The sequence below is a fragment of the Brevundimonas sp. TWP3-1-2b1 genome (assembly GCF_049896165.1).
Classification (GTDB): Bacteria; Pseudomonadota; Alphaproteobacteria; order Caulobacterales; family Caulobacteraceae; genus Brevundimonas; species Brevundimonas subvibrioides_B.
The window spans coordinates 54832-109532 of sequence record NZ_JAFCTT010000008.1; the positions used below are offsets into that span (position 1 = coordinate 54832).

Annotated in this window: 59 protein-coding genes (2 of these 59 only partly in view); 36 read left to right on the top strand and 23 right to left on the bottom strand. The window is 68.4% G+C overall.

Annotated elements, in window-relative coordinates; translation table 11 throughout:
- Positions 1-664, top strand: partial view of an AMP nucleosidase gene (locus ACP7AB_RS09355; RefSeq protein ID WP_425991949.1) — the 3' portion only. It extends 791 nt beyond the left edge of the window; only the last 664 of its 1455 coding nucleotides appear in the window; its start codon lies beyond the left edge, outside the window; the stop codon is at positions 662-664.
- Between the two features lie 235 nt (positions 665-899).
- Here the strand turns inward: ACP7AB_RS09355 and ACP7AB_RS09360 are convergent, their stop codons facing one another.
- Positions 900-1646 (bottom strand): SAM-dependent methyltransferase, encoded by a 747-nt coding sequence (locus ACP7AB_RS09360; protein WP_425991947.1) that lies wholly within the window; start codon positions 1644-1646, stop codon positions 900-902.
- A 243-nt stretch (positions 1647-1889) separates the two neighbouring features.
- Between ACP7AB_RS09360 and ACP7AB_RS09365 the strand changes: the two genes are divergently transcribed.
- Genes ACP7AB_RS09365 through ACP7AB_RS09385 form a run of 5 tightly spaced genes read left to right on the top strand, consistent with a single transcriptional unit; the run spans position 1890 to position 5522 of the window.
- Positions 1890-2462, top strand: coding sequence for a hypothetical protein (locus ACP7AB_RS09365; protein WP_425991945.1), 573 nt, complete (start codon positions 1890-1892; stop codon positions 2460-2462).
- 28 nt (positions 2463-2490) lie between these two features.
- Entirely contained in the window at positions 2491-3117 is a 627-nt protein-coding gene (locus tag ACP7AB_RS09370) for a hypothetical protein (RefSeq protein WP_425991943.1), read from the top strand.
- Positions 3118-3119: 2 nt separating this feature from the next.
- On the top strand, positions 3120-3422 hold the full coding sequence (locus ACP7AB_RS09375; protein ID WP_425991941.1) for a winged helix-turn-helix domain-containing protein: 303 nt from the start codon (positions 3120-3122) through the stop codon (positions 3420-3422).
- Positions 3423-3441: 19 nt separating this feature from the next.
- Entirely contained in the window at positions 3442-4221 is a 780-nt protein-coding gene (locus tag ACP7AB_RS09380) for a tyrosine-protein phosphatase (RefSeq protein WP_425991939.1), read from the top strand.
- 2 nt (positions 4222-4223) lie between these two features.
- Positions 4224-5522 carry an anthranilate synthase component I family protein gene (locus ACP7AB_RS09385; protein WP_425992047.1) on the top strand — a complete coding sequence of 433 codons (1299 nt, stop codon included), beginning with the start codon at positions 4224-4226 and terminating at the stop codon, positions 5520-5522.
- Here ACP7AB_RS09385 and ACP7AB_RS09390 read toward each other — a convergent pair.
- From ACP7AB_RS09390 to ACP7AB_RS09400, 3 genes are read right to left on the bottom strand one after another with little or no spacing between them, the layout of a single operon-like run.
- The gene (locus ACP7AB_RS09390) at positions 5519-6064 is read right to left on the bottom strand and encodes a TadE/TadG family type IV pilus assembly protein (RefSeq protein ID WP_425991937.1); all 546 of its coding nucleotides are present in this window, start codon (positions 6062-6064) and stop codon (positions 5519-5521) included. The genes ACP7AB_RS09385 and ACP7AB_RS09390 overlap by 4 nt on opposite strands.
- Positions 6061-6612, bottom strand: a complete 552-nt coding sequence (locus tag ACP7AB_RS09395; RefSeq protein WP_425991935.1) for a TadE/TadG family type IV pilus assembly protein — start codon at positions 6610-6612, stop codon at positions 6061-6063. Before ACP7AB_RS09395 ends, ACP7AB_RS09390 begins: the two co-directional genes overlap by 4 nt.
- 3 nt (positions 6613-6615) lie before the next feature.
- A complete protein-coding gene (locus ACP7AB_RS09400) occupies positions 6616-7050 on the bottom strand; it encodes a pilus assembly protein N-terminal domain-containing protein (RefSeq protein ID WP_425991933.1) in 435 nt (144 codons plus the stop codon).
- A 364-nt stretch (positions 7051-7414) separates the two neighbouring features.
- Here ACP7AB_RS09400 and ACP7AB_RS09405 point away from each other — a divergent pair, with 364 nt between their 5' ends.
- The 10 genes from ACP7AB_RS09405 to ACP7AB_RS09450 all read left to right on the top strand — a co-directional run bounded on the left by ACP7AB_RS09405 (position 7415) and on the right by ACP7AB_RS09450 (position 17339).
- A complete protein-coding gene (locus ACP7AB_RS09405) occupies positions 7415-7579 on the top strand; it encodes a Flp family type IVb pilin (protein ID WP_425991931.1) in 165 nt (54 codons plus the stop codon).
- Between the two features lie 412 nt (positions 7580-7991).
- Positions 7992-8156: a Flp family type IVb pilin gene (locus tag ACP7AB_RS09410; RefSeq protein ID WP_298159380.1), complete on the top strand. Its 165-nt coding sequence runs from the start codon at positions 7992-7994 to the stop codon at positions 8154-8156.
- Positions 8157-8269: 113 nt separating this feature from the next.
- Positions 8270-8782 carry an A24 family peptidase gene (locus tag ACP7AB_RS09415; RefSeq protein WP_425991929.1) on the top strand — a complete coding sequence of 171 codons (513 nt, stop codon included), beginning with the start codon at positions 8270-8272 and terminating at the stop codon, positions 8780-8782.
- A 103-nt stretch (positions 8783-8885) separates the two neighbouring features.
- A complete protein-coding gene (cpaB, locus tag ACP7AB_RS09420; RefSeq protein WP_425991927.1) occupies positions 8886-9827 on the top strand; it encodes a Flp pilus assembly protein CpaB in 942 nt (313 codons plus the stop codon).
- Positions 9824-11476 (top strand): type II and III secretion system protein family protein, encoded by a 1653-nt coding sequence (locus ACP7AB_RS09425; RefSeq protein WP_425991925.1) that lies wholly within the window; start codon positions 9824-9826, stop codon positions 11474-11476. Before cpaB ends, ACP7AB_RS09425 begins: the two co-directional genes overlap by 4 nt.
- An 8-nt stretch (positions 11477-11484) precedes the next feature.
- Entirely contained in the window at positions 11485-12162 is a 678-nt protein-coding gene (locus ACP7AB_RS09430; RefSeq protein WP_425991923.1) for a CpaD family pilus assembly protein, read from the top strand.
- A 6-nt stretch (positions 12163-12168) separates the two neighbouring features.
- Entirely contained in the window at positions 12169-13683 is a 1515-nt protein-coding gene (locus tag ACP7AB_RS09435; RefSeq protein WP_425991921.1) for an AAA family ATPase, read from the top strand.
- 3 nt (positions 13684-13686) lie between these two features.
- Positions 13687-15324, top strand: coding sequence for a CpaF family protein (locus ACP7AB_RS09440; RefSeq protein ID WP_425991919.1), 1638 nt, complete (start codon positions 13687-13689; stop codon positions 15322-15324).
- Positions 15325-15329: 5 nt separating this feature from the next.
- Positions 15330-16310 (top strand): type II secretion system F family protein, encoded by a 981-nt coding sequence (locus tag ACP7AB_RS09445; RefSeq protein ID WP_425991917.1) that lies wholly within the window; start codon positions 15330-15332, stop codon positions 16308-16310.
- 9 nt (positions 16311-16319) lie between these two features.
- Complete coding sequence (locus ACP7AB_RS09450; protein ID WP_425991915.1) at positions 16320-17339, top strand: type II secretion system F family protein; 1020 nt, start codon at positions 16320-16322, stop codon at positions 17337-17339.
- 6 nt (positions 17340-17345) lie between these two features.
- Here the strand turns inward: ACP7AB_RS09450 and ACP7AB_RS09455 are convergent, their stop codons facing one another.
- Together ACP7AB_RS09455 and ACP7AB_RS09460 are read right to left on the bottom strand one after the other, a co-directional pair.
- Positions 17346-17777, bottom strand: a complete 432-nt coding sequence (locus tag ACP7AB_RS09455) for an SRPBCC family protein (protein ID WP_425991913.1) — start codon at positions 17775-17777, stop codon at positions 17346-17348.
- Positions 17778-17814: 37 nt separating this feature from the next.
- Positions 17815-19110 (bottom strand): MFS transporter, encoded by a 1296-nt coding sequence (locus ACP7AB_RS09460; protein WP_425991911.1) that lies wholly within the window; start codon positions 19108-19110, stop codon positions 17815-17817.
- Between the two features lie 302 nt (positions 19111-19412).
- On the opposite strand from ACP7AB_RS09460, the gene ACP7AB_RS09465 reads away from it, so the two are divergent.
- Positions 19413-19814, top strand: a complete 402-nt coding sequence (locus tag ACP7AB_RS09465) for an SRPBCC family protein (protein ID WP_425991909.1) — start codon at positions 19413-19415, stop codon at positions 19812-19814.
- A gap of 29 nt (positions 19815-19843) precedes the next feature.
- Here the strand turns inward: ACP7AB_RS09465 and ACP7AB_RS09470 are convergent, their stop codons facing one another.
- Positions 19844-20188 (bottom strand): hypothetical protein, encoded by a 345-nt coding sequence (locus tag ACP7AB_RS09470; RefSeq protein WP_425991907.1) that lies wholly within the window; start codon positions 20186-20188, stop codon positions 19844-19846.
- Between the two features lie 93 nt (positions 20189-20281).
- Between ACP7AB_RS09470 and ACP7AB_RS09475 the strand changes: the two genes are divergently transcribed.
- The 3 genes from ACP7AB_RS09475 (at position 20282) to ACP7AB_RS09485 (ending at position 22085) form a co-directional block, all read left to right on the top strand.
- Entirely contained in the window at positions 20282-21589 is a 1308-nt protein-coding gene (locus ACP7AB_RS09475; RefSeq protein ID WP_425991905.1) for an amidohydrolase, read from the top strand.
- Between the two features lie 83 nt (positions 21590-21672).
- Positions 21673-21822, top strand: a complete 150-nt coding sequence (locus ACP7AB_RS09480; RefSeq protein ID WP_425991903.1) for a hypothetical protein — start codon at positions 21673-21675, stop codon at positions 21820-21822.
- Between the two features lie 38 nt (positions 21823-21860).
- Positions 21861-22085 (top strand): hypothetical protein, encoded by a 225-nt coding sequence (locus ACP7AB_RS09485; RefSeq protein WP_425991901.1) that lies wholly within the window; start codon positions 21861-21863, stop codon positions 22083-22085.
- On the opposite strand, the gene dapE is transcribed toward ACP7AB_RS09485, so the two are convergent.
- Positions 22082-23266, bottom strand: a complete 1185-nt coding sequence (gene dapE / locus ACP7AB_RS09490) for a succinyl-diaminopimelate desuccinylase (protein ID WP_425991899.1) — start codon at positions 23264-23266, stop codon at positions 22082-22084. The genes ACP7AB_RS09485 and dapE overlap by 4 nt on opposite strands.
- A 47-nt stretch (positions 23267-23313) precedes the next feature.
- Between dapE and ACP7AB_RS09495 the strand changes: the two genes are divergently transcribed.
- The gene (locus ACP7AB_RS09495) at positions 23314-23790 is read left to right on the top strand and encodes a cupin domain-containing protein (protein ID WP_425991897.1); all 477 of its coding nucleotides are present in this window, start codon (positions 23314-23316) and stop codon (positions 23788-23790) included.
- Complete coding sequence (locus ACP7AB_RS09500) at positions 23774-25069, top strand: MFS transporter (protein WP_425991895.1); 1296 nt, start codon at positions 23774-23776, stop codon at positions 25067-25069. Before ACP7AB_RS09495 ends, ACP7AB_RS09500 begins: the two co-directional genes overlap by 17 nt.
- A gap of 163 nt (positions 25070-25232) precedes the next feature.
- On the opposite strand, the gene ACP7AB_RS09505 is transcribed toward ACP7AB_RS09500, so the two are convergent.
- Positions 25233-26255: a 2'-deoxycytidine 5'-triphosphate deaminase gene (locus tag ACP7AB_RS09505; protein WP_425992045.1), complete on the bottom strand. Its 1023-nt coding sequence runs from the start codon at positions 26253-26255 to the stop codon at positions 25233-25235.
- A gap of 159 nt (positions 26256-26414) precedes the next feature.
- On the opposite strand from ACP7AB_RS09505, the gene apaG reads away from it, so the two are divergent.
- The 3 genes from apaG to ACP7AB_RS09520 are packed head-to-tail and all read left to right on the top strand — an operon-like array spanning position 26415 to position 27544.
- A complete protein-coding gene (gene apaG / locus ACP7AB_RS09510; RefSeq protein ID WP_425991893.1) occupies positions 26415-26819 on the top strand; it encodes a Co2+/Mg2+ efflux protein ApaG in 405 nt (134 codons plus the stop codon).
- Positions 26820-26854: 35 nt separating this feature from the next.
- Positions 26855-27148: a type II toxin-antitoxin system HigB family toxin gene (locus ACP7AB_RS09515; RefSeq protein WP_425991891.1), complete on the top strand. Its 294-nt coding sequence runs from the start codon at positions 26855-26857 to the stop codon at positions 27146-27148.
- Between the two features lie 15 nt (positions 27149-27163).
- Entirely contained in the window at positions 27164-27544 is a 381-nt protein-coding gene (locus ACP7AB_RS09520) for a helix-turn-helix domain-containing protein (protein ID WP_303696409.1), read from the top strand.
- A 192-nt stretch (positions 27545-27736) separates the two neighbouring features.
- Here ACP7AB_RS09520 and ACP7AB_RS09525 read toward each other — a convergent pair whose 3' ends face one another.
- On the bottom strand, positions 27737-28255 hold the full coding sequence (locus tag ACP7AB_RS09525; protein WP_303696410.1) for a GcrA family cell cycle regulator: 519 nt from the start codon (positions 28253-28255) through the stop codon (positions 27737-27739).
- 211 nt (positions 28256-28466) lie between these two features.
- On the opposite strand from ACP7AB_RS09525, the gene ACP7AB_RS09530 reads away from it, so the two are divergent.
- From ACP7AB_RS09530 to argF, 4 genes are all read left to right on the top strand, one after another.
- The gene (locus ACP7AB_RS09530; protein ID WP_425991889.1) at positions 28467-28661 is read left to right on the top strand and encodes a hypothetical protein; all 195 of its coding nucleotides are present in this window, start codon (positions 28467-28469) and stop codon (positions 28659-28661) included.
- A gap of 40 nt (positions 28662-28701) precedes the next feature.
- Positions 28702-29523: an ABC transporter permease gene (locus tag ACP7AB_RS09535; protein WP_425991887.1), complete on the top strand. Its 822-nt coding sequence runs from the start codon at positions 28702-28704 to the stop codon at positions 29521-29523.
- A 284-nt stretch (positions 29524-29807) separates the two neighbouring features.
- The gene (locus tag ACP7AB_RS09540) at positions 29808-30989 is read left to right on the top strand and encodes an aspartate aminotransferase family protein (RefSeq protein WP_425992043.1); all 1182 of its coding nucleotides are present in this window, start codon (positions 29808-29810) and stop codon (positions 30987-30989) included.
- 177 nt (positions 30990-31166) lie between these two features.
- Positions 31167-32087: an ornithine carbamoyltransferase gene (argF, locus tag ACP7AB_RS09545; RefSeq protein ID WP_425992041.1), complete on the top strand. Its 921-nt coding sequence runs from the start codon at positions 31167-31169 to the stop codon at positions 32085-32087.
- Between the two features lie 66 nt (positions 32088-32153).
- On the opposite strand, the gene ACP7AB_RS09550 is transcribed toward argF, so the two are convergent.
- Both ACP7AB_RS09550 and ACP7AB_RS09555 read right to left on the bottom strand, forming a co-directional pair.
- Positions 32154-32660, bottom strand: coding sequence for a pyridoxamine 5'-phosphate oxidase family protein (locus tag ACP7AB_RS09550; RefSeq protein ID WP_425991885.1), 507 nt, complete (start codon positions 32658-32660; stop codon positions 32154-32156).
- A 60-nt stretch (positions 32661-32720) separates the two neighbouring features.
- On the bottom strand, positions 32721-32921 hold the full coding sequence (locus tag ACP7AB_RS09555) for a hypothetical protein (RefSeq protein WP_303696414.1): 201 nt from the start codon (positions 32919-32921) through the stop codon (positions 32721-32723).
- Positions 32922-33137: 216 nt separating this feature from the next.
- On the opposite strand from ACP7AB_RS09555, the gene ACP7AB_RS09560 reads away from it, so the two are divergent.
- From ACP7AB_RS09560 to ACP7AB_RS09575, 4 genes are all read left to right on the top strand, one after another.
- Positions 33138-36137, top strand: coding sequence for an SEL1-like repeat protein (locus ACP7AB_RS09560; protein WP_426046135.1), 3000 nt, complete (start codon positions 33138-33140; stop codon positions 36135-36137).
- A 98-nt stretch (positions 36138-36235) separates the two neighbouring features.
- Positions 36236-37162 carry a sulfite exporter TauE/SafE family protein gene (locus ACP7AB_RS09565; protein ID WP_425991881.1) on the top strand — a complete coding sequence of 309 codons (927 nt, stop codon included), beginning with the start codon at positions 36236-36238 and terminating at the stop codon, positions 37160-37162.
- Positions 37159-37968 (top strand): TIGR02186 family protein, encoded by an 810-nt coding sequence (locus ACP7AB_RS09570; RefSeq protein WP_425991879.1) that lies wholly within the window; start codon positions 37159-37161, stop codon positions 37966-37968. The genes ACP7AB_RS09565 and ACP7AB_RS09570 overlap by 4 nt, the downstream gene beginning before the upstream one ends.
- Positions 37968-38384, top strand: a complete 417-nt coding sequence (locus ACP7AB_RS09575) for a DUF3429 domain-containing protein (RefSeq protein ID WP_425991877.1) — start codon at positions 37968-37970, stop codon at positions 38382-38384. Before ACP7AB_RS09570 ends, ACP7AB_RS09575 begins: the two co-directional genes overlap by 1 nt.
- On the opposite strand, the gene pdeM is transcribed toward ACP7AB_RS09575, so the two are convergent.
- From pdeM to ACP7AB_RS09595, 4 genes are read right to left on the bottom strand one after another with little or no spacing between them, the layout of a single operon-like run.
- Entirely contained in the window at positions 38381-39124 is a 744-nt protein-coding gene (pdeM, locus tag ACP7AB_RS09580; RefSeq protein WP_425991875.1) for a ligase-associated DNA damage response endonuclease PdeM, read from the bottom strand. The two genes, ACP7AB_RS09575 and pdeM, sit on opposite strands and share 4 nt — an antisense overlap.
- Positions 39121-41742, bottom strand: a complete 2622-nt coding sequence (locus ACP7AB_RS09585; RefSeq protein ID WP_426046136.1) for a ligase-associated DNA damage response DEXH box helicase — start codon at positions 41740-41742, stop codon at positions 39121-39123. Before ACP7AB_RS09585 ends, pdeM begins: the two co-directional genes overlap by 4 nt.
- On the bottom strand, positions 41739-42176 hold the full coding sequence (locus ACP7AB_RS09590) for a type II toxin-antitoxin system VapC family toxin (RefSeq protein ID WP_425992329.1): 438 nt from the start codon (positions 42174-42176) through the stop codon (positions 41739-41741). The genes ACP7AB_RS09585 and ACP7AB_RS09590 overlap by 4 nt, the downstream gene beginning before the upstream one ends.
- The gene (locus tag ACP7AB_RS09595; protein ID WP_425992328.1) at positions 42173-42412 is read right to left on the bottom strand and encodes a hypothetical protein; all 240 of its coding nucleotides are present in this window, start codon (positions 42410-42412) and stop codon (positions 42173-42175) included. The genes ACP7AB_RS09590 and ACP7AB_RS09595 overlap by 4 nt, the downstream gene beginning before the upstream one ends.
- A gap of 81 nt (positions 42413-42493) precedes the next feature.
- Between ACP7AB_RS09595 and ACP7AB_RS09600 the strand changes: the two genes are divergently transcribed.
- Complete coding sequence (locus tag ACP7AB_RS09600) at positions 42494-45364, top strand: ATP-dependent DNA helicase (protein ID WP_425992326.1); 2871 nt, start codon at positions 42494-42496, stop codon at positions 45362-45364.
- Between the two features lie 30 nt (positions 45365-45394).
- Here ACP7AB_RS09600 and ACP7AB_RS09605 read toward each other — a convergent pair whose 3' ends face one another.
- The 6 genes from ACP7AB_RS09605 to rpmH form a co-directional block, all read right to left on the bottom strand.
- Positions 45395-46339 carry an esterase-like activity of phytase family protein gene (locus ACP7AB_RS09605; RefSeq protein WP_425992324.1) on the bottom strand — a complete coding sequence of 315 codons (945 nt, stop codon included), beginning with the start codon at positions 46337-46339 and terminating at the stop codon, positions 45395-45397.
- A complete protein-coding gene (cobT, locus tag ACP7AB_RS09610) occupies positions 46339-48225 on the bottom strand; it encodes a cobaltochelatase subunit CobT (RefSeq protein WP_425992322.1) in 1887 nt (628 codons plus the stop codon). The genes ACP7AB_RS09605 and cobT overlap by 1 nt, the downstream gene beginning before the upstream one ends.
- 202 nt (positions 48226-48427) lie before the next feature.
- Positions 48428-49069 carry a ribosome biogenesis GTP-binding protein YihA/YsxC gene (yihA, locus tag ACP7AB_RS09615; RefSeq protein ID WP_425992320.1) on the bottom strand — a complete coding sequence of 214 codons (642 nt, stop codon included), beginning with the start codon at positions 49067-49069 and terminating at the stop codon, positions 48428-48430.
- Positions 49066-50898 (bottom strand): membrane protein insertase YidC, encoded by a 1833-nt coding sequence (yidC, locus tag ACP7AB_RS09620; RefSeq protein WP_425992318.1) that lies wholly within the window; start codon positions 50896-50898, stop codon positions 49066-49068. The genes yihA and yidC overlap by 4 nt, the downstream gene beginning before the upstream one ends.
- A 5-nt stretch (positions 50899-50903) precedes the next feature.
- Entirely contained in the window at positions 50904-51329 is a 426-nt protein-coding gene (gene rnpA / locus ACP7AB_RS09625; protein WP_303696425.1) for a ribonuclease P protein component, read from the bottom strand.
- Between the two features lie 29 nt (positions 51330-51358).
- Positions 51359-51493, bottom strand: coding sequence for a 50S ribosomal protein L34 (gene rpmH, locus ACP7AB_RS09630; RefSeq protein WP_013268133.1), 135 nt, complete (start codon positions 51491-51493; stop codon positions 51359-51361).
- A gap of 159 nt (positions 51494-51652) precedes the next feature.
- Between rpmH and ACP7AB_RS09635 the strand changes: the two genes are divergently transcribed.
- Together ACP7AB_RS09635 and ACP7AB_RS09640 are read left to right on the top strand one after the other, a co-directional pair.
- A complete protein-coding gene (locus ACP7AB_RS09635) occupies positions 51653-52375 on the top strand; it encodes a TVP38/TMEM64 family protein (protein ID WP_425992315.1) in 723 nt (240 codons plus the stop codon).
- On the top strand, positions 52372-53847 hold the full coding sequence (locus tag ACP7AB_RS09640) for a sensor histidine kinase (protein ID WP_425992313.1): 1476 nt from the start codon (positions 52372-52374) through the stop codon (positions 53845-53847). Before ACP7AB_RS09635 ends, ACP7AB_RS09640 begins: the two co-directional genes overlap by 4 nt.
- 3 nt (positions 53848-53850) lie before the next feature.
- Here the strand turns inward: ACP7AB_RS09640 and ACP7AB_RS09645 are convergent, their stop codons facing one another.
- Positions 53851-54701, bottom strand: the end of a protein-coding gene (locus tag ACP7AB_RS09645) for a gamma-glutamyltransferase family protein (RefSeq protein WP_425992336.1). 904 nt of this gene lie beyond the right edge of the window; only the last 851 of its 1755 coding nucleotides appear in the window; its start codon lies off the right edge, out of view — the gene reads right to left on this strand; its stop codon occupies positions 53851-53853.

The following is a 54701-nucleotide window of genomic DNA, read 5'->3' on the forward strand; positions in this document are numbered from 1 at the left end:
CCTGACCGCGCCGGGCCATAACGGCATCACCCTGGTCAACATCGGGGTCGGGCCGTCGAACGCCAAGACGATCTGCGACCACCTGGCGGTGACCCGGCCGCACGCCTGGCTGATGATCGGCCACTGCGGCGGCCTTCGGCCCAGCCAGACCATCGGCGACTATGTCCTGGCCCACGCCTATCTGCGCGACGACCATGTGCTGGACGCCGTCCTGCCGCCGGACATCCCGATCCCCTCGATCGCCGAGGTCCAGCGCGCCCTCTACGACGCCGCCAAACAGGTCTCCGGCGCGCCGGGCGAAGAGGTCAAGCGGCGCCTGCGCACCGGCACGGTGGTGACCACCGACGACCGGAACTGGGAGCTGCGCTATTCCAAGTCGGCGCTGCGCTTCAACCAGTCTCGCGCCGTGGCCATCGACATGGAATCTGCCACGATCGCGGCCCAGGGCTACCGCTTCCGCGTGCCCTACGGGACGTTGCTGTGCGTCTCCGACAAGCCGCTGCACGGCGAGATCAAGCTGCCGGGCCAGGCGAACCGCTTCTACGAGGGTTCGATCTCGGAACACCTCCAGATCGGCATCCAGGCGATCGACCTGCTGCGCAAGGAGGGAGCGAGCCTTCACTCCCGCAAGCTGCGCGCCTTCGACGAGCCGCCGTTCCGCTGACCGGTCCGGTTCGTCCGGACGGAAAACACCCTGACGAAACGGACGAAACGGACGAAATCTCCTTTGCTGGGCGGCGGGCGAAAGCCCGGTTCGCGAGGATTGTAACCCGGCTGCAAGGGGCGTCGAACAAAACGCCCTTCGTTAGACCCGGCCTCTGATTTGAAAGGCGGATTCGGACGATCCGTTGATGGGTATGGGCGTCAATCCGGGCATCGGAAGTTATTGAGCGAGGCCGTCAGGGCTTCCTGAACAGGTAGAGACCGAAGCTGAGCCAGGGCCTTCCGAAGTCGAAGGTGGCCTTGGACAGGTCGGCGCGCCGGCGGATCGAGGGCGCGGTCGGGTCCTCGGGATTGGCGACGAGCCAGTCGCGGACGCGCGTGTCGGCACCGCCGAAGAAGGCGTCCCAGTCGTCGTCCGGGGCGATCCCGGCCGAGACGACCTCCAGTCCGGCGGCTTCGGCGGCGGCCAGCCAGCCCTCGTGGGTCGCGTAGTCGCCGGTCGCTCCGATCACCTGACGCAGGGGCTCGGGCGGTTCGCCCTTCCAGGTCAGATCCCCCCACAGCAGCCAGCCGGACGAGGCCAGTCTGTCGGACAGGCGAGCGAAGATCCCGGTGGCGGACCGGATGCCCGGCCCGGCCGGTTCGGTCGAGCCAAGGGCCACGATCAGGTCGGCGGGGGCGAGCCGGTCGAGCGCCGTGGCCGAGCCTTCGGCGACCACGGCGACTCTGTCTGCGACGCCGGCCGCTTCGGCGCGGTCGCGGATCATCTCCGCCATGTCGGGATAGCGTTCGATCGCCTGGACCCGCAGGCCGAAGTCCCGCGCAAGGGCGACCGACACGCCTCCGGCGCCGGCGCCGATGTCCAGCGCGACCGCGCCTTCCGGCAGGCCGGTCCGGGCGACCAAGCCCAGTATGGCGTCGAGGGTCACGGGGTTGGCGACCTCGAATCCGGCATAGGCGATGCTGTGGTAGGTCGGCGTCATGGGCGGATCCGATGGTCTGGTGCTCTCCGACATCCGTGCACCCCGGCGAAGGTCGGGGTCCAGATCACGGATGCGGAAGTTTGGGATATCGCACCGCAGGCTATTTGATGAGTCGGCGTCCTCCATCTGGACCCCGGCCTTCGCCGGGGCGCACGGAGGAAGGAAGAACGACGTAACAAAAAGCACTTTACAACACAAAGTACATGTGGGATTGAGGCGCATCACCCCACGGACGCACCCGCGATGGCCGCCACCACCTTCGACCCCGTCGCCGCCTTCCAGGCCCAGCCTACGCTCGCCGTCGCGGCCGGTCGCAACCTGATCGCCGCCGGTTCGATCTTCGGCGCCGCCAACCTGTTCCAGTGGGGCGTGATGAGCGGGGCCCTGCCTCTGCACCCGGTCCTGCTGTCCCTGACCTGGCCGGTCGCGGTCGCGGCCTTCATCATCATCGTGCGACGCCTGCGCGGCGCTGGCGGTGAACCGGCGCTGCGGGCGGCCTCGTGGTCGCGTTGGGCCATCCTGTTCCAGATCGTCGCGGCTGTGTCGCTGGCGATCGTATCCGGCCTGACGCAGAACTGGTTGCTGATGATGTGGATGTCGCCGATCGGTCTGGCCTTCTACGGCGCCGCCTGGGCCGTCGCGGCCTTCCGGGGCGGCCCATCCTGGGCGGGCGGCGTGGCGCTTGGAGCCCTGGGCGGAACGATGGGAGTCGCGTCGCTGGTCGGCACGCCGACACAGTACCTCGCCTATGCCTGCGGTCTGGCCTGCGCGGCCCTGATCCCCGGTCTGATGCTGGCCTTCGGCCGCGCCCGCTGACACCGAACACGAACTGGAAAACCCGAACATGACCGATCCGAACAACGACACCGCCGACATCGCCTGGCTGCGCAGTCTCGCCGAGGAAGGCGCGAAGACGCCGCCTCATGGCGGGTCCATCCTGTGCGCGGCCGGACTGATCTGGGGCACGGCCAGCGTCGCGCACTGGTTCATCATCACGGGCCTGTTTCCCGTCGATCCCGGCGGTTACGGCCTGATCTGGGGCGTGGCCCTGCTGGTCTTCTTCGCCACCCTGGTCGTCCTGATCCGTCGGCTGAAGGCCCAGGGCGGAGTCGAGACCGCCGCCAATCGCGCCTTCGGCAGCGTCTGGTCGGCCCTGGGGTGGGGCATCTTTTCGCTGTTCACGGCCCTGATGTTGCTAGACGTCAGCCGGACGGGCGAGGTGAATATGGCGGAATGGTCGCTGGCCATCCCCTCGATCATCATCGCCTTCTACGGCATGGGCTGGGCCGTCTCCGCGACCATGCTGCGCCAGCGCATGCTCTGGGTCCTGGCGATCGCGTCCTTCGTCGCGGCGCCCCTGCTGGCCCTGCTCTCGGGCTCGACGGCTCAATATCTGGCCTATGCCGCGGCTCTCTATCTGCTGATGGCCCTGCCCGGGTTCCTGCTGATGCGCCAGGCGAGCCGGGGCTGAGAATGGCCGACGATTTCGATATCGGCCGGATCGACGACGTCATCCATGGACGGGTTCGTCTCGGCATCATGGCGGCCCTGTCCGGGATCGAGAGCGCCGACTTCGGCACCCTGAAGGCGCGGCTCCAGACCACCGACGGCAATCTGTCGGTCCACCTGAGGAAGCTGGAGGAGGCGGGGTTCGTCGCCGTGACCAAGCGGTTCGTGGGTCGCAAGCCCCTGACCGAGGCCTCCATGACCGAAGTCGGCAGGGGGGCCTTCGTCGCCTATCTGGACGCCATGGCCGGGCTGGTCGGGCCGCGCTGAAACACCCTATAGGGAGGGCATGACCTCCCGCATTCACGCCTTCGACGCGCTCGACAATTTCCGCGACTACGGCGGCTACGACACCGCCGCCGGCCGTGCGCTCAAGACGGGCCGGCTGTTCCGGTCGGCGCATCAGGCCTCGGCCTCGGAGGCGGATCTGGTTCGGCTGGCGGCGCTGGACCTCGGCGTGGTCGTCGATCTGCGTCGGCCGGTCGAACGGCGTCGGCAGCCGTCGAAGCGGGCCGCCAACTTCACCGGCCAGGTGTTCGAGAGCGATCTCGATGAGGCGGGCGAGGCTCCGCACATCACCTTTCTCAAGAGCGGCGACCTGACGCCCAACTCGGGCCGCCGGTTCATGACCGCCACCTATCGGGAACTGCCTTTCGCTCCCGCCCACATCGACCTGTTCGGCCGCTACTTCCGGGCTCTCGGCGAGACGGACCGCCCGGTTCTGATCCACTGCGCGGCGGGCAAGGACAGGACGGGCATGCTCGCGGCCCTGACCCATCACCTGCTGGGCGTCGGCCACGACGACCTGATGGAGGACTACCTGCTGACCAATACAGCAGTGGATCTGGTCGGCCGCGCGCCGGCCATCGCCGAACAGCTGAAGGGCTTCACCGGGCGGGAGGCCTCGCACGGCGCCGTGGTGGCCTTCATGGGGGTCGAGCCCGCCTATCTGGACGCCGCCATCGCCGCCATCAATGAGCGGTACGGCTCGATCGACGCCTATCTGGAACAGGCGCTCGGGGTCGATGCCGCCCTGCGCGCCCGGATCACGGAGCGGCTGGCGGCGTGACCATGCCCGTCCGCGTCGTCAGGACCCTCGACTGGGTCGAGCCCCTGGCCGTCGCGGCCGGGCTGGCGCATCGCCAGGGGGCCTTGTGCCTCCTGTCCGACGGCGGCCCCAAGGCGCGGCGTTCCTGGGTCGCCTGCGCCCCCGACCGGATCGTCGCGACGCGGATGGAGGCGTCCCAGTCCTTCTCCGCCCTGACCGAGGACGGGATGGACCGGTTCGTGGTCGGGCTGGCGACCTATGACGCCGGGGCCCGCCCCGCGACCGGAGACCGGGGGGCGTCGCCGGGAGACTGGCCGGATCTGATGCTGGCCCGCTATCCGGCCATGCTGGTCTTCGATCACGAAGCGCGGACGGTCTCGGCCATGGGGCTGGGGAGGGACGAGGGCGAGGCGACCGGGACGGCGGACGAGGCCGTCGGCTGGATCGCTTCGGCGACCCCTGTCGCGCCCGGCGGCGTCCCGGCCGCGCGCTTCGAACCGGAGCGGCCCGAGCGTGACTACACCGATGCCGTCGCCGACGTCGTGGCGCGGATCGCGGCCGGCGAACTGTTCCAGGCCAATATCGCCCGGGCCTGGAGCGGCGAACTCGAACCCCACGCCGATCCTTTCGACGTGTTCGCCCGGCTGGCGGCGGGAGGGGCGCCCTATGGCGCCTTCTGGCGGATCGGGGACCGGGTGCTGGTGTCCAATTCGCCCGAGCTGTTCCTGACCTTCGATCCCCACACCCGGCGGATCGAGACGCGGCCGATCAAGGGCACCCGCCCTCGCGACGCGGACCCCGCGATCGATGCGGCACAGGCGGCCGAACTGATCGCCAGCGCCAAGGATCGGGCCGAGAACCTGATGATCGTCGACCTGATGCGCAACGACCTGTCGCGGGTCGCGCGACCGGGCTCCGTCGTGGTCGAGACGCTGTTCGAGCTCGAGAGCTTCGCCACTGTCCACCACCTGGTCTCGACCGTGACCGGCGTGGCCGAGCCGGGCGTCGGTCCGGCCGAGGTGCTGGCGGCGTCATTCCCGCCGGGATCGATCACCGGCGCGCCCAAGCATCAGGCCATGCGGGTGATTGCGGCTCACGAAGGCCCGCGCGGGGCCTGGTGCGGCAGTCTGTTCCTGCTGGACGACGACGGCGCGCTGACAGCCTCGGTGCTGATCCGGACCATCGCCTTCTGGCACGAGGGTGAGACCTGGGCGTTCCGGACCCTGGCCGGGGCGGGGATCGTGGCGGACAGCGATCCGGCCTCGGAGCTTCAGGAAACGGACACCAAGATCGCGGCGATCCGCCAGGCCCTTATCGGCTAGCAGTTGGTGCAGGTGATGGTGTTCACCAGCCGCGGTCGCAGCCAGTAGGTGTGGCTGAATTGCTTGGTCCCGAGGACCTGGTTGAGCGGCGAGACATAGTCGTAGGTCCCCTCGCTCATGATGATGCTTTCGCCGTTCTCGATCAGGCCGGCGGGAACGGTCACGACCCCCGTGCGCACGGTCATGCCCTTGCCCCGGCTCCAGGTCACCCGCGCCACGCCGTCGGTTCCCCGGGTGATGGCGGTGACGCGCAGCTTCAGCGCGCTGTCCGGGAAGGGCGCCAGGACAAGGCCGCCTATGGCGAAGGTGTCGTCGATCAGGTCGGTGTCGACCGCCTGGTACTGGGCCACGATGTCGGCGACCTGGGAGGTCGAGTGCCCCATGCGGCGCTGGGCCATATAGGCCTGGCAGAACTCGGCGAGGCCGAAATAGATCAGGATCAGGACGGGGGCGAGCAGGGCGAATTCGACGGCGGACACGCCGGACCCGTCGCGACCGAAACGGCGCAGGAAGCCCAGGCTGGCGGAGCGGCGCAGGCTCACGGGGTCGACCCGCGATAGGGCTCGTTGCGGAAGGCGGTGGCGACCGAGATCACGGCGGCGCCGGAGTTCAGCCGCGACATGGCCTGTTGCATGAAGGGTGTGACCAGCGGCTGGGAGTACCAGACGCGGACCAGCATCAGGTCACCGGGCTGGCCCTTGTTATATTGAAGATCGCCGGTGTTCATGACGCCGTTGCGGATCGGACTGTCCGGGATGCCGTCGGTGAACTGGGGCATTACGCGGACATCGACGTCGGCGCGGCTGCCGCAGTCGCCCTGGAAGACGCTCATCTCGGCGCACAGGGCTGTCTTGAACTGGGCCGCGGAGATGTTCCCGGTGTCGGCCTGGCCGGTGCGAACCAGCCGGCTGGCGGTCAACACGGCGTTCTCGAGCGTGGAGTCGATCAGGAAGACCAGACCGAGTTCCAGCACCGCAAAGATCATGAAGAAGAACGGGGCTGCGACCATGGCGAACTCGACCGCCGCAGCGCCTTCACGGGGCGTGCGGACGGCGGCCCGGCCGCGCCTGCGGAACAGGGACCGGCTCATGGATCAGGGGGTCGGGGCGGAAGCCGCCGGAGCGGCCGAGGCGGCGGCAGGACCGGAGACGTTACGGATGCTGGGCGCGCAGGAGGCGGCGCAGGCCATCTCGGTCGCCTGGGCTCCGCGCCAGACGCGCACCGAACCGGTCGATCCGCCGGTGACGACGATCTCGCCCTGGAAGATGGTCCGGCCGACGCCATCCACGGCGACGACCTCGGTCACGCCATAGCCCTTGCCGGTGACGAACAGGGTGTTGGCGTCCACGACCGTGACATCGGCGATAGCCGGGTTGCCGACGATGACCGAAGCGGCCGATCCCGTCAGGCCGATGCGGGCCGAACGGTCAATCTCGACGTTCAGCGTCTGAGCCTGGGCAGCGCCCGCCACCAGCAGAAGGCCGGCGAGGAGGGCGGGGCGCAGCAGGGCAGCGATCGATCCGGCCATTCTCGGTTTCCTTTAAGCTGAGCGGGCGCGCGCGAGGGCGAGACGCGAAGATCGGTCGGAAACCTCTACAAACTCTAAAGCCAGAGAGATTCGGTCCTGCTTCATTCAGGCGTATGAGCAAGCGCGGGTGGATGATTTTACCGGCTGGCCTGCTGGAGCACCGAGCTATTCAACGCTGGCGGCCACCTGCTGTTATCGCATACGGGCCGGGTCGATATTTTACAGTAAACGAGCGGATATCCACGGCTTCTATCTTGGCTTTAACCAGTCGGGAACAGTCTGCCCATGCGTTTGGGGGACCAGCGGGCGACCGAGCCTCCCAGCCATCGCTGCTCGTTTCACCGATTTCACAGGGAAGACCATCATGACCAAGTCCATTTCGCGTTTTGTCGAGGACGAGTCGGGCGCCACCGCCATCGAATACGGCCTGATCGCGGCCCTCATCGCCGTGGTCATCATCGGCGCCGTTCAGCTCGTCGGCACCAACCTGTCGGCCACGTTCGACAAAGTCTCGGCCAAGCTCGGCTAAGCCCTCACGGCTCTTGAAAGCGCGGGCCGGCGCGGAAACGCGCCGGCCCGCTGTTTTTTGCGGGGTCGTTGCGGCGCACCGGACCTCGCCCGCCCAATACCGGCCGCAAATCGCCACGAGCCCGGAAGTGAGAAACCTTCAGCCGCGTTTCGTTCGAGGTGTCTGAACAAGCGCTAACGGATGCCTTTGTACATCATCCCCCGGATGGCCGACCTGTTCAGGGCTGCTGGGTCTCTGCTGGCCGCGCAAACAGGTCGTGCCGAATTTTCACAGTAAACGCGCAGGTAACCACGCCTTCTAGCCCCGTTTTAACCGGTCCGGGCCAATATGCCCATGCGTTTGGGGGACAAGCGGGCGACCGAGCCTCCCAGCCATCGTTGCTCGCTTCACAGATTTCACAAGGAAGAACACCATGACCAAGTTCGTTTCGCGTTTCGCCAAGGACGAGTCGGGCGCTACGGCCATCGAGTACGGCCTGATCGCGGCTCTGATCGCTGTTGTCATCATCGGCGCCGTGCAACTGGTCGGCACCAACCTGTCGGCCACGTTCGGCAAGGTCTCGGCCAAGCTCGGCTAAGCCCTCACGGGTCTTGAAAGCGGGGGCCGGCGCGGAAACGCGCCGGCCCTTTGTTTTTCCGGCGAGGCCGTCGCGGCAACCCGGATTTAACCCGCCCCATGCAGAATGCAGTCATGGACATTGTTTCCCTCGCCCTGCTCAGCGTCCTGCCCGGCCTGGTCATCGTCGCAGCCCTGTCGGACCTGACGACGATGCGGATTCCGAACTGGCTGTCGGGATCCCTGATCCTCGGTTTCTTCCCGGCGGCCCTGGCAGTCGGCCTGCCGGTCGACATGGTCGGCGTGCATGGCGGCGTGGCCGTCATCGCCCTTCTGGTCGGCATGGGTCTTTTCGCGCTTCGGGTCATCGGCGGCGGAGACGCCAAGCTGATCGCCGCCGCCTGCCTGTGGCTGGGTCCATCGGCGTCCTTTGAATTCATTCTCTGGACCGCAGTGTTCGGCGGCCTGCTGTCGCTGGCCCTGATCGTCGCCCGGCGCGATGTCGCGCCCCACATCGTCGGCGGTCCGGTCTGGGTCCACACCCTGCTCGAGACCAAGGGTGACATTCCCTATGGCATCGCCATATGCGCCGGCGCCCTGATGGCGTTTCCTTCCAGCGCTCTGCTCGCGGCCTTCGCCGCCGGCTAGCCAGGTTTGCGCATTTAGCGTCGCGTTAACCCGCGCCCGCCATGGTCGTTAACGGTAGACCGCAGAAGCCACGATTCGGGCCCGGTCTCGCCGGAGACCGTCGATGAAGCCCGCCCGTATCGCCGTCATCTGCATCGCCGCCGTGGCCGCCATCGGTCTGGCCCTGGTCGTGCGCGCCATGGGATCGTCCTCTGGCGAGCCTGCGGCTGTCGCTGCGGCAGCCGAACCCGCGCGCCCAATGGCCAAGGTGCTGGTCGCCGCGCGTGATCTGGCGCCCGGTCAGCGGCTCACCGACGCCGATCTGGAATGGAAGGACTGGCCCGCCGACGAGGTCAATCCCGCCTTCATCACCGACGGATCTGTCCCCGTGCCCCAGGCTGAAGCCGCCGCCGCCGAGGGCGAGGCCGCCAAAGCCGAGGAAGAAGACAAGCCCGAGGGCACGGTCGCCCGCGTCACCCGCGCCGCCGAGGCGCTGACCGGCGGCGGAGCCAAGTCGGAATATTTCGGGTCGGTCGTTCGCGAACCGATCCTGGCCGGTGAGCCCATCGTGGGCCGCAAGATCGTCCGCGCCGGCGACAGCGGCTACATGGCCGCCTATCTGGAGCCCGGCATGCGGGCCATGGCCGTCGCCGTGTCGACCGAGACCGCCGCCGGCGGCTTCATCCTGCCGGGCGACCGGGTCGACGTGCTCGTCACGGTCGAGCTGGAACGCGGCTCGGACGATGCTCCGAACCAGGCCAAGTTCGCCAGTCGTCTGGTGCTGCAGAACGTCAAGGTCCTGGCCATCGACCAGTCGACCCGCGCCGAGGACGACCAGCAGGCCGTGGTCGGCGCCACCGCCACCCTGGAGATCGCGCCCAGCGACACCGAGACCCTCGCCCTGGCCAAGGCGGCCGGCATTCTTTCGCTGACCCTGCGGTCCTATGCCGACACCGCCGGTCCCTCGGGCCGCGTCGGTGCGCCGGCCCGGACGCCGGTCGCCAGTCGTCCCGCCACGGTCCGCATCTTCCGTGGCGGAGAACCCGAAGTGGTGAGCGTCCAATGACCGCCTCTGTGAACCGTTTCGTCGCCCTGGCCTGCGCCGCCCTCGTGGCCGCAGGCGCCGCCGCTCCCGCGACGGCCCAGACCTATGGCGCGCGCCAGACGGTCGCGGCGGGTTCCGGTCCGCAGCTGGTCAACCTGCCGCGCGGCACCTCCTTCGCCGTCGACCTGCCCGCGGATGCGCGGGACGTCATCGTGTCGAACCCGGCCGTGGCCGAGGCCAATGTGCATTCGCCGCGCCGCATCACCGTCATCGGCATCGCGCCCGGCGAGACCGACGCGGTCTTCCTCGACGCCGCCGGCCGCCAGATCCTGACCCTGCGCGTCCGCGTGGACGCCGGCACCTCGGCCCTGCAGGACACGCTCAGCCGCATCGCTCCGGGGGCCCAGGTCCACGCGGAGGCGGTCAACGACAGCATCATCCTGACCGGCATGGTCACCAGCACCGCCGAGGCCGAACGGATCGTCTCGGTCGCCCGCGCCTTCGTCTCGGCGCCGGAGAAGGTGCTGAACATGCTCAGCGTCGCCGGCTCGGATCAGGTCACGCTGAAAGTCCGGGTGGTCGAGGTTCAGCGCAACGCCATCAAGCAGCTCGGGCTCGCCACCAACGTCGTCTACAACGACGGCAACTCGTCGATCGGATTCGGCCGGGGCAATACCTGGGGCGCCAACGGCAACTATCTGGGCGGCAACGGCCTCTGCTACGGCGAGAACAACGCCCGCACGACCAACTACGACAACCAGGTCCAGACCGGGTCGAACACGAGCAACGGCACGACCACGACCGCCACCAACGGCACGACCAACATCAACCAGGTGCAGGTCGGCATGGAGGGCGAACCGGGCCCCTATACGCTGGTCGGAACCGCCGTCACCGGGGCGATCACCAGCACGCTCGGCAGCACGGTGACCAACGCCATCACCGGCCTGGCCCAGACGATCTATTCGACGGTCACCGGCACCAACACCCAGAACTGCCTTGAGGCGTTTGAGCGCGTCGGCCTGGTGCGCACCCTGGCAGAGCCCAACCTGACGGCGGTCAACGGCGAAAGCGCCAGCTTCCTGGCCGGCGGCGAGTTCCCGACTCCGACCGGTCGTGATCGTGACGGCAACGTCACCATCGAATACAAGCCCTATGGCGTCAGCCTGGCCTTCCGCCCGATCGTGCTTTCGGGCGGCAACATCTCGTTGCAGATCTCGATGGAGGTCTCCGAGCTGCAGGCGGGCGGCGGCTTCACCCTCGGCGCCGGCACGCCGTCGTCCATCACCCTGCCGGGTCTGGGCGTGCGACGGTCGTCCACAACGGTCGAACTGCCCTCGGGCGGGTCGATGATGATTGCGGGCCTGCTCCAGGAAAGCACCCGCCAGACGGTCGATTCCCTGCCCGGTGTGACCAACCTGCCGGTGCTCGGTTCGCTGTTCCGGTCGCGCGACTATCTGTCGGGCGAGACCGAACTGGTGATGATCGTGGAGCCCTATATCGTCAGTCCGACCTCGCCCGGCCGGATGCAGACGCCCGCTGACGGCCTGCGCATCGCCAACGACGCCCAGACCATCTTCTTCGGCCAGTTGAACCAGGCCTACGGATCCCCCGCCCCCACCGCCTCGCCCTCGGCCGGATGGCAGGGCCCCGTCGGCTATGTGATCGAGTGAGCGCCGCCATGACCCGTCCTTCCCTGATCGTGCTCGCCTCGGCGGTCCTGCTGGCCGCCCCGCTGGCGGCCTGCGGCGGCGCCGCCGGTTCCGGACCGGTGCCCCTGACGCCGACCTCGCGCTTCGCCTTGCAGGTCGAGCCGGGCATCGACCGTGTGGCTTTCGCCGTGCACGAGACGGGCCTGTCGGAAAACCAGACCCTGGCCCTGGGCGACATGGTTAATCGTTTCGCCGTCGAAGGCGCGCCGATGCTGACGGTCGAGGCGCCATCGGGTGACGACCCCGTCTCGTCGGACGTCGCCTGGCGGATCAAGGGCGCCCTCGAAGCGCAGGGCGTGCCGCCCTACCAGGTCCGGGTCGTGACCTATCTCGCGCCCGATCCCCGCGCCCCGGTGCTGGTCGGGTTCGACACCGTCCGGGCCGCCGTGCCCCAGTGCGGGACCAGCTGGACCAATCTCGGCCGCACCGGCGCCAACGCCGGCTACGCCAACTTCGGTTGCGCCGTGAACGCCAACCTCGCCGCCCAGATCGCCGATCCCCGGGACATCATTTCGCCGCGCGCCATCCAGCCGGGCAGCGCAGCACGCCGCGCGGTCGTCTTCGACAAATACCGGCTGGGTGAGCCGACGGCGGCGACGCGCGAACCGATGATCGAGAACCAGCGCATCTCGAATGCGGTGGACTGACGCGACATGACCAATGCCTCCGCCTCCCGCCCTCTTGACGACCTCGACGACGAGTTCGACGCCGATCTCGACTTCATGCCGGCCGCCGCGCCGTCGCCGGACGCCGACATCAATCCGCGCGAGCCGTTGCAATTCACCGCTCCGGCCGGCGCTCCGCCGCCTGCAGGGGCGGTCGTGGCACATCCCGGCCTGCCGATGGCTTCGGGACCCGGCCCCGCGCCGGGCTACAACCCGGTCGGCGAACTGGTGGCCGGCGCCTCCGCCGCCTTCGCGCCCCAGCTCTCCGGGCTGCAGAACGAGGTCACGGTTCCGCGCATCGCCATCCACGTCTTCGCCGAGCGTCAGGACACCCTCGCCGCCGCAGAGCGCGCGGGTCAGGACCGGCGCATGTCCCGCGCCACGACCCAGATCCGCGTCGGCGGCATCCCGGGCGCCCTGGACGCCTATTCGCACGAGCCGACGCCGCCGCTGATCATCGTCGAATGCCTCGAGGACCCGCAGGCCCTGCTTTGGCAGGTTGATCGCCTGGCCGAGGTCTGCGACGCCGGCACCAAGGTCGTGGTGATCGGCGCGACCAACGACATCATCCTGTTCCGCGAGCTGATGAAACGCGGCGTCAGCGAATATCTGGTCGCCCCGATCCAGCCGCTTGAGCTCATCGCCGCGATCGGCGGACTTTTCTCCGACCCGGCCCAGCCGTTCGTCGGCCGCTCGATCGCCTTCGTCGGCGCACGAGGCGGGGCGGGGGCCTCCTCGGTCGCGCACAACACCGCCTATGCGATGTCGGAGCGGATCGGCGCCAACACCGTCATCGTCGACTACGACCTGCCGTTCGGCACGGCGGGCCTCGACTTCAACCAGGACCCGCTGTCGGGCGTAGCTGACGCCTTGGGCCAGCCCGACCGGCTTGATGCCGTCCTGCTGGACCGGATGATGGTCCGCTGCACCGACAAGCTGTCTCTGTTCGCGGCGCCCGCGACCCTGGACACGGACTGGGACATCTCGCCCGACGCCTTCGAGGAAGTCACCGCCCAGATCCGCGGCACCGCGCCCTTCGTGGTCCTGGACCTGCCGCACATCTGGACCGGCTGGATGCGCAAGACCCTGATCTCGGCCGATGAGGTCGTGGTCGTGGCGACGCCGGATCTGGCCAGCCTGCGCAACGCCAAGAACATAATCGACCTGATCCGTTCGGGTCGTCCGAACGACGCGCCGCCCCGGCTGGTGCTGAATCAGGTCGGCGTGCCGGGTCGCCCGGAAATCCCGGCCAAGGACTTCGGCGCGGCCCTCGGCATCCATCCCAGCCTGTCGATTCCGTTCGACGCCAAGCTGTTCGGCATGGCGGCCAACAATGGTCAGATGATTCTCGACGCGGGGGCCAGGTCCAAGGCGGCCGAGGCCTTCCAGACCCTGGCCCAGATCGTCTCGCGCCGCGAACTGCCGATGATCGCCGGGCCCGGCAAGGCGCCGAAAGGCGAACAGAAGTCGATGTTCTCCGGTCTGTTCAAGAAGAAGACCTGACGGGTGTTCGGAAAGCGCACATCCCAGCCCGGCGGCGTGGCGACCCAGCCCCGGGCCGCGCCTGCGCCCGCGCCCCAACCGGCCGAGGCGTTCGATGACGCCTTGCCGACCCAACCGGCCCAGGGCCAGCAGACCCAGGCCTTTGCCTATTCCGCCGAGGCCCCGCCGGCCGAGACCGGGTTCGCCCACACCTCCGGACGTGCGGCGTCCGCCCCGCCGTCGCCTGCCGCCGATCGTCTTGATGCGCTCGCCGCGCGACCCAGGCCGGCCGCTGCGCCGCCGCCGAACGCCGGACCCGGCCCCAAGGCGACCCCCGGCTTCGAACAGCTGAAAAAGGCCCAGGCGGTCGCCGAGATCGTCCGCGAGCAGAGCGACTATTACCACGCCACGAAGACGACGATCTTCAACGCGCTGATGAACACGATCGACCTGGCCCAGCTGGCGCAGCTGGACACCAAGGCCGCGTCCGAAGAGATCCGCGACATCGTCGCCGAACTGGTGGCGATCAAGAACGTCTCCATGTCGGTCGCCGAGCAGGAGCATCTGGTCCAGGACATCGTCAACGACGTCCTGGGTTACGGCCCGCTGGAGCCGCTGCTGGGCCGCGACGACATCGCCGACATCATGGTCAACGGCGCGGGCCGGGTGTTCATCGAGGTCAACGGCAAGGTCCAGCTGACCAATGTCCGCTTCCGCGACAACACCCAACTGATGAACATCTGCCAGCGGATCGTGAGCCAGGTCGGCCGCCGCGTGGACGAGAGCTCCCCGATCTGCGACGCCCGCCTCCCGGACGGCAGCCGCGTCAACGTCATCGCCCCGCCGCTGGCCATCGACGGCCCGACCCTGACGATCCGGAAGTTCAAAAAAGACAAGCTGACGATGAAGAACCTGGTGGAGTACGCCTCCATCAGCCCGGAAGGGGCCCGCGTCCTGGGCGTCATCGGCGCCTGCCGCTGCAACATCGTCATCTCGGGCGGTACGGGTTCGGGCAAGACCACCCTGCTCAACACCCTGACCGCCTTCATCGACCCGACAGAGCGGGTCATCACCTGCGAGGACGCCGCCGAGCTGCAGCTGCAGCAGCCGCACGTCGTCCGTCTGGAAACCCGCCCGCCCAACCTTGAGGGTCAGGGCACGATCACCATGCGGGATCTGGTCAAGAACTGCCTGCGGATGCGTCCCGAGCGGATCATCGTCGGCGAGGTCCGCGGACCGGAAGCCTTTGACCTGCTGCAGGCGATGAACACCGGCCACGACGGCTCCATGGGCACGCTGCACGCCAACAGCCCGCGCGAAGCCATCAGCCGGATGGAATCGATGATCACCATGGGCGGCTACGGCCTGCCGTCCAAGACGATCCGCGAGATGATCGTCGGCTCGGTCGACGTAATCATCCAGGCCGCGCGCCTCAGGGACGGCTCGCGCCGCATCACCCACATCACCGAGGTGGTGGGGCTGGAAGGCGACGTGATCGTGACCCAGGACCTGTTCGTCTACGAGATCACCGGCGAGGACGAGAACGGCAAGATCGTCGGCCGTCACCGTTCGACCGGCATCGCCCGCCCCCGCTTCTGGGACCGCGCCCGCTACTACGGCCTGGAGCGCGAGCTGGCCGAAGCGCTCGACGCGGCGGAGTAGGCGAGATGCTGCCGATCCTCGCCGCCGTCCTCGCCTTCATCACCATCGGCGGCCTGGGCTGGGCCTTCGTCGGTGGCGACGATTCCAGCGGCCAGGCCCTGAAGCGCGCTGAAGGATTCACCTCTCCCTCGGCGCGCAACGCACGCGCCAAGGCCGCGAAGGCGGAGGCCAATACGCCCGAAGCCCGGCGGAAGGCCATCGAGCTTCAACTCAAGGAGGCCGACCGCCAGGAGCGCAAGGCCCGTATGACGATGGCGGCCAAGCTGAAACATGCCGGCATGGCCATGACGATCAGGACCTTCACGATCATCAGCATCGCCGCCGGGGTCATCGTCTTCCTGCTGGCGCTGCTGTTCGGGCCGAACGTCTTCGTCGCCCTGGGCGCGGGCCTGGTCGCCGGTCTGGGCCTGCCGCGCTGGGTCGTCGGCTTCATCGGCAAGAGCCGGATGAAGAAGTTCGCAGCCGAATTCCCCAACGCCGTCGACGTTATCGTGCGCGGCATCAAGACCGGCCTGCCGGTGCACGACTGTTTCAAGATCATCGCCAGGGAGAGCCCCGCGCCGCTCGGTCCCGAGTTCCAGAAGCTGGTCGAGGGACTGGGCGTCGGCCTGACCCTGGCCCAGGCCCTGGACCGGATGTACGAGCGGATGCCGACCCCGGAGCTGAAGTTCTTCGCCATCGTCATCGCCATCCAGCAGAAGACCGGCGGCAATCTGGCCGAGGCGCTGGGAAACCTTTCGACCGTGCTGCGTGCGCGCCGGATGATGGGCGAAAAGATCAAGGCCCTGTCGTCCGAGGCAGTGGCCTCGGCCGGCATCATCGGCTCCATGCCGCCCGTGGTCATGATCCTCGTGTCGATCACGACCCCCAGCTACATGCTGCTGATGTTCACCGACTTCCGCGGCCAGATCATGCTGCTGTGCGGCGCCACCTGGATGGCGATCGGCATCTTCGTGATGAAGCGCATGATCTCGTTCAAGTTCTAGGAGGGCGAGATGGAATCCATCATGCGCGCCATCGTCGAGCCGGTGAACCTGATCAGCCTGGCGGTGGCCGTGCTGGTCTTCGCCACCATCCTGACCCTGCTGGGCGGAATGGGCAGCGGCGTGGCCCTGGAAAGTCGGATGAAGGCGGTCGCCGTCCGTCGCGACGAACTGAAGCGCCGCTCGCGCCAGGCCATTGCAGCCGGCGGCGGCGGTCTTCGCCACACGGACGACGGCTTCAAGAAGACGGTCGTCGACCGGCTGAACCTGACCAAGATGCTGGAGGACCCCAAGGTCGTCGAGCAGATGGCCCAGGCCGGCTTCCGGGGCCCCCGGCCGCTGACGACCTTCTACTTCTTCCGGTTCGCCTCGCCCTTCGTCGGCTTCCTGCTGGCTGGGGTCTACATCTTCTTCATCAACGACTTCGGCCAGCCGTTGATGGTCAAGGTGGCGATCGTGATGGCGGGCGCCATGGCCGGGTTCTACGCCCCGAACATGTTCCTCCAGAACGTGATCGCCAAGCGCAAGACGTCGATCATGCAGGCCTTTCCCGACGCGCTCGACCTGATGCTGATCTGCGTCGAGGCGGGGATGTCGATCGAGTCCGCGATCGTGAAGGTGGCCCAGGAGATCGGCACCACCTCCATAGCCCTGGCCGAGGAACTCAGCCTTCTGTCCGCCGAGCTCAGCTACCTGCCGGAGCGGCGCATGGCCTATGAGGGCCTGGCCAAACGGACCAACCATCCGGGCGTCCGCGCCGTCGCCACCGCCATGGTCCAGGCCGAACAGTACGGCACGCCCCTGGGGTCAGCGCTGCGGACCATGGCCAAGGAGAACCGCGATCTGCGCCTGTCGGCGGCGGAGAAGAAGGCTGCGGCCCTGCCGGCCCAGCTGACCGTGCCGATGATCCTGTTCTTCCTGCCGGTGCTGTTCACCGTCATCCTGGGTCCTGCCATCATCAAGATCCAGGACACCATGGCCTCGAATGCAGCCAGGGACGTGCCCCGCGCCGAGCAGAGCGCGGAGAAGTAGGGCCGCCTACAGGCTGTCGACCTTCAGCTTCAATGCCTCGCCGATGGCTTCGCAGGCGGTGCGGATCGTCTTCTTGTGCTTGTCGTGGAAGCCTTCGCCGCGGAAGCCGGAGAAGATGAAGCCGTTGGCGATGATGCAGCTGCCGGGCTCGAGCTCCTCGATCTCGTAGTAGCGGACCACATTGAACAGCCAGCCGCGCTTCTCGGTCCAGACCAGCTGGGCGTTCGGCTGCCAGTCGGCGACGCGACCGGTGACCTGACGCTCCGGCTGGCCTTCGATGCGTTCCGTCAGCTTGATCACGCCGCCGAAGGCGATGGTTCCGCTGACGCCTGTCTCGATCGGGTTCCACTGGTCCCAGCCCGGCAGGTCGGCGATGACCTCCCAGATCCTGTCGGAAGGGGCGCGGACGCCGACGCGTTTCTCGATCTTGAAGTTCATGGTCGTGATTTCGCAAGCCTCCCGCCCGGACGCAAGGCTAACGGTTGCCCTCAGGCCCCGGCTGTGAGGCGGGGGGCGCATCGGGCGCAGGATTGTCTTCGACGCCCGGGGTGGGGTCGTAGCGCAGCACCGGGCTGAGGTAGGCCAGGGCGACGCCCGCCGCCAGCAAGGCTGCGTTGGCCGCGAACGGCGCCCACTCGACCAGCTCGTACAGGGCTACCCCGACGACCGGCGGCACCAGGAAACTGAGCCCCGCCAGCGACATCATCAGCCCGGCGATGGCCCCCTGCTCGTGCGGCCCCACCGCGATCGAGGCGCCCGCCGTGAAGCCCGGCCGGGCGAAACCAACGCCCATCGACACCACGGCATAGCCGACGACGACGCCGAAATAGGCCGGGGCCGCGATCGTCATCAGGTTGCCGACCAGGGCCAGGATCGCCCCCCAGCGCATCAGCTGGAGCGGCTGCATCTTGAGCAGGGGGATCAGTCCCCATTGCACCATCAGGGTGGCCAGGGCGCCGGCGAACATGGCCAGACCGATGAAGGGCTGGGCCTGGCGCGCCTCCATTCCGGTGGCCGCGAACTCGTCGATGATGTGAAAACCCAGGACCGAGATGTTGACCGCCTGGGCCCCCGTGATGAACAGGCCGAACAGCAGGAAGTCGCGCACGCGCGGGTCGCGCCACAGGCCCCTGGCGGCGTCGCCGCGTCGCCCGCTGGGCGAGGGGGTGCGGATCACCTCGCCGCTCGGGAGCTTGAACCAGACGACCAGCAGCACGACCAGGCCGACGAGGGCGTAGACGTACATCGGTCCCGCCAGCCCCACGAGCGGCAGGATGAAGAAGGGCGACAGCACCGGCCCGATCACCGTGCCCAGGCCCTGGGCCGAGGCCAGCAGCGACATGGCCTGGGTCCGTTGTTCCGGGGTGGTGCGGTCGGCGACATAGGCCTGTGAGGCGATGGGGGAGGCGGAGCCGAACACGCCGTAGATGGTCCGCGCCGTCGCCATCAGGATGAAGGCGACGCCGGCGCCCAGCCAGCCCTCGATGCCGGAGGTCGCCGCCAGACCGAAGCCGGTCATCGAGACGACGAAGCCTGTCAGGCCGATCAGGATGACCTTCTTGCGCCCGATACTGTCCGACCAGCGCGCCCAGAACGGCGAGGTCAACGTCCACATCAGGGCCGAGATGGCGAAGGCGCCGGCGACCAGGGTGTCGGCCAGATGGAACTCGCGTCCGATCGCCGGCAGCACCGACTGCAGCCCCATGTTCCCCGCCGTCGCGATCAGGCTGACGGCGAACAGGATCATGAAGGCGGGAGAGCGGGGGGACATGAAGTCTTGTCTGGATCCGTGTTCGGAGGAGGGGGCCGCGACTCTGAAAATAGAGTCTACGGAGTCGACAGAGTCTACATCGAAGGCGGGCGGCGGGACGGCCGTGCGAAAAGTCGGGAAAGTGTCGCACGGTTTTCAGAGGCGCCTGAAATAAACCTGTAAATTTCGTTGCGATGCTGAAATCGTTGAGAGATTCCGGGCGTGCGTTGATGGGTGTCGTGTCGAAGGTCGGCGATCCCGTCCGAATGCCGCGAGACATCGGGCGACGAATTCGCCACCGTGCAGGGGAACGGGAGACGGGCATGGCCACCCTCCATATCGAACGGATCATCGAGGCGTCGGCGGACTTCGTCTGGGATCGGCTGCGCGATTTCGGGGCGCTGCACACCCGGGTCGCGCCGGGTTTCATCCTGGACACGGTGGTCGATGGGGACATCCGCACCGTCACCTTCGGCGGCGGCCTGGTCATGCGCGAGCGGCTGATCGCCATCGACGACGAGCATCGCCGCATCGTCTATTCGATCCTCGCTGATCTGTTCGAACACCACAGCGCCTCGAACGCCGTCGTGCCCGAAGGCGAGGACCGGTGCCGGTTCGTCTGGGTGGTGGATTTCCTGCCGGACGACCCGATGGACCGCATCGAAGGCATGATGAACGCGGGCGCCGACGCGATCAAAGCCGCGATGGAGAATGCGGCGGGGTGAGTTTCCCTCTCCCTCTGGGAGAGGGTTGGCTAGACGATCGTCAGCGTCGGCTTCAATCGTCGCCCGTCGTCGAGCCCCAGCCGCGCCTTGACCTCGAACAGGTCGGCGCCGACCGGGACGATCAGCAGGGCCTTGGGCTCAGCCGCGTTGACGCAGACGACCGCATTCTTCGGACAGACGTCGAAACAGGCCGTCTCGATCACGGCCAGCTCCGCCTTGCGACCCTTGCCGTCGCCGGGCTTCAGATACTTTTTCAGCGCCTTCTTCAGGCTCTTGTCGCCGTGCGGGCCGAAGCCGCCGTCGAGCTTCTTCTGGCATTTCTTGCAGACCAGGACGACGTCGCGCCATTTCGTCCTGGAGATCTTGATGGCCATGACCTGATGTCGGTCACCGAGCGCCGTGTTGCAAGGCGCTTGCGTCCAGCGGCCGGGCGCCGCCATCATCCCCGGACCTTTCCCGGAGCTTGCATGATCCGCATCGCCGCTATTGCCGCCGCCCTGACCCTCGTCGCGGCTCCCGCATTCGCTCAAGTGGTGCCCGCCGCCGACATCGCGACGGCAGCCCAGGGGATCGAGGCCGAGGTGATTGCCTGGCGCCGCGACCTCCATGCCCATCCGGAACTCGGCCTGGCCGAGACCCGCACCGCCGCCTTCGTCGCCGAACACCTGCGCGAGATGGGGATCGAGGTGCGCGAGGGCGTGGGACGCACCGGCGTCGTCGGCGTCCTGCGCGGGACCGGATCCGGGCCGCAGCACGTCGTGGCCCTGCGCGCCGACATGGATGCCCTGCCGGTGCTGGAAGCGACGGGTCTTCCGTTCGCCTCGACCGCGACGGGGACCTATCAGGGCCAGACTGTGCCGGTGGCCCACGCCTGCGGTCACGACGCCCACATCGCCATGCTGCTGGGCGCCGCGCGCGTGCTGAGCGGGATGAAAGACCGGTTCGCGGGGACCGTCGTCTTCATCTTCCAGCCGGCGGAGGAGGGGGTTCCTCCGGGAGAGCCGCTGGGCGGCGCCCGGCTGATGATCCAGGACGGGGCTCTGGAGAACCCGAAGGTCGAGGCCATCTTCGGCCTGCATGTCGTGCCGGGCCGGGCGGGGACGGTCTTCTATCGACCGCAGGGCTTTATGGCCGCGTCGGACCGGGTCGACATCACCCTGCATGGGCGTCAGACCCACGGCGCCTGGCCGTGGCGCGGCGTCGACGTCATCGCCGTGGCGGGACAGGTGATCCAGACGGTGAACACCCTGACGGCCCGGACCATCGATCCGACGACCACGCCGACCGTCTTCACCATCGCCACGATCCAGGCGGGCGTCCGCTACAACATCATTCCGGACGAGGCGGTGATGTCGGGTACGCTGCGCACCTTCGACGTGGCCCAGCGCGACGATCTGGTGAAGCGGGCCGAGGCCGCCATCGACCACGTCGCCGAAGCCTATGGCGCGACCGCCGACTTCTCGATCCGCCAGAACGCCGCCCTGGTGTTCAACAACGAAGAGCTGTCCGCCTGGCTGGCCCCGGTCCTGACCGAGGTCGCGGGCGCGGGCAACGTCAACCCGGCCGCGCCGCCGACGACGGTGGCAGAGGACTTCTCGTATTTCCAGAACGAGGTCCCGGGCGTCTTCTATCACCTTGGCGGGACCGCCGACGGCGTCGATCCGGCGACGGCCGCGCCGAACCACTCGCCCCGGTTCGACGTCAACGAGGATGTGCTGGTGCTCGGTGTGAAGACCCATGCCCTCTCGGCCCTGCGCTTCCTGGAACGGGAATAGGGTCAACGGCGCGTTCGCCACCTTCGTGCACAATCGTTCAACGAACCGGGCGCAACCTCCGTGGGTCACGCCGGAGAGCGACCATGAGGATCCTGAACTTCCATCTTCCCGCCATCGAGCCGATGCCTCGACGCCAGCTCTGGCGAGAGACCGGCTTCTTCCTCGCCTCCTTCCTCGCGACGATGGGTGGAGCGGTGGTGATGATGAATCACGCGGCTGCGGTCCTCGCCTGAAGCTTGACCTGCGGCGCAGGGGCGGCGAGGGGAGGCCGATGACCTCCTCCGATACCGAACTGGAACGCTTCAAGGCCGCGCGCGACACGGCGATCCATCGCCTGAACCTGATCCAGCAGGGCGCGCAGATTCTCTATGAGGACGGCACGCCCGTTGATATGGCGTCGGAAAAGGCGCGACTTGAGGCTTTGGTCGCCGACATGGACCGCCGTATCGCCCGATTGGCGCTGATGGCTGCGACGCCGACCGGGCCGCTGAACTAGCCGGCCAGAACCGCCTTGATGACCCTGCGATAGGTCGCGGTCAGGGCGTCGAGCTCGGCGACCGGAACCCGCTCGTCGACCTGATGCATGGTCTGGCCGACGAGGCCCAGCTCAAGGACCGGACACAGGACGCGGATGAAACGGGCGTCCGACGTGCCGCCCGTGGTGGAGGCCTCCGGGCGCACGCCGGTCGAGGCCTCCACCGCGTCCTGCACCGCCGTCACGAACGGGCCGTGCGGCGTCAGAAAGGCGTCGCCGGAGCACATGTGTTCCAGCGTGATCTGTAGCCCGGTCTCGGCCTGCACCCGGCCCGCCTCGCGGTTCAGCCAGTCGATCAGGCCGTCACCAGTCTGGGCCGGGTTGAAGCGGATATTGAGCCGCGCGCGGGCCTCGGCCGGGATGACGTTCGTCGCCGGATTGGCGATGTCGATGGTGGTGATCTCCAGGTTCGACGGCTGGAAGGCTTCGTAGCCCGTGTCGAGCACATGGGCGTCGAGCGCGGCCAGCAGGCGCAGCAGCACGGGCGCGGGATTGGCGGCCCGGGCGGGATAGGCGACGTGGCCCTGTTTGCCGTGGACGGTGATCCAGGTGTTCAGCGAGCCGCGCCGGCCGATCTTGATCATGTCGCCCAGCTGCTGCTGCGACGACGGTTCGCCGACGACGCAGGCGTCGATGACCTCGCCCTCGGCCATCAGGGTTTCGACCACCCGCTTGGTGCCGTGCAGCGCGGGGCCCTCTTCGTCGCCGGTGATGAGGAAGGAGAGGGAGCCTGCCGGTTCGCCCTCGGCCAGCACCTGCGACACGGCGGCGACCCAGGCGGCGATGCCGCCCTTCATGTCCACGGCGCCCCGGCCGTAGAGGATGCCATCCCTGACCTCGGCCTCGAACGGGCCGGACGACCAGGCGGCGGCCTCGCCGGTCGGGACGACGTCGGTGTGGCCGGCGAAGCAGAGGTTCGGCGAGGCGGTCCCGCGCCGGGCGTAGAGGTTCTCGATCCGCGCCTCCCTGCCCTCGCCGCCCGGCCCCTCGAAGGCCATGCGGCGGCAGGTGAAGCCGAGGTCGGTGAGGACGCGCTGAAGGGTGTCCATGGCGCCCGCGTCAGCGGGCGTGACGGACGGTCTTCGGATCAGATCGCGGGTCAGTTCGACAGGATCGATGACAGGAGTTGATGCTGCGCCCATACGGCTATGCTTTAGGGAGATCGCGTCCAGCCGGAAAGGGGACCGCCATGCCGAAGATCGACCTCGATGCCGCACCGACCGGGCATGGGACCACCTATCCCGAGGAGCACGCCGAACACTGCAAGCCGCGCCGTCGCTGGAAGCTTGGCGATGCGGCCGGGCTGGATCAGTTCGGGGTCAACCTGCTGCGTCTTCCGGCCGGGGCCTGGTCGTCGCAGCGCCACTGGCATGCGACCGAGGACGAGTTCGTCTGGGTCCTGTCGGGCGAGGTGGTCCTGATCGAGGAGGACGGCGAGACGGTGCTGAAGGCCGGCGACTGTGCGGGCTTCAAGGCGGGCGTGCCGAACGGCCACAAGATCGAGAACCGATCGGGCGCCGAGGCGGTTCTGCTGGAAGTCGGGACGCGCGCCCCCGGCGGCGACGGGGCCGACTATCCCGACATCGACATGGTCCTGCCCCTGGGCGCGGACCGCTATTACCACCGAGACGGAACGCCTTACCCGAAACATGACCGACGCACCTGAGGCGCCTGAGCCGATCACCAAGCCCAACGCCGAAGCTGCGCTGGCCGCCCACGGGACCAATCCCTGGGACATCAACGATTTCCGCCTGATCTGGCTGGGTCGGGTCGCGGCCGTTCTGGCGATCCAGATCCAGTCCTCGGCCCTGTTGTGGCAGGTCTATGAGATCGCGCGCCGCGACCATCCGATCGAACAGGCCAGCCTCTATCTCGGCCTCGTCGGACTGGCGCAGTTCATCCCCTTGCTGCTGTTGACCTTGCCGGCCGGCGAGATGGCGGATCGGCGGGATCGCCGGCGCACCGTGATCTGGTCGATCCTGGCCGAGGCGACGTGCGCCCTGTCCTTCCTGGCCATGGCCATCCACGGGCATCCGCCGCTGTGGGGTCTGCTGGCGGTCGCCGTCGGCTTCGGCGCCTCGCGCGCCTTCCTCGCCCCGGCCAGCCAGGCCTATCTGCCGATGGTGGTCGGGCGCGCCGCCCTGCCGCGCGCCATCGCGGCCCAGTCGATCGCCTTCCAGACCGGAGCCATCGCGGGGCCGGCGCTGGGCGGGGTCATCGTCGGCGTCAATGTGCCCCTGGCCTACGGCGTGTCGCTGGCCCTGTTCGGTATCGGCCTGACCTGTTTCCTGATCATCCGGACCAGCGGCAGGCCCGCGCCGATGGAGGCCGTCGGCAGCCGTTGGGAGGCGGTCAAGGACGGGCTGAAATACGTCTGGGACACGAAGATCGTGCTCGGCGCGATCTCGCTCGATCTGATCGTGGTTCTGTTCGCGGGTGTGGCCCTGCTGACGCCGATCTTCGCCCGCGACATCCTGCATGTCGGACCGGAAGGGTTCGGCCTGCTGAGGGCCTCGTTCGGCGGCGGGGCCTTCCTGATGGCCCTGGTCCTGGCCCGCTATCCGATCCCGGGACGCGGCGGCATGCTGATGTTCGCCTCGGTCGCCGTGTTCGGCGTCTGCACCATCGTCTTCGGCCTGTCGAAGGTCGTCTGGATCTCGGCGGCGGCCCTGTTCATCGGAGGCATGGCCGACATGATCAGCGTCAACATCCGCCAGACCCTGATCCAGCTGTCGACCCCCGATCACATGCGCGGGCGGGTGTCCTCGGTGTCGATGCTGTTCATCGGCGCGTCCAATGAGCTCGGCGAGGCCTATTCAGGCGTCATGGTGCGGTTCCTCGGGCCGATCGGGGCTGCCGTCTTCGGCGGGGTCGGAGCGCTGGCGGCGACGGGCGTGTGGGCGAAACTGTTCCCGGGGCTGAGGAAGGCCGACAGGCTGGTTTGAGCTCGATCGTCTCCCTCCCCCTCGGGGGAGGGTGGTCGCAGCGCAGCGGAGACCGGGTGGGGGCGGCGAGGCAATACCTGTCGACGGTGTCCGCGTCGCCGGCCCTTCCCACCCCGTCGCTACGCGACGACCCTCCCCCGAGGGGGAGGGAGAGGGCTGGGTCTCACCCCCAGGCCCTGAAGTGCTTGCTCAGCTTCAGCCCCTGCCGCTGGTAGTGGCTGCCGCCCTCGCCGTAGAGGCGTGACGGGCGTTCGGTCAGGGGTTCGTAGACCAAGCGGGCGACGATCTGGCCGTGTTCCAGCAGGAAGGGGGTGTCGTGGGTGCGGACCTCCAGCACGCCCTTCGAGCCCGCGCCGTGCGCCTCGTCGGTGCCGAAGCCGGGGTCGAAGAAGCCGGCGTAGTGGACGCGGAACTCGCCGACGCTGGGGTCGATCGGGGTCATCTCGGCGGCCTGCATGACCGGGATCTCGACAGCCTCGTTCGAGGCCAGGATGTAGAACTCGCCCGGGTCCAGCAGCAGTTCGCCGCGACGGAGCGTCAGCGGCTCCCAGAAATCCTTCGGGTCGTGGCCGTCGATCTTGTCGAGATCGACGACGCCGGCGTGACGACGGCCGCGGAAGCCGACGATGTCGCCGGTCTGCAGATCGACGCCGACGCTGCGGGTCTCCAGCTTCGGCGGCTCCCCGGCCTTCAGGCGTAGCTGGTTCAGCCGGGTGCCGGGCCGCACCAGGATGGAGAAGGTCTGGGGCGCGATCTCCAGATAGAGCGGTCCTTCGTAGCCCTCGTCCACATCGTCGAACGAACCGCCGCGATCGGTCAGCAGGCGCACGAAGACATCGACACGGCCGGTCGAGGACTTCGGATTGGCGCGCGCGATCAGGCCCTTGGGCAGGTTCAGCCGCTCCTGAAGTTCGGCGATATAGACGCAGCCCTTTTCCAGCACATAGCCGCCCGACAGGTCGATCGAATGCATCGACACGTCCGCGATTCGGTCGGCCACCAGCCGCTGACCCGGCAGGAAGGAGGCGCGCACGCGCCAGGCGCGGTCGGACAGGCGCAGGTCGAGACTGGCCGGCTGAACCTGGTCGGCGTCCCAGGGCGTCGCCGATCTGATTGCTCCGGCGGCGATCAGGGCCTCGATGGACTGGGCCGGCAGGATGCCCGGCGTGGAGAATTCAAGAGTCATGGAGAACGGCATACACATTGATCTCGCCGGACGCACGTCCGGCTGAGGGCGCTACCGCTCGCCCCCGGTCCGATCTTCGATCGGCCGGAGGGCAGGCTATGCGGTCGCTCGCTGCTTGAGCGCGCTTGAACTGCGGCTTGCGTCGGGCGACGATGGGTCATGCATGAGACCGCACCCTATGTGGCCGAAACCCAGGGCGTCATCGTGCGGGTGCGGCCCAGCTATCTGGCCGGCCAGTCCGATCCGGACGAGCGTCGCTGGGTCTGGGCCTACCAGGTGGAGATCGAGAATCGCGGCCCCGAGGCGGTGCAGTTGATGGCGCGCCGCTGGGTCATCACCGACGCCACGGGTCATGTTGAGACGGTGCGCGGACCGGGGGTGGTCGGCGAACAGCCCCTGATCGCGCCGGGCGACAGCTATTCCTATGCGTCCGGATGCCCGCTCCCGACGCCGTCGGGATCGATGGAGGGGGCCTATACGATGACCGACGCCACCGGCCGGTCGTTCGAGGCCGCCATCCCCGCCTTCAGCCTCGACGTGCCGGGCGGTCGGGTTCTGAACTAGTTGTTCCCGAAACGGGAACATGCTAGGGTGTTCGTATGAACGTGGTGGCGCGTCGCACGCTCGTCGAGTTCTGGACCCGGCATCCTCGGGCGATGGGGCCGCTTTCGGCGTGGTATGACATTGCACGAGCCGCCGAATGGCGGACGCCGCAGGAGGTGCGCGACGACTTCAACACTGTCGATTTCGTCGGTGACAACCGGGTCATTTTCGACATCGGCGGCAACAACTATCGGCTGGTGGTCCGGATTTCATATCCGTTCAAACAGGTGCTGGTGAAGTTTGTCGGAACCCATGCCGAGTATGACCGGATCGATCCGGCGTCGGTCTGAAGAGGAGAGGCGACCATGACCCCCTTCCCCGTTCGCGTCATCCATGATGACGATCAACTGGCCGCCGCCTTGGCCGCCTACGAGGCGTTCTTCGACGCCGAGCCCGAGCCTGGCACGCCGGAGGGGGATCGCTTCGAACTGCTGGGGCTTGTGATCGCAGCCTATGAGGAACGCCGCTGGCCGGTCGCCGCCACGAACCCGCTCGAGGTCATTCGTCTTGTGATGGAGGGGCGTGGCTACACCCAGGCCGACTTCGCCGCGCTTCTGGGATCCCGTTCGCGCGCTTCGGAAATCCTGAACGGGCGTCGCGGGCTATCCGTCGAACATATCCGCACCATCAGCGCGGCATGGCGCATCCCGGCGGCGGCTCTGATCGGCACGGCCCAGGCCGCCTAGAACGACGGCGCGGCAGGCGGGTGGGGGGCTGCGTCAACCCGGATAACCGCAGCCCCGCCCCGGTCTCGCCAGGGACCTGGCGAGGCGGCTGCGGCCCCGTTTTCGCGGGGATGACAATCGACGGGTCTCTGCGGAGATGACACTCCGCGCTCAAGCCGTGAGCGACCGCGTCGCGAGCGATAGCGCCCTTAGCTAGATGTAGCGACGCAGGCTGCGGGCCAGCTCTTCCTTGCCGCCGCGCTTCATCTGCGGCTGGTAGGCGACGCGGGCGTGTTCCTGACAGTAGACGCCTTCCGAGGCGCGACGGCCGCAGAAGCTGAACTCGGTCGAGGACGGGTCCCCGATCGGCCATTTGCACATGTGGGCGCCCAGGGTCATCACCGTGGCGGTGCCGGGCATTTCTGCGACGGCCGGCAAGCTGGGAGTCGTCACGACCGGGCGCGGCACGGCCTGGGCGGCCTCGATGCGCCGCGGCGCCGACGGCTGGGCCGGGGGCGTGGTGCGGGTACGGGCCGGGCGGAAGGCGGTGGCGGTGCGCGCCGGCTGAGACGGGGTCGCGCGACCCGACAGGCCGAGGCGGTGGACCTTGCCGATGACGGCGTTGCGGGTAACGCCGCCGCCCAGCTGTTTGGCGATCTGCGAGGCGGATTGCCCCTCGAGCCACAGCTTCTTCAGCGCGCCGACGCGATCTTCGGTCCAGCCTGCGGTCATGCCACCCTCCGGGGTACAGTTTTGATTCAACATTTGGCGCCTGGAGCCCCTCCCGGGTCCCGTCAGCCACAACTAATCGTAAACGAGACCTTAACAGACGCAAGATGTGCGAATCAGTCGTCCACAGAAACCACATCTTGAATCGGTGTTCGCTGAGCCGGCCCAAGCGCGGCGATACGGAACATGCGCGGGCGGGCCGGGTTGAGGCTCTATGTCCAACACGCCTCTCGTCGACCCGCCGATCACGCGTAAGCCTCTGACTCCATTGGCGGGCGATGGCTGCGTGAGGGTGGTCGATCCGCCGGAGATCGCCATCACCATGACGCCCGACGCCGCCGAGATATCGGGCCTGCGACTGATCACCGAGGCGGACGAGGCGCGGCGCAGGGTTAACCCTCTTGCCTGAGCCCTTGCGTGTCGTGTCACGCGGCGGCATCTGACGGCCCATGACCGATCTCGCCTCCACCCGACCCTCCGGCCTGCCGACCCCGCGCCACTACGCGGGGGTCAACTGGATCGGGGTGCAGACCCTGTACCTGCGCGAGGTCCGCCGCTTCTGGAAGGTGGGGGCCCAGACGGTCGCCGCGCCGGTGGTGACGACCCTGCTCTATATGCTGGTCTTCGTCGTGGCGCTGAAGGGGGCGCGGCCGCCGCTGCACGGCACCCCCTTCGCCGAGTTCGTGGCGCCGGGCCTGATCATGATGGCGATCCTGAACAACGCCTTCGCCAACGCCTCCTCAAGCCTCATCCAGGCCAAGATCATGGGCACCTCGACCGACTTCCTGACGCCCCCGCTGAGCCCGCTGGAGTTGACCATCGGCTTTTCGCTCGGCGCCGCGACCCGGGGCATCGTGGTCGGCCTGGTCACGGCGATCTGCGTCATGCCGTTCGCGCGGCTGGGTCTCTACAATATCGCGGCCATCATCTGGTTCGGCCTGATCGCGTCTCTCCTGATGGGGATGGTCGGAGTGCTGGCCGGGCTGTGGTCCGAGAAGTTCGATCACCTGTCGGCGGTCCAGAACTTCGTCGTCATGCCCATGACCTTCCTGTCGGGCACCTTCTATCTGGTCGAGAATCTGCCCGAGCCCTTCGCCACCATCAGCCACTGGAACCCCTTCTTCTATCTGATCGACGGCTTCCGCTACGGCTTCATCGGTCATGCCGAGGGCAGCCTGCTCGTCGGGGTTGTGATGAGCGCGGTCCTGACGGTGGCGTTGGCCGTCGCCTGCTGGCTGGTGTTCAGGTCCGGCTGGCGGCTCAAAAGTTAACCCTCTCCCGGTGGGAGAGGGCTTGAGGCTCGCAGAGCGCAGCGATGCGCCAAGCCGAAAGGGTGAGGGTCCTGCCACTCCCTGGTTAGCGCCAACCCCTCGCCCTTTCGCGTTTCCAATCGCTGACGCTCCTGGACGCTCAAGCCCTCTCCCGCCGGGAGAGGGAAAGCAGTGGTGTTGACTCACCCCCGCTCCCATCCGACAACCGCCACTCCTGAAAAGTCCCGTCGCACCCGCGCCGGGGCTTCGTTTCTTTTGGAGGTCTTGCTGTGTCCGGTCATCTGATGGGTGTCTACAATCGCGCGCCGCTGGAAGTGGATCGCGGGCGAGGCGCGCGTCTGTGGGCGACGGACGGGACCGAATATCTGGACTGCGTCCAGGGCATCTCGACCAACGGCCTGGGCCACGCCCACCCGGTTCTGGTTGAGGCCGTGAAGGCCCAGGCCGAGAAGCTCTGGCACGTCTCCAACATCTTCAAGATTCCGGGTCAGGAAGAACTGGCCGACGCCCTGACTGAGGCCAGTTTCGCCGACGTCGTCTTCTTCACCAATTCGGGCACCGAAGCGGTCGAGTGCGCCCTCAAGACGGCGCGCAAATACCACGCCGCCAACGGCCAGCCCGAGCGGATCGATATCTACGGCTTCGACGGCGCCTTCCACGGCCGGACCTATGGCGCGATCAACGCGGCGGCCAACCCCAGCTACACCGAGGGCTTTGGGCCCAAGATGCAGGGCTTCCACCAGCTGACCTGGGGCGACCACGAGGCGCTCAAGGCCGCCATCGCCGAGCCCACGACGGCGGCGATCATCGTCGAGCCGGTGCAGGGCGAGGGCGGGTGCCGGGCCATGCCCGACGTCTGCCTGCGCGGACTGCGGGACCTGTGCGACCAGCACGGCGTCCTGATCATCTTCGACGAGGTCCAGTGCGGCATGGGCCGGTCCGGCAAGCTGTGGGCCCATGAATGGGCCGGCATGTCCCCCGACATCATGGCCATCGCCAAGGCTCTCGGCGGGGGCTTCCCCATCGGCGCGTGCCTGGCCACCACCGAGGCGGCCACGGGCATGACGGTCGGGGCCCACGGCTCGACCTTCGGCGGCAACCCCCTGGCCATGGCGGTCGGTCTGGCGGCCTTCAAGACCATCAACTCCGACGAGATCCTGGGCAACGTCAACGAGATCGCCGGCTATCTGAAGCAGCAGCTGCATGGGCTGAAGGAACGCTTCCCCGACGTGATCGAGGACGTGCGCGGCAAGGGGTTGCTGATCGGGCTGAAGCTGATCCCGAACAACCGCGAGTTCATGGGGTGGGCGCGCGACGAACAGCACCTGCTGATCGCCGGCGGCGGCGACAACTGCGTGCGCATGCTGCCGCCCCTGAACCTGACGCTGGACGAGGCCCGCGACGCCGTCGAACGGCTTGAGCGCACCTGCGAAGGCGCGCGGACCAAGATCAAGGCGGCGGCGTAATGATCCCTCTCCCGTTGGGAGAGGGCTTGAGCCTCGCAGAGCGCAGCGATGCGCCAAGGCGAAAGGGTGAGGGTCGTGCCTCACCGGTTCGCACCCGACCCTCACCCTTTCACGCAAGACCGATCGCCTGACGGCTCTCGGGCGTTCAAGCCCTCTCCCACAAGGAGAGGGGGGAGACTGAACATGACCCGCCATTTCCTCGACATCCACCGGCTGGAAGCGCCCGAGCTGCGCGCCATCCTCGACGACGCCCATGCCCGCAAGGCCGCCCGCAAGGGCAGGCCCCAGGGCTGGGTCGATGCCGATGCGCCGGCGAAGGATCGCGTCCTGGCGATGATCTTCGAGAAGAACTCGACCCGCACCCGCTTCAGTTTCGACGCCGCCATCCGCCAACTGGGCGGCGACTCCATCATCGCCAATGCCGGCGACATGCAGCTGGGTCGCGGCGAGCCGGTCGAGGACACCGCGCGCGTCCTGTCGCGCATGGTCGACGCTGTGATGATCCGCGCCAACAGCCACGAGGACGTCGAGCGGTTCGCCCGGGTCGCCACCGTGCCCGTAGTCAACGGCCTGACCGACCGCTCGCACCCGTGCCAGATCCTGGCCGACATCATGACCATCGAGGAGCAGCGCGGTCCGATCGAGGGCAAGACGCTGGCCTGGATCGGCGACGGCAACAACGTCTGCCACAGTTTCATGCACGCGGCGCCGAAGCTGGGCTTCCACCTGAACGTCGCCTGCCCGGCAGAGTATCACCCGAACCTTCACGACCTGGCCAAGGGCGGCAACGCCGTGACCCTGACCAGCGACCCGCGCGACGCCGTGCGCGGGGCGGACGTCGTCGTCACCGATACCTGGGTGTCGATGGGCGACAGCGACTACGAGGCGCGTCTGCACGCCTTCGAGAGCTACACCGTCGACGAGGCCCTGATGGACCTGGCCGATCCGGACGCGGTCTTCCTGCACTGCCTGCCGGCGCACCGCGGCGAGGAGGTCACCGACGCGGTGATCGACGGACCCCGATCGCTGGTCTGGGATGAGGCCGAGAACCGCATCCACGCCCAGAAGGCCGTGCTGGCCTGGTGTTTCGCGGGCTGACCCGATTGCCGGCATGAAAAGGGGCGCCGTCGCGAAACGGCGCCCCTGATCTTTGCGTGGTCGAACCTACTGCAGGTTCACGTCAGCGACCCCGCCGGCGTCCGGCGTCGTCTTCGTCAGATTGGCCCTGGCGATCTCGAAGGCGAACCTGACCAGACCGCCCTTGTTGACCCAGACGCGGCCGTCGTCGGCGTCGAAGCGCAGGATGGTCAGGTGTCGGTCGTCCTTGCCGTCCGGATACCACGCGGCCAGCACCGGGTTCCAGTAGCGGTCGACGATCTCGCGGTCATTGCCCTGGACCGACAGCTCGCCATGGATGCAGGCCCAGGTGTTCTGGTCCTTCGAGCCGTAGTGGAACATGGCGCTCTGGCCGCCGCCGACCCCGGCGTCCTTCGCCAGATCGGTGTCGTCGCGGGTGAAGAACCAGATCGTGCCGGTCTCGGCCTCGCGGAAGGCGGTCATCGGCTGGGCGTGATAGCCGGGCTGGTCGAGGCCGAGCAGGCCTGTGTTGGAGTCCTTGAGGGACTTCCAGAACTCTTTTTCGGCTTCGGCGGAGGTGAGTGTATCGGCCATGTCGGGCTCCTGCGGTTTGCGTTGGGTAGGATAACCGCCGGACCGCGCGCCTGTTCCGCCTCAGGTCCGGGGCGTGACCCCCATGAGCGTTCCGATGTGGACCATCAGCAGGAAGGCCAGCGCTCCAGCCAGCAGCATGATGAACCGCCAGGGCACCATGCGCGGCTTCAGGAAGTCGCTCGGTCGCGCGCCCCGCCAGCCGGCGAAACCGGCCACGATCAGGGCGCCGGCCAGCAGCGAGAGGGTCAGGGTCATCGACATGGGCGCGATGTGGCGGCAAGCCCCCGGATGCGCAAGCGGACCCTTACCGGGGTCTTAATCTTCACCGCTCGTTAACCACGTCGGCGCGATGAGATGAGGTGCGGCGGAGCCTATCCACAGGTGATTGGCCAACCATCAAGATGTTGGGGTTAACCACACGTTTACACCCCGGATATGGGCGATTAGCGTGATGCCTATGGGTCGGGAGTCGAATCAGTGAGCGCAGCCGCTGCGCCTTGGAGCGTAAAGGGGATCGACCCGAAAGCGCGCGAGGTCGCCAAGGATCTGGCGCGCCGTTCAGGCATGACGCTGGGCGAGTGGCTCAACACCATGATCATGGACGACGAGGACGACGGCGTTCAGCCGTTGCCGCGCCGTCCGCACGCCGCCGAGACGTTCGATCGTCGCGGCCGCTCCCGCCGCCTCGACGACGCCTATGAGCCCGAAAGCCGCAGCTACGGCCGCGACGACGAGACCCTGCAGCGCGTCGCCGCCTCGGTCGACGCCATCGCCGCCCGTCTTGAAGCCGCCGAGCGTCGCTCCACCATCGCCATCCAGGGTGTGGACCAGGCCGTATCCGGCCTCGTGCGTCGCATGGAGGCGCAGGACCAGCAGGCGGGCCAGTACGGCCGCCGCATCGACGATATTTCCGACGAACTGAAAGAGGGCCACAAGCGCCTTCGCAGGTTCGAACAGGACGTCGGCCCCCAGACCGTCGAGACCATCGCCAAGGTCGAACAGGCTGTCGGCGGCCTCGCGGGTCGTCTGTATGACATCGAGGAGCGTCAGCGCTCGGGCCTGAACGAGGTGCGTCAGCGTTTAGACGGTGTCGAGAAGGTTGATGCCTGGGGCAAGACCGACACGGCCGTCGCCGCCCTGACCAGCCGTCTCTACGATCTTGAAGAGCGCAACCGCGCCCACAGCCAGACCCTGCTTCAGCGTCTGGAGGCCGTCGAGAAGGTCGCCGGTCCGGGCGCCGGTTCGGATATGCTGGCGCGCGTCGGCCAGCGACTGGATGCGGCGCAGAGCCAGACGACCGAGGCCCTGCGCAATCTGGAGCGCTCCTTCGCCGGCCTCGACCAGCGGCTGCGCGCCGCCGAGACCCGCGTCGAGCCCGAAGGCGTCCGCGAGGCCGCCCGGTTCGAGAAACTGGCCGAGACGCTCTCCCGCCAGGTCGACGCCAACCGCACCGAGATGATGCGCCGGCTGGAGACCGCCGAGAGCGAGGGTCGCATGGCCCGCATCGAGGCGACCATCGCCTCGCTCGGCGAACAGGCGCGTTCGGCCGAGCAGCGTTCCGCCCAGGGCATCGATGCGATGGGCCGCGAGGTCCTGCGCATCGCCCAGAACCTGGACACCCGCGTCGACCGCATCGAGACCGTCGGCGACGCGCGTCTGGAGAAGTTCGAGACGGCCCTGACCAAGACCGTGTCCGACAAGATCGAGCGGGACATGGGCCGCTACGGTCAGGCGATCGAGCATCGCCTGAACCGCGCCGACGACCAGCACGCCATCGCCCTGGAAAAACTGGGCGTCGAGATCACCCGCATCTCCGACCGCCTCGCCGACCGTATCGCCCAGTCGGAACGCAAGTCCGCCCAGGCGCTGGAAGACATTGGCCGCCGCATGGGCGAGGGCGCCGAACGCATCGAGCAGCGCTATGACCGCGCCTCCGGCGAACTGGCCGAGCGCATGCGCCTGTCCGAAGAACGCACGGCGAAGCTGCTGGCAGAGGCGCGCGAAACCCTGGACCAGCGTCTGGCCGAAACCGCCGCGCCGATGCCTGCGCCGGTGTTTGACCCGACCCCGCAGCCCTTGCCGCCAGCCGCCGAGTTCGCCCAGCCCGACTGGCGCTCCGCCGCCTTCCCGGCCGAGGACTTCGCCTCGGCTGATGACGGCTGGTCGATTGATTCCCTCTCCGCCGATATCGAACCCTTCCCGGAGGCCCCCTCCGAGACCGCGCTCGCGCCCGAACCTGTCGTCGCCTCCCTGGGGGCCGAAGACAGCTTTGACGCCCTGCCGCGACGCTTCGAGCCGGTCGCGTCCGAGCCGACCCCGTTCGGTTCGGCGGTCCAGCCCTTCGGCGGTTTCGGCGGCGCCGACGTCAGCGACGCACTGGATGCCATCGCAGAGATCACGCCCCAGTCTGCGGATCAGGCCGCGCCGCAGGCTGCCTTTGCCGGGGTGGTCGCCGAGGCCTTCCCGTCGGCCCGCACCTTCGATGGCGGCGATGATGACTTCGCGGCCGAGACCGAGTTCGTGGATGCCCGTCGCCTGCGCGCCGGTCTGGGCGGCGGCGCCGCCGCCGGCCGCGCCGCCTCGACCCGCGACACCATCTCGGCCGCCCGCGCCGCCATGAACACGCCGGGCGCCGCCGAGCCCGCCCCCCGCGCCAGCTTTGGACTGGGCGGCCTGAAGAAGGGCGGCAAGTCTCGTCTGCAGGAGCGGCTGGACAAGCAGGCCTCGCGCGATGGCACGGTCAAGAAGGCCTTCCTGGCCTCGGTCACCGGCGTGGCCGTCGTCTGCGGCCTCTACGCCACCGGTCGGCTGACCGGCTATGAGATCATGGATGTCGGCCAACTTCTGGGTCAGTCGAGCGGCGAGGCCGAGGCGACCCCGATCGCCGCCCTGGCGCTCAGTCCGGCCGATGCGCCCCTGGACGCCGCGCCCGCCGATGCGACCGAGGCCCAGACCCTGTTCGCCCAGGCGACGGAACAGCTGGACCGCAATGATCCGGCCGGGGTCGAGACCCTGACCCGCGCCGCCAACCTGGGCGAGCCCCAGGCCCAGCTGAAGCTGGCCGGTCTGTATCAATCCGGCGAGAACGGCGTCGCCGCCGACCTTGAGGAAAGCCGCCTGTGGGCCCGACGCGCGGCCGAGGGTGGCGACGCACGCGGCATGCACGCGTTCGGCATGTATCTGTTCGACGGCGTCGGCGGCGCCCGCAACCGGGCCGAGGCGCTGGACTGGCTCAGGAGGGCCGCGGACCAGGGTCTGGTCGACAGCCAGTACAATGTCGCCCGCATCTATGATAACGGCGACGAGGGCATCGCCCCCAATCCGACCCAGGCCTATCGCTGGTACCTGATCGCGGCCCGCGCCGGCGATCCCCAGGCCCAGGCCGCTGTCGATCGGCTGGCCCCGACCCTTCCGGCGGCGGCGCGACAGACCGCCCGCGCCCAGGCCGAGGCCTTCGCGCTGGAACCGCTCGCCTGACCGTTTAACAGGGTGGTCCTGAAAACGCCGTCCGACTAAGACACCTTCGCTCGCCTTCCGGCGCTTAAGCTTATCCGTTCCAGCCGAAGGCCCGCCCTTTGGAGATCTATCTGCCGATCGCCGAGGTTTCGGTGAACTGGCCGCTCCTGGTTCTGCTGGGCGCGCTGGTCGGATTCGTGTCCGGCCTGTTCGGCATCGGCGGCGGTTTCCTGATGGCGCCGGTGCTGGTCTTCCTCGGCATCCCCCCGACCGTGGCCGTCGCCAGCCAGGCCAGCCACGTCGTGGCCTCCTCAACCTCCGGCGTGATCCGGTACACCGGCCAGGGCGCGGTCGATTTCCGCATGGGCGGCATTATGGCCGCGGGCGGCGCCGTCGGAGCGATCGGCGGGGTCGAACTGTTCCGTTACCTGCGCCTGCTGGGCCAGGCGGATCTGGTCGTGGCGCTGTCCTACCTCGTTTTCCTCGGCGCCATCGGCCTGCTGATGCTGCAGGAAAGCCTGACTGAAATTCTCCGCCGTCACCGCGGCGAGATCGCCCCGCACAAGGAGCGCCGTCGTCCGTTGTGGCTCTATGGCCTGCCGTGGAAGGTGCGCTTCCCCAAGTCGGGCCTCTATATCAGCGCCATTCCGCCGTTCGGCCTCGGCGTCTTCGCCGGCGTGCTGTCGGCCATCATGGGGGTCGGCGGCGGCTTCATCCTGGTCCCCGCAATGCTCTATGCGCTGCGCATGCGGGCCGGCGTGGTCGTCGGAACCAGCCTGTTCCAGATCATCATCACGACCGCCATCACCACCATCCTTCAGGCCGGCCGCAACCAGACGGTCGACATCGTCCTGTCCAGCCTCCTGCTTGTCGGCGGCGTGGTCGGCGCCCAGCTGGGCGCGCGTTATGCGGGCCGGTTCCGGGCCGATGTCCTGCGCGCGGCGCTGGGCCTGCTGATCCTGTTCGTCGGCATCCAGATGGGGCTGGACCTGTTCGTCCGGCCGTCCGACATCTTCCTTCTGGCGCCCGGGGTGTCGGACGGATGATCCAGACGCCACCCCCGCCGCCGCCCGCGATCGAGGCGCCCGCCCCTGAGATGTCCGTCGGGACGCAGGGAGAACTGCGCGTCGCCGCCGCCCTGACCGATGCGCGAGTTCAGGTCGATTCCAGCTTCCAGGGGGCGAGCATCGTCCTCTACGGCGCGGTGTTCAATCCGACCGACGACCCGACCGACGTGGTCGTCGTGGTGCGCGGGCCCGACGCCCCGATCCGTCTGGTCAAGAAGACCCGCAACCTCGGCGTCTGGCTGAACAGTCGTCCCGTCCTGTTCGAGGGCGCGCCCGGCTTTTACATGACCGCCTCGACCCGGCCGCTGCCGGACATCGCCGGCTTCGGGCAGTTGAGGCGTCTGGGCGTCGGGGTCGATCACCTGCGCATCGACGCGCCGGAGGAGAGCCGCACAGTCACCCGCTACGGCGTGCGTGACGTGGTGATCTCGCGGCTTGGCGAGGACTATCTCGACTGGCGCCGCGCCGTGATCCGGCTGAAGGAGGCGGCGGCGCTGTATGACACGGATCCCGACGGGGTCCGCTTCGTTGATCGCGGCCTGTTCCGCGCCCAGGTCGAGCTGCCGGCGACCGCGCCGACGGGCGAATACCATGCCGAGGTCTGGCTGTTCCGCGACGGCGAACCGGCGGGCGTGTCCAACCTGACCCTGACGGTCGAGAAGGTCGGCTTCGAACGCGACGTCTACGAGTTCGCGCACCGACGACCGTGGAGCTATGGCGTGCTCTGCGTCCTGCTGGCGGCAGGCATGGGGTATCTGGCGAGCAGGGTGTTCCGGAGAAGCTGATGGATCGGGCTCGACTGACGGCGTGGACGCTGACGCTCGCGGGACTGATCCCCTTCATCGGATGCGCCGCCCTGGTGCTTCTGACGCCAGACGGCGCGCGGGTCTGGGTCGAGCCGCTGACGGTCTATGGCGCGATCATCCTGTCCTTCCTGGGCGGGGCTCGATGGGGGCGGACGATGGCGGGTCCGGAGCCGGACTGGCTTCAGCTGGTGCTCAGCAATCTGCCGGCGGTCGCGGCCTGGTTGACCTTCCTTCCGACCGTGCCCGATGAGTTTCAGCTGCTGGTCATGATCTTCGGCCTGATCGCCATGCTGTACTGGGACCTGAGGACCGCGCCGGCCTGGTACCGGGACCTGCGGCTGACGGCGACCGGCGGCGCGGCGCTCAGCCTGCTCGTCGTGATGCAGTCCTTCTAGACCAGCCCGTTCCACGCCAGTGCGTGGACCCGGTCCTTGCCCAGCGCCGCCGCCATCGGCGGTTCCGCGAACAGCCCGGCGATGGCCGCGTCCCGCACGTTCAGTCCTCCGGTGAAGGCCCCGAAGGCCGGCAGGATCAGCCGTCGCCCGTCGGTGACGAAACACGGCCGCCGCACCATCCGCGCATGGGCGACGACGCGCGCGCAGGGGTGCAGGTGGCCCGCCACCTCGCCGTCCTCGGCCTCCGGCATCGGCTCGTGGGTGAGGGACAGGGCGCCGAGCCGCAGGTCGCCGACGACGCGGCCGGGCAGGCCCGAGACCGCATCCCCATCCGCCGCCGTCAACGCTTCGCGATCATGGTTGCCCTCCAGCCAGACCCAGTCGCGCCCGAGGGCCAGCCGGTCCAGCCGTGTCCGGTCGTCCGCCGCCATCCGCCCGATGGACCGGCTGTCGTGGAAGCTGTCGCCGAGCAGGACGACGCGCTCGGGCTTCCGTTCGGCGATCTCCGCCTCCAGCCGATCCAGCGTCGCGCGGCTGTCGTAGGGCGGCAGCATCTGACCGCGCGCCGCGAAGGCCGAACCCTTCTCCAGGTGCAGGTCGCCTGCCACCAGTGTCCCATGGTCGGGCAGCCACAGCGCGCCCGAACAGCGCAGCACGCAGAGCTCGCCCATGACCCGGACCGACAGCGACCCGCACGGTCGCCGCGCCGGGGTCAGTGTCGCTCGCAGGGCGGCGTTCATGCCGCGCCCATCAGTTCGGCCCCGCCTGGCCTCGGATGGGCGTCTTCCATGACCTCGTCGATCAGGTCCTGGGCCGAGGCCTCCAGAATCATGTCGGCCGCGTCGCCGCCGACCCGCTCGCGCCCGATCATGACTAACACCGGGACACAGAAGGGCGAGGCCCGCTCCAGCGGCGCGTGGCGGATGTGTCCCGCGATCCGGTTCAGCAGCTGGCCCAGACGCGCGACGTCCAGCAGGCCGGACGCGGCGTCGGACCGGGCGGTTCTTAGCAACAGGTGATCGGGCTGGTGGCGGCGGAGCACGTCGTAGATCAGGTCCGTGGAAAAGGTCACCTGGCGCCCGGTCTTCTCGGCTCCGGGCTGTCGACGCTCGATCAAGCCGGAAACGAGGGCGCAATTGCGGAAGGTGCGCTTCATCATGAAACTCTCCTCCAGCCAGGCCTCCAGGTCGTCGCCCAGCATGTCGGGCTGGAACAGGGCGTCCCAGTCCAGGCCGTCCATCGGCTTGATCGACCAGATGGCGAAGGCATAGTCGGTGACGACGAAGCCCAGCGGCCCGACGCCCAGCCGGTCCAGCCGGCGGGTGAGCAACATGCACAGGGTCGAATGCGCCAGCCGACCCTCGAACGGATAGGCGACCATGAAATGGCGGCTGCCGCGCGGGAAGGTCTCGATCAGCAGACTGTCGGCATCGGGGATCATCGACCGCTCGGCCTGCAGCTCCAGCCATTCCTGCACATCGACGGGCAGGACGCGCCAGTGATCGCGGTTCTGGATCATGGCCCGGACGCGGGCGGCCAGCGAGGTGCCGAGCGGGAACTGCGACCCGCCCCAGGACGGGATCTTGGGGTCCTTGTCGGTCGCATGGGTGACCAGGGCATCCATGCCGTTGATGCCCTGAAACGCCCAGACCTGACCGGCGAAGACGAAGGTGTCGCCGGGCGTCAGCTGTTCGAAATACCACTCCTCGGCCTCGCCGACCTTGCGCCCGCCGATCAGCTGTTTCGAAGCACCGCCCCGCTGCGAGGCGACCTTCACGTTCAGCGTCCCCGCCGCCACGATGGCCCCGACATTCATCCGGTGGCGCTGGGCGATCAATTGATTGCGGACGGTCCACTGGCCCTCCGGCGTCCGCACGATCCGCGCGAACCGATCATAGGTGCGCAGCGCATATCCCCCGGTGGCGACGAGATCGACCACCTCCTCGAACGCCTCATAGCTCAGGCCGCGATAGGGCGCGCAGGACGCGACCTCGGCGTGCAGGGCCTCCAGATCGAACGGTTCCGAACAGGCCACGCCCATGACGTGCTGGGCGAGGGTGTCCAGCGTGCCGATGTGGTGCGGTTCCCAGTCGAAGGCGTTCTCGGCCACGGCCTCCTTGGCCGCCTGGCATTCCAGCAGCTCGAACCGGCTGGCCGGCACCATCAGGGCGCGCGACGGTTCGTCCAGCCGGTGGTTGGCCCGTCCGATCCGCTGCACCAACCGGCTCGAGCCCTTCGGCGCCGCCATCTGGATGACCAGGTCGACGTCGCCCCAGTCGATGCCCAGATCCAGCGTCGAGGTGCAGACCACGGCCCGCAGCTCGCCCCGCGCCATCGCCGCCTCGACCTTGCGCCTCTGCTCCGCCGCCAGCGAGCCGTGGTGCAGGCCGATGGCCAGGTTGTCGTCGTTGATGGCCCACAACTGCTGGAACACGAATTCGCACTGCCAGCGGGTGTTGACGAAGACCAGGGTCAGGCCCGAGCGCTGGATCGCCTCATAAACCTCGGGGATCGCATGCTGGCCCGTGTGCCCGGCCCAGGGCACGCGTCCCTCTGACACGAGCACGTCGATGATGGGAACGGCGCCGGGATCGCCTTTTACGATCACGACCCGATCTCCCCCCGTTGGGGGGAGTGGCGGCGAAGCCGACGAGGGGGGTCCGGCCGCAGCCCATCCTCTGGGGCTGGCCCCCTCCACCGCTTCGCGGTCCCCCTCCCCCAGTGGGGGAGGATCGTGCGGACCGAGCCACTGCGCAATCAAGTCCGGATCGTCGATGGTCGCCGACAGGGCCACCCGTCTCAGCCCCGGCGAAAAGCTCTGCAGCCGCGCGAGGCCGAGGTTCAGCAGGTCGCCCCGCTTGCCCGACCAGATGGCATGCACCTCGTCCAGCACGATGCATTTCAGGTCGGCGAAATAAGCCCGCGCTCCGCCCCAGGCGCAGAACAGGGCCAGTTGTTCGGGCGTGGTCAGCAGGATGTCGGGCGGGTTGTCGCGCTGACGCTGTTTCTTGGATTGCTTGGTGTCGCCGGTGCGGCTCTCGACATGGATGTTCAGCCCGATCTCGCGGATCGGCGTCATCAGGTTCCGCTCGACGTCGGTCGTCAGCGCCTTCAGCGGCGAGACATAGATCGTATGGATGCCGCTGCCCGGCCCATGCGGCGGCCTCGGCCCGCGTTCGGCCAGGTCGATCAGGCTGGGCAGGAACCCCGCCAGCGTCTTGCCGCCTCCCGTCGGCGCGACCAGCAGGGCGTGGGACCCTTTCTGCGCGGCCGCGATCATCTCCAGCTGATGCCTGCGGGGGCTCCAGCCGCGAGACACGAACCAGTCGGCGAACAGGGGAGGGAGGCTGGCGGTCATTCGCTCCACGGCGACAGCAGCTTGCAGCCGCTGTGCTCGAAATGGCGAATGTTGCGCGTGACGAGCACAAGGTCGTGAACAAGCGCGGTGGCGGCCAGCAGCTCATCGGTGATGCCGACGGCGATGCCTGCCGTTCGATAGGCTTCCGCCAAGGGCGCCCATCGCTCCACGACCGTGAGTTCGACGGGTATGAGCCGGTCGTGATACTCGGCGATGATGCCTTTGATCCGATCCTGCAGGATCTCGCCGCGCGGGTCCGGCCCCAACCGCAGCGCACCGCGACGCATTTCGCCGATGGTCAGGACGCTGACATGAAGCCGATCATCGACGTCGTCTTCCGGCGCACCCACCGAAGCGAACCATTCCATGAAACCCGAATTCGGCCGGGACCTCAGCGTCTCGCTGATCGCATTGGTGTCGAGCAGAAACTTCAAAAAGAGAAATCTCTTGCCGGCCGTGGGTCGCGTTCGATCTCGACATCGTCGAGCCGAGGACCCGTCAACAACCACTCCTTGAACGTCGGCTTGCGCTCCGACAGCCGACGGAACTCGGTTTCGGACACAAGCATATAGCGTCCTCGGCCTTCGACGGGGACGGCCTGCGGACCCTCGTCGTCAACCTTGGCGGCCAGAGCTTTCAGCCAATCATCGTTCAAGACGATCTTGTTCATGGCACTGAGCTTACCGCATTTCATGCGCTCGAACCAGATGTTCCCGTTCCGTTTCATGCCGTTCGTCGCTATCTATCGGACGTGTCCGACGAATCCGTCCTCTCCAACCGCAGCCTGACCGGCGCCGAGCCGTGGCTCGTCCTGCCGCCCGCGCTGGCCGTGCCGCCGGGCGCGGGGGCGATCTGCGACGACGAGGGTGCGCGGAAGATTGGGCGCGGCGCCGCTGAGGGCGTATTTACTGGTGGGCCTGTGATGGTGGCCCACGCCTCGCTGACGGCGCGCAGGCTGGGCCTGTCCGCCCCGCCCCGGTCCAATGACCTTCTGGACGTGCTGGAGCTGTGGGCCTTCGTGCGGCCAGCGACCTTCTGCGCCCCGTCGCCGAGCGGGCTGGCCCTGGCGCTCGGCATGGCCGAACCCAAGGGCGCGGAGGCCCAGGCCGCCGCCCTGCGCGCCGCCGCCGCCGTCCTGTTGAAGGAACTGGCCGACCCCGCCTATCCGCACCGTGAGGACGCCTTCACCCTGGCCGAGACGCTCGCCAAACCTTCCGGGGGCAGCGCCGGCTGGTCCTGGGCGTGGCGGGTGTCGGGCGCGCTTCAGGCAGGGCCGCTCCGGGCGCGCCAGTATCGCGGTTCCGGCCTCGACGCCTGGTCGCGGCTGACGGAGTGGGAGGACGAGGCGCCGCGCGGGGAGGCAGGGTCCGCTCCGGTCGATTCCGAATCGGCCCGCATCCGGCTCGAGAAACTGCTGCAGGCCTCGGGCCTCGACGAGATGCGCCCGACCCAGTCCGACTATGCCGCCGAGGCCGCCTATGCCTTCTCGCCCCGCAACGAGGAGGGCCGGCCGCGCATGCTGCTGGCCGAGGCGGGCACCGGCACCGGCAAGACCCTGGGCTATCTGGCCGCCGCCTCCCTGTGGGCCGAACGCAATCAGGGGGCGGTGTGGGTCTCGACCTATACCCGCGCCCTGCAACGCCAGATCGACCGCGAGAGCGCCGCCCTCTGGCCCGACCCGGTCGAGCGCAAGAAGAAGACCGTCGTCCGCAAGGGCCGGGAGAACTACCTCTGCCTGCTGAACCTTCAGGACATGGTCCAGGCGGCCCAGCTGGGCAATGGCGACCTGATCGGCCTGGCCCTGACCAGCCGCTGGGCCCTGCACACCCGCGACGGCGACATGACCGGCGGCGACTTCCCCGGCTGGCTGCCCGGCCTGTTCGCAGTGGAGTCTGCAAGCCCAGCCTCGGCCGGCAACCTCGTCGACCGGCGCGGCGAATGCGTCCACGCGGCCTGCCCCCACTACCGAACCTGTTTCGTCGAGAAGACCATCCGCGCCAGCCGCCGGGCGGACCTCGTCGTCGCCAACCACGCCCTGGTCATGACCCAGGCCGCCTTCGACGGCGCCCGCTCGGCGCGTGGCCTGAAACAGGACGGCGAGACCGCCGCCCTCAAACGCATCGTCTTCGACGAGGGCCACCACCTGTTCGACGCCGCCGACAGCGCCTTCTCTGCCTGTCTGTCGGGTCAGGAGGCGGCCGAGCTGCGTCGCTGGATCCGGGGGCCGGAGGGACGTGGCCGTCGCGGTCGCGGTTTGGAACAGCGACTGGGCGATCTGTGCGCCGACAACGAGGCAGCGGCCAGGGCGCTTCAGGACGCCATCCGCGCGGCCGCGGCCCTGCCGGGGGAAGGCATCTCCGGGCGCATCGCCCCGCCGTCGGGCGAGGTGAACCCCGTCGGCCCGATCGAACAGTTCCTGATGGCCGCGCTGGAACAGATCCGGGCACGCACGTCGGAGGCCGCGCCCTCGGCCAGCTCGGAGTTCGGCACCGAATGCGCCGTCCGCCCCGCGACCGAACCCCTGCTGGAGACCGCGCGCAGCGCCGCCCAGGCCATCGCGGCGGTAGAGGCCCCCCTGTTGGCCCTCGCCCGGCATCTGGAGGACATCCTCGACGACGAGGCGGCCGAACTGGACGGCTCCGCCCGCGCCCGCATCGAGGGGGCGCTGCGCGGCCTCGACCGTCGCGCCCGCATGACCCTGCCGGGCTGGCGCTCCATGCTGGCGGCGCTCCAGGACGGTGGCGATGAACCGGACCCCGACTTTGTCGACTGGCTTTCGGTCGAGACGGCGTTCGGCCGCATCCACGACGTGGCCCTGCGCCGTCACTGGATCGACCCGACGGTGCCGCTGGAGGCGGCCGTCATCCTGCCCGCGCACGGCGTGCTGGTGACCTCCGCGACCCTGTCCGACCCGATCGCCGAGGCGAGCGGAGGCGACCTGTTCGGCATGGCGCGGATGCGCACCGGGGCCGCGCGGCTGATCGAACCGGCGCGCACCCTGAAGGTCGAGAGCCCCTTCGACTATGCCTCGAACAGCCGGGTGATCGTCGTCAACGACGTGGGCAAGGACGACCCGCGCCAGACGGCGGCCGCGATGCGCGAACTGTTCCTGGCGGCCGGGGGCGGGGGCCTGGGCCTGTTCACAGCCATCCGCCGGTTGAAGGCCGTCTACGAACGCCTCGGCCCGGACCTGGCCAAGGCCCAGATCCCCCTCTACGCCCAGCATGTCGATCCGCTGGAGGTGGGGGCCCTGGTCGACATCTTCCGCGCCGAACAGGACAGCTGCCTGCTGGGCACCGATGCGGTCCGCGACGGCGTGGACGTGCCCGGCCGCAGCTTGCGTCTTCTCGCCTTCGACCGCGTCCCCTGGCCTCGTCCCGACCTGTTGCACAAGGCCCGGCGCGAGAAGTTCGGGGCCAAGGGCTATGATGACGCCCTGGCCCGCGCCCGCATCGCCCAGGCCTTCGGGCGGCTGATCCGGCGGGCGGACGACAAGGGGGTGTTCGTCATGCTGGACGCGGCCACGCCGACGCGATTGTTCGCCGCCCTCCCGCCGGGGACGGAGGTGCAGCGGATGAGCCTGGTCGAGGCGATCGAGCTGACGAAGAGCTTCTTGTCCTGATCCTTCATCCCTTGCGGGAGAAGGGGCCAGTCAGCGCCTCACATCGAAGGCCAGCAGCAGGGTCTTCTGGACGAAGTTGTCATTGTCGTCGCTGAGCAGATAGATGCGCGTCCCCGTCGCGGTCGGGACCGCGGCGATGCCTTCGAAATTGTCGGTCGAGGCCGGTGGGCGCAGGTGGATCAGGGGGTCCGACAGGGTCCCGTCCGGGGCCATTCGGCGGACGCGGGCCTGCATGTTGAGCGGGGGCGTGAACAGACGCTGGACGATGAACCAGCCGCCCGCCGGGTCGACATCGGCTCCGGTGGTCAGGAAGCCATCCGTGTATGCGGTCGGGGCGTTGGGCAGGGGCTCGCAGGCGTCGGCGTCGCAGAGCCAGGCGCCGCCGGCCTCGCCGAGCGCGAGCCAGTGGCCGTCGGGGGCGGGGGCCAGGCCCTCGATTCCCTGATTGTCCTCGAACGGGTGACGGGGCGTGGAGACCAGGACCGGCCGGTCGTTCGCCCCGACGCCATAGGACCAGATGCGGTGATCGCGCTCGAAACTGATCAGGACCCGGCCGTCGGGGAGCAGGGCCAACCCTTCCGCATCGGCATTGGCCTTGGGCGTCAGGACGGCGCCGTCCGGGCCGGTCAGGGGGCGGCTTACGGCGCGGTCGGCCGAGGTCAGGCGGCCGTTGCGGTCGAGCCGGATCGTGAAGCGGACGAGGTCGCCGAAATCGCTGACGACCCAGGCCCGGTCGCCCTGCATCTTCAGGTCGGACAGGCCGTGCAGTCCAGGCCCGCGAAGGATCAGGCCGCCCCCATAGGTGACGCCGGGCGCCAGGGTCGCGCCGCCGATGCCCAGGGGCACATGGCGGGCTTCCATGCGGAGGGCATGGTCGGGACCAGTGACCCGGCCGGGCATCGAGGTCGCGATCGCCGCGCAGGCCGCCATGCCCATGAGGGCCAGCGACGCCGCTGCGCGGAAAAGCAGCCGCATCACGCCGCGCGCTTGAGGCGACGGCCGCCATTCTTCGCCCCCTGTTTCGGGGCCGCGTCGAACAGTTCGGCCAGTTTCTCGATCATGACGCCGCCCAGCTGTTCGACGTCGACGATGGTGACGGCGCGGCGATACCAGCGGGTTACGTCGTGGCCGATGCCGATGGCTATCAGTTCGACCGGGGACCGGGTCTCGATGTCCTCGATCACCTTGCGCAGGTGTTTGTCGAGATAGAGGGCGGCGTTGGCGGACTGGGTGGAATCGTCGACCGGCGAACCGTCGGAGATGACCATCAGGATCTGGCGCGACTCGGGCCGGGCCTTCAGCCGGTCGTGGGCCCAGGTCAGGGCCTCGCCGTCGATATTCTCCTTCAGCAGGCCTTCGCGCATCATCAGGCCGAGGTTCTTCCTGGCCCGGCGCCAGGGGGAATCGGCGGCCTTGTAGATGATGTGGCGCAGGTCGTTGAGGCGGCCGGGCATCGACGGCTTGCCGGCTGTGATCCAGGCCTCGCGCGCCTGTCCGCCCTTCCATGCGCGGGTGGTGAAGCCGAGGATCTCGACCTTGACGCCGCAGCGTTCGAGCGTCCGCGCCAGGATGTCGGCGCAGACCGCCGCGACCATGATCGGGCGGCCCCGCATGGAGCCGGAGTTGTCGAGCAGCAGGGTGACGACCGTGTCGCGGAAGGGGCTTTCCGATTCCATCTTGAACGACAGCGGGCTGGTCGGGTCGGTGATGACGCGGGTCAGACGGGCGGTGTCGAGCACGCCCTCTTCCAGATCGAAGGCCCAGGACCGGTTCTGCTGGGCCATCAGCCGGCGCTGCAGCTTGTTGGCCAGACGGGCGACGACCGACGACAGGATGGTCAGCTGCTGATCCAGCAGCGAGCGCAGCCGCTCCAGCTCCATCGGGTCGCACAGGTCGGCGGCGTCCACGACCTCGTCATAGGCGGTGGTGAAGACCTTGTAGAAGTCGATCGCGCGGCCGTCGTCGGCGTTCTCCTGACGGTTCGGAAGCGCGCCCTCGGCGACGTCCGGGCCGTCGTCGGCGGCGTCGCCGTCCCGCTCGGCGGGGGAGCCGTCGGGGCGAGCGTCGCGGTCCTGTTCAGACGTGGGGTCGTCGGAGGCGCCGTCCATCGACTGGCCGCCCTCGCCGCCGCTCTCGTCCTCCTCCTCGTCCTGGTCCTCGCTGGCCTCGGGTTCCTGGGGATCCGGCTCCTCGTCGCCCTGGTCCTCGGAGGCGTCGTCGCCGCGCCCGTCGCCGGGGTCGAGGTCGAGGGCGCGGAGCACGTCCTTCAGCGCCTTGCCGAAGGCGGCCTGATCACCGGCGGTCTCTGCGAGCTTGTCGAGCTGGACGTGGGCCCTGGCCTCGATGTCGGTGCGGACGAGATCGAGCATGGCCCCGGCGCCGTCGGGACTGCGCTGGCCGGTGACGCGTTCGCGCAGCAGCAGGGCGACGGCCTCGGCGACGGGAACGCGGTCGGCCTCGGTGATCCGCAGGGCGCCCATCTTCTCCAGACGGGTCAGGAGCGCGGCGTTCATGTTGGTGCGGACGCCGGCCAGGGCGGTGGAGCCGTGGGCCTCGACGCGGGCCTGTTCCACGGCCTCGAACACCTCGGCGGCGCGGCTGTCGGCGGGGCGCAAGGTCGAGTGGATCGCCGGGTCGTGGTTGGCGAGACGCAGGGCCAGCCGGTCGGCCTGCCCCCGGATGGCAGCGGTGTCGCCCTCCGACGGAGTGCGCGGCGGATGGGGCAGGGTCAGGACGCCGCCGGTCAGCTTGGGGCCGTCGGAGCCGAACACGACTTCGAGCTCGGACTGTTCCGCGAGGGCGCGGGCCGCATGGGCGAGCGCGCGCTTGAAGACCTCGGCAGGGGTGTCGGCGGGGGGCATGGGGGCTAGTTAGGCGGTCGGGGCTGGAGAGGCCAGAGCAGAGCGTCTCTCCCTCCCCGTTCGGGGAGGGTGGTCGGAGCGCAGCGGAGACCGGGTGGGGGCGGCAAGGTGAAACATCGCAGGTCTGTATCTGCCTCGCCGGCCGTTCCCACCCCGTCGCTGCGCGACGACCCTCCCCCTCGGGGGAGGGAGAAAGCAGTGCTTAAAGTTCCGCGCCCGTCGTGCGCATGATCTCCGCCCTTAGCTCCGGCAGACCCGAGCCCTTTTCGGCCGAGGTCACGATCACCGCCGGGAAGGCGGCGGGGCGTTTGGAGATGGCTTTGAGCGTCGCCGCTTGAACCGTGTCACGCTCGTGCGCCTTGATCTTGTCGGCCTTGGTGAGGACGATCTGATAGCTGACGGCGGCGAGGTCCAGCGCATCAAGCGCCTCGGTATCCACCGACTTCAGGCCATGGCGGGCGTCGATCAGCAGATAGACCCGCTTCAGCGTCACCCGGCCGCGCAGATAGTCGCGGCCCAGGTTCTGGAACTGACGCACCGTCGTCTTCGACGCCTTGGCCCAGCCGTAGCCGGGCAGGTCGACCAGCCGCAGCTTGCCGTCGAGGTCGAAGAAGTTGACCTCCCGCGTCCGGCCCGGCTCGTTGGAGGCGCGGGCCAGCTTGTGCATGCCGACCAGGCCATTGATCAGGCTGGACTTGCCGACGTTCGACCTTCCGGCGAAGGCGATCTCCGGCAGGTTGGGTTCTGGAAGTTGCTCGATCTTGGCGGCGCCCATGACGAAGGTCGCCGGGCGCGCGAACAGAACGCGTGCAGCCTCGACCTCTTCGTCGGAATACTCGGTCAAGCGGGCTTCTTCGTGAGTTTGGCGATCAGGTCGTCGATCGGGTTCTCGGCGCCGAAGCGATGCATGATGAAATACTGCTGGGCGATCGAGAGGACGTTGTTCCACGCCCAGTAGACCAGCAGGCCCGCCGGGAAGCCGGCCATGATGAAGGTGAAGACGATCGGCATCCAGGCGAAGATCTGGCGCTGGACCGGATCGGGCGCGGGCGGGTTCATCGCCTGCTGCAGCCACATGGTGAAGCCGTAGATGATCGCCAGGACGCTGAGCGCCAGGGTGAAGCCGCCGGCGTGCGAACCGATCAGATTGCCGACCAGGGGCACGGACGAGGGATCCCAGGGGATCAGGCCGAACAGGTTCCAGATGTTGGTCGGGTCCGGCGCCGACAGGTCGCGGATCCAGCCGAAGAAGGGCGCGTGACGCATCTCGATGGTGACGAACAGCACCTTGTAGAGGGCGTAGAAGACCGGGATCTGGACCAGGATGGGCAGGCAGCCCGCCAGCGGATTGATCTTCTCCTTCTGGTACAGCTCCATCGTGGCCTTCTGCTGGGCCTGCGGGTCGTCCTTGTTCTGCTCCTTGATCTTCTCCATCAGCGGCTGGAGTTTCCGCATCTTGGACAGGCTCTCGTAGCTCTTGTTGGCCAGCGGGAACATGATCAGCTTGATGGTCAGGGTCAGCAGCAGGATGGCCACGCCGAAGTTGCCGACCAGGCCGTAGAAGAACTCGACCAGCAGGAAGATCGGGCGCGTCAGGAAGAACAGGAAGCCCCAGTCGATCGCATAGATGAAGCGCGGCAGGTCGTACTGTTTCTCATAGGCCGACAGGATTTCGTTGCGCTTGGCCCCGGCGAACAGGTGCTGGACCTCGGTGATCTGGCGACCCGGATCGATCGTCCGCGCCTCGCCCAGAATACGGGCCTCGTGGATGTTGTAGGTCGAGGCGTCGGTGACGCGGAACTCGGCCTGGATCGTTTCGGTCTGGGGCGGGATCAGGGCCGCCATCCAGTATTTGTCGGTGATGCCCATCCAGCCGCCGACGGACTCGAACTCCTCGCGCGGCTTCTTGGCCCAGTCGCCGTACTTCAGCTGGGTGGTGGCGTAGCCGTCGCCCTTGGAGAAGGTGCCGATGGCGCCCTCGTGCAGGATCTGGGTCTTGCCCAGGACCGGCGGCACGCCCTGGCGCTCGATGCGGCCATAGGGGGCGATGACGATCGGGGCGGTGCCGAGGTTGGCGACCGTGTCGGTGACGGTGAACATATATTGCGCATCGAGTGCGATAACTCGGGTGAAGCGCAGGCCCTGTCCATTGTCCCAGGTCAGGGTGACGGGGGTGGTCTCGGTCAGGGTCGAGCCGCCGGTCAGGCGCCAGACGGTGTTCGGGCCGGGAACGCCGCCCGCGACATTGGGGCCGGTCCAGCCGAACTGGGCGAAATAGGCGTGCTCCATGCCCTGCGGGCGGAACAGCTCTTCATAGGGCGAAGAGGGATCGACAGTCTGGCGATAGTTCTTGAGGAACAGGTCGTCGATGCGACCGCCCTGGAGCGACAGGGAGCCCTGCAGCGTCGGCGTGGAGACCGGGATGCGCGGGACCGTGCCCAGCGCCTCGGTGCGATCCGTAACGAATGTCAGCGCGCCCGTGGTCGCGGTGGAGCCGGGAACGGCGTCCGCTGTCGTCCCCGCCGGCGCGGCGATCTGTTCAGCGGCAGCGGCTTCCTGGGCAGCCTTCCGGCGCTCCATCTGCGGGCCCATGACGAAGACCTGGTACAGGAGCAGGATCGCCGCCGTGCACACGGCGAAGATCACCATGTTGCGCGTGTTCTCGTTCTTCATTCGGATCAGCGGTCCAGGTCGTCGGAAAGGGGAACGGGCGTGTCGGGAGAAGGTGGGACCGGGCGGGCCGGTCTGGGGCCGTCGGCGGGGCTCGCGAGCCTTGTAAGCGCCGATTTCACATCGTCAAGCAAACGCTCCCAGGGCCGGTCCGGAGTGCCTTGTCGAGCGATGAAGACATAGTCGCTTCCAGGCACGCCGTGCTGTCCGACCAGGGCGCGGGCGGCCTCGCGCAGGCGGCGCTTGCAGCGATTGCGGACGACGGCCCCGCCGACCTTGCGCGTGGCGGTGAAGCCGATGCCTATCGTCGCATCCCCGTCGGCGCGGTCCAGTCGCTGGACGACCACGGCGCCGCGGGCCTGAGAAACGCCTTTCGCGGCCGCCAGAAACTGGGGCCGCGAGGTCAGGCGATGGATTGTAATGGCAATCGTCATCGATCCCCTCTGATCGAGGGGAAGGCCGCTTAAGCCGTCAGCTTCTTGCGGCCCTTGGCGCGACGCCGCGCAACGATCTTCTGTCCGTTCTTGGTGGCCATCCGCGAACGGAAGCCGTGACGGCGCTTGCGCACGAGTCGCGACGGCTGATAGGTCCGCTTCACGGTCGGCTCCAGGGGTTATGAGTGGCGCGGGGGACGAACGTGTCCTCTGCGGGAAGGGCGGGCGTATAAGCGGAGGGGCTGCGGCTGTCAACGCCGCCGACGACGTCCTATAGCCTGAAAACGCCCAGACCCGTTGAGAATGCTGCCGTTGGAAACGCCATGGATCGCCTGAAACGGTTTCTTCCCCTCATTCTTCTGGCCTGCGTCATCGCCCTGATCTTCGGCATGGGCTGGAACCGCTATCTGTCGCTCGACACCCTGCGCGACCACGGCGACGAGCTGCGCGCCTTCACGGCCCAGAACTATCTGCTGGCCCTGCTGGTGTTGATGGCGGTGTTCGCCACGGCGACCGCCAGCGTGGTGCCCGGCGTCTTCTTCGTGACCATCACGGCCGGCTATCTGTTCGGCCCATGGGTCGGCGGGGTCTCGACCTCCATCGCCGCCACCGTCGGTGCCCTGATCGTCTATGCGGTCGCCCGCTCGGCCCTTGGCGAGGACCTGCGTCGCAAGGCGGAACGCGACAAGGGGATGCTGAAGACGGTTTGCGCCGCCATCGACAAGGACACCTTCTGGTATGTTCTGGCCTCGCGTCTTGCTGTTGTCGTGCCCTTCCACATGATCAATATCGCCGCCGGGATCATGTCCGTGCGGCTGGTCCCCTATACCGTCGCCACGGTCATCGGCCTGCTGCCGGCTCACATCATCTACTGCTGGATCGGGGCGCGGCTGAACCAGCTGCTGGCCGAGAACCCCAACCCCGACATCCAGGCCCTGTTCGGCCAGTTCTGGGCCCCGATGGCGGGCGTCTTCGTGCTGGCCGTGGTCCTGCCTCTCATCCTGAAGACGATCCAGGCGCGCCTGCCCGGAGCCGCGACGCCGTGAGGCCGCCCCGGGTCATTCCGCGCGACCTGTTCGACCGGCTGCGGCCGCCTGCGGACTGGCGCGAGCGGCTGAAGCTCCAGGCGCCCGACGGCCTGTCGTCGCGGCTGCTGCTGCTGACCGTGCTGTTCACCGTGGCGGTGCAGGCTTTGATCCTGGGGCCCAATGCGGCGACCTTCCACGAGCGCTGGCTGCTGGACCGGCTCCAGGCCGCCGAACTGGCCTCCGTGGGGGTCGAAGCCCTGCCCTACAGCGCCGTGGACGATCAGACGGCGGAACAGCTGCTGCGCATCGGCGGGGTGTCGGCGGTGGCGATCAGCGACCAGGGCGTCATGCGCCAGCTGTTGCAGGCCCCGAACCTGGTCCGCGCGCCCGATTTCATCGACCTGAGAGGGCGCAGCTCCGGGTCGAAGCTGCTGGATCCGGTCCGGACCCTGTTCGGCCATCCCGACCGGTCGATCCGGGCGCGGGCAGCTCCCCGTTATCGCTCCGGCGACTTCATCGACGTGGTCGCGCCGGCCGAGCCTTTGAAGATCGAACTGCGCGCCTTCCTGCTCAACAGTCTTCTGGTGTCCATCATCATCTCGGTGGTCGCGGGCGGGCTGCTCTACGCCGGTCTCGCCTTCCTGGTGCTGCAGCCCCTGCGGCGGGTAACCCGCTCCATCGAAGGCTTCGCCGCCGATCCCCGGACCGTCGCCCCGACCCCCTCCGACCGCCATGACGAGATTGGCCGGGTCGAACGCGAACTGGCCGTCATGCAGGAGGAGGTGCGTCAGGCGCTGCGCTCCCGCTCGCGTCTCGTGGCGCTGGGCGAGGCGGTGGCCAAGATCAACCACGACCTGCGCAACATGCTGACCTCGGCCCAGATCGCCTCGGAGCGTCTGGCCGATTCCGCCGACCCCCAGGTGGCCAAGGCCCTGCCGCGTCTGGAGCGGGCCCTGGGTCGGGCCGCCGCCCTGACCCGCAATGTGCTGGACTACGGCAAGTCCGAAGAGCCGGCGCCGGTCAAGGATCGGGTGGCGCTGGCCCCGGCCGTGACATCCGCCGCCGAGGATGCGGGACTGGAGGCCCACGGCGTACGGCTGGTGAAGGCGCTTCCGGGACGCTTCGCCGTTCAGGCCGACGCAGACCAACTGCACCGCATCCTGGTCAATCTGATGCGCAACGCCCGTCAGGCCATCGAGGGCGACGCCGCGCGCGCAACGCGCAGGAAGGGCGGCCCGCTTGGCTCGGTCATGGTCGAGGCCTCGGGAGAGGACGGCTGGTGCGTCATCCGCATCGTCGACGACGGCCCCGGCATTCCGCCGCGCCTGTCCGAGCGCCTGTTCGAACCCTTCGTCTCGGGCGGCTCGGCGGACGGCACCGGTCTGGGCCTGACGATTTCGCGCGAACTGGCGGCGAACCATGAGGGCGAGCTGCGCCTCGTCGAGACCGGCCCGACCGGCACGACCTTCGAGCTGCGCCTGCCGGGCTGAGGCCTATTCGGTCCGGGCCACGCCCTCGCGCCGGTCGTCGGCGCCGCCGTCCCAGTGATCTCCGCGCCAGATCGCTCCATGCAGGCCTGAGGTCTCCGACGCGTTGGGCTGGAGGATGATGCCGTTCCTCGCCAGCCCTTCGGTCAGGGTCGGCCCGAACCGCGACGTGTCGGCGCCGAAGCCCGGACCCTTGGCGACGAGGTTGGGCAGGTCGAACGTCGCCTGCACCGGCAGGCCCCAGATCAGCGTCCCGACCAGTCCCTTGGCGTTATAGGCCAGGATCGCCGATCCGCCGGGCGAGCCCATGGCCCCGACCAGACGACCCTGATGATCCAGAATGATGATCGGCGACATCGACGAGCGCGGCCGCTTGCCCGCCGCCACGGCGTTGGCGATGGGCGCGCCCTCCGCCGTCGTCGGCGAGAAGGAGAAGTCGGTCAGCTGGTTGTTGAGAAAGAAGCCCGCCGCCATCCGGCCCGAACCGAAGATGCTCTCGACCGTCGTGGTCATGGAGACGGCGTTCCCGGCCGCGTCGACGATGACCATGTGGGAGGTGCCGGAAGGCTCGGCCGTCGCGTCAGGGGCGCGGAACACGCCGCCGGGCGGTGTCCCGGCTATGGCGGCGCCGGCCAGGCCGGGGGCCAGGGCGGCGCGGGAGGCGACGTAATCGGGGTCGAGCAGGCCGGCCACGGGCACGCCGACGAAGGCCGGGTCGGCGACATAGCGGTCGCGGTCGGCGTACATCAGCCGCTGCAGCTGGGCGAACATGGTCCAGGCGGCGGCGCTGGTCTCGCCCTCGGCGAGAACTGGGGCGGCGGTCGGGGTCTCGGCCATGGCCAGGAGCTGCAGCAGGG

Coding starts and splice junctions, on each gene's coding strand:
- ACP7AB_RS09360 (WP_425991947.1), bottom strand. CDS start 1,646: ATGACGCCGACCTACCACAGCATCGCCTATGCCGGATTCGAGGTCGCC.
- ACP7AB_RS09365 (WP_425991945.1), top strand. CDS start 1,890: ATGGCCGCCACCACCTTCGACCCCGTCGCCGCCTTCCAGGCCCAGCCT.
- ACP7AB_RS09370 (WP_425991943.1), top strand. CDS start 2,491: ATGACCGATCCGAACAACGACACCGCCGACATCGCCTGGCTGCGCAGT.
- ACP7AB_RS09375 (WP_425991941.1), top strand. CDS start 3,120: ATGGCCGACGATTTCGATATCGGCCGGATCGACGACGTCATCCATGGA.
- ACP7AB_RS09380 (WP_425991939.1), top strand. CDS start 3,442: ATGACCTCCCGCATTCACGCCTTCGACGCGCTCGACAATTTCCGCGAC.
- ACP7AB_RS09385 (WP_425992047.1), top strand. CDS start 4,224: ATGCCCGTCCGCGTCGTCAGGACCCTCGACTGGGTCGAGCCCCTGGCC.
- ACP7AB_RS09395 (WP_425991935.1), bottom strand. CDS start 6,612: ATGAGCCGGTCCCTGTTCCGCAGGCGCGGCCGGGCCGCCGTCCGCACG.
- ACP7AB_RS09400 (WP_425991933.1), bottom strand. CDS start 7,050: ATGGCCGGATCGATCGCTGCCCTGCTGCGCCCCGCCCTCCTCGCCGGC.
- ACP7AB_RS09405 (WP_425991931.1), top strand. CDS start 7,415: ATGACCAAGTCCATTTCGCGTTTTGTCGAGGACGAGTCGGGCGCCACC.
- ACP7AB_RS09410 (WP_298159380.1), top strand. CDS start 7,992: ATGACCAAGTTCGTTTCGCGTTTCGCCAAGGACGAGTCGGGCGCTACG.
- ACP7AB_RS09415 (WP_425991929.1), top strand. CDS start 8,270: ATGGACATTGTTTCCCTCGCCCTGCTCAGCGTCCTGCCCGGCCTGGTC.
- cpaB (WP_425991927.1), top strand. CDS start 8,886: ATGAAGCCCGCCCGTATCGCCGTCATCTGCATCGCCGCCGTGGCCGCC.
- ACP7AB_RS09425 (WP_425991925.1), top strand. CDS start 9,824: ATGACCGCCTCTGTGAACCGTTTCGTCGCCCTGGCCTGCGCCGCCCTC.
- ACP7AB_RS09430 (WP_425991923.1), top strand. CDS start 11,485: ATGACCCGTCCTTCCCTGATCGTGCTCGCCTCGGCGGTCCTGCTGGCC.
- ACP7AB_RS09435 (WP_425991921.1), top strand. CDS start 12,169: ATGACCAATGCCTCCGCCTCCCGCCCTCTTGACGACCTCGACGACGAG.
- ACP7AB_RS09445 (WP_425991917.1), top strand. CDS start 15,330: ATGCTGCCGATCCTCGCCGCCGTCCTCGCCTTCATCACCATCGGCGGC.
- ACP7AB_RS09450 (WP_425991915.1), top strand. CDS start 16,320: ATGGAATCCATCATGCGCGCCATCGTCGAGCCGGTGAACCTGATCAGC.
- ACP7AB_RS09455 (WP_425991913.1), bottom strand. CDS start 17,777: ATGAACTTCAAGATCGAGAAACGCGTCGGCGTCCGCGCCCCTTCCGAC.
- ACP7AB_RS09460 (WP_425991911.1), bottom strand. CDS start 19,110: ATGTCCCCCCGCTCTCCCGCCTTCATGATCCTGTTCGCCGTCAGCCTG.
- ACP7AB_RS09465 (WP_425991909.1), top strand. CDS start 19,413: ATGGCCACCCTCCATATCGAACGGATCATCGAGGCGTCGGCGGACTTC.
- ACP7AB_RS09470 (WP_425991907.1), bottom strand. CDS start 20,188: ATGGCCATCAAGATCTCCAGGACGAAATGGCGCGACGTCGTCCTGGTC.
- ACP7AB_RS09475 (WP_425991905.1), top strand. CDS start 20,282: ATGATCCGCATCGCCGCTATTGCCGCCGCCCTGACCCTCGTCGCGGCT.
- ACP7AB_RS09480 (WP_425991903.1), top strand. CDS start 21,673: ATGAGGATCCTGAACTTCCATCTTCCCGCCATCGAGCCGATGCCTCGA.
- ACP7AB_RS09485 (WP_425991901.1), top strand. CDS start 21,861: ATGACCTCCTCCGATACCGAACTGGAACGCTTCAAGGCCGCGCGCGAC.
- dapE (WP_425991899.1), bottom strand. CDS start 23,266: ATGGGCGCAGCATCAACTCCTGTCATCGATCCTGTCGAACTGACCCGC.
- ACP7AB_RS09495 (WP_425991897.1), top strand. CDS start 23,314: ATGCCGAAGATCGACCTCGATGCCGCACCGACCGGGCATGGGACCACC.
- ACP7AB_RS09500 (WP_425991895.1), top strand. CDS start 23,774: ATGACCGACGCACCTGAGGCGCCTGAGCCGATCACCAAGCCCAACGCC.
- ACP7AB_RS09505 (WP_425992045.1), bottom strand. CDS start 26,255: ATGACTCTTGAATTCTCCACGCCGGGCATCCTGCCGGCCCAGTCCATC.
- apaG (WP_425991893.1), top strand. CDS start 26,415: ATGCATGAGACCGCACCCTATGTGGCCGAAACCCAGGGCGTCATCGTG.
- ACP7AB_RS09515 (WP_425991891.1), top strand. CDS start 26,855: ATGAACGTGGTGGCGCGTCGCACGCTCGTCGAGTTCTGGACCCGGCAT.
- ACP7AB_RS09520 (WP_303696409.1), top strand. CDS start 27,164: ATGACCCCCTTCCCCGTTCGCGTCATCCATGATGACGATCAACTGGCC.
- ACP7AB_RS09525 (WP_303696410.1), bottom strand. CDS start 28,255: ATGACCGCAGGCTGGACCGAAGATCGCGTCGGCGCGCTGAAGAAGCTG.
- ACP7AB_RS09530 (WP_425991889.1), top strand. CDS start 28,467: ATGTCCAACACGCCTCTCGTCGACCCGCCGATCACGCGTAAGCCTCTG.
- ACP7AB_RS09535 (WP_425991887.1), top strand. CDS start 28,702: ATGACCGATCTCGCCTCCACCCGACCCTCCGGCCTGCCGACCCCGCGC.
- ACP7AB_RS09540 (WP_425992043.1), top strand. CDS start 29,808: ATGGGTGTCTACAATCGCGCGCCGCTGGAAGTGGATCGCGGGCGAGGC.
- ACP7AB_RS09550 (WP_425991885.1), bottom strand. CDS start 32,660: ATGGCCGATACACTCACCTCCGCCGAAGCCGAAAAAGAGTTCTGGAAG.
- ACP7AB_RS09555 (WP_303696414.1), bottom strand. CDS start 32,921: ATGTCGATGACCCTGACCCTCTCGCTGCTGGCCGGCGCCCTGATCGTG.
- ACP7AB_RS09570 (WP_425991879.1), top strand. CDS start 37,159: ATGATCCAGACGCCACCCCCGCCGCCGCCCGCGATCGAGGCGCCCGCC.
- ACP7AB_RS09575 (WP_425991877.1), top strand. CDS start 37,968: ATGGATCGGGCTCGACTGACGGCGTGGACGCTGACGCTCGCGGGACTG.
- pdeM (WP_425991875.1), bottom strand. CDS start 39,124: ATGAACGCCGCCCTGCGAGCGACACTGACCCCGGCGCGGCGACCGTGC.
- ACP7AB_RS09585 (WP_426046136.1), bottom strand. CDS start 41,742: ATGACCGCCAGCCTCCCTCCCCTGTTCGCCGACTGGTTCGTGTCTCGC.
- ACP7AB_RS09595 (WP_425992328.1), bottom strand. CDS start 42,412: ATGAACAAGATCGTCTTGAACGATGATTGGCTGAAAGCTCTGGCCGCC.
- ACP7AB_RS09605 (WP_425992324.1), bottom strand. CDS start 46,339: ATGCGGCTGCTTTTCCGCGCAGCGGCGTCGCTGGCCCTCATGGGCATG.
- cobT (WP_425992322.1), bottom strand. CDS start 48,225: ATGCCCCCCGCCGACACCCCTGCCGAGGTCTTCAAGCGCGCGCTCGCC.
- yidC (WP_425992318.1), bottom strand. CDS start 50,898: ATGAAGAACGAGAACACGCGCAACATGGTGATCTTCGCCGTGTGCACG.
- rnpA (WP_303696425.1), bottom strand. CDS start 51,329: ATGACGATTGCCATTACAATCCATCGCCTGACCTCGCGGCCCCAGTTT.
- ACP7AB_RS09635 (WP_425992315.1), top strand. CDS start 51,653: ATGGATCGCCTGAAACGGTTTCTTCCCCTCATTCTTCTGGCCTGCGTC.